The organism is Corynebacterium lipophiloflavum DSM 44291, from assembly GCF_000159635.1.
GTDB classification, from domain to species: Bacteria; Actinomycetota; Actinomycetes; order Mycobacteriales; family Mycobacteriaceae; genus Corynebacterium; species Corynebacterium lipophiloflavum.
The window spans coordinates 161,413-203,673 of sequence record NZ_GG667192.1 but is presented as its reverse complement, the minus strand read 5'-3'; the positions used below and the strand labels follow the sequence as shown (position 1 = coordinate 203,673).

At 65.6% G+C, this 42,261-nt stretch carries 42 protein-coding genes, 2 tRNA genes and 1 pseudogene; 14 read left to right on the top strand and 31 right to left on the bottom strand.

Annotation, left to right across the window (positions count from 1 at the left end; translation table 11 throughout):
* Nucleotides 1–73: 73 nt before the first annotated feature.
* Nucleotides 74–146 (bottom strand) — tRNA-Asn (locus HMPREF0298_RS04155).
* 159 nt (nt 147–305) lie between these two features.
* On the opposite strand from HMPREF0298_RS04155, the gene HMPREF0298_RS04150 reads away from it, so the two are divergent.
* A tRNA-Ile gene (locus HMPREF0298_RS04150) sits at nt 306–379 on the top strand.
* 61 nt (nt 380–440) lie between these two features.
* Nucleotides 441–728: a hypothetical protein gene (locus HMPREF0298_RS04145; protein ID WP_006839857.1), complete on the top strand. Its 288-nt coding sequence runs from the start codon at nt 441–443 to the stop codon at nt 726–728.
* Here HMPREF0298_RS04145 and HMPREF0298_RS04140 read toward each other — a convergent pair.
* The 4 genes from HMPREF0298_RS04140 to HMPREF0298_RS12145 form a co-directional block, all read right to left on the bottom strand.
* A complete protein-coding gene (locus tag HMPREF0298_RS04140) occupies nt 725–1,657 on the bottom strand; it encodes a Ppx/GppA phosphatase family protein (protein ID WP_006839856.1) in 933 nt (310 codons plus the stop codon). The two genes, HMPREF0298_RS04145 and HMPREF0298_RS04140, sit on opposite strands and share 4 nt — an antisense overlap.
* Nucleotides 1,654–2,199, bottom strand: a complete 546-nt coding sequence (locus tag HMPREF0298_RS04135; protein WP_006839855.1) for a DUF501 domain-containing protein — start codon at nt 2,197–2,199, stop codon at nt 1,654–1,656. The genes HMPREF0298_RS04140 and HMPREF0298_RS04135 overlap by 4 nt, the downstream gene beginning before the upstream one ends.
* Nucleotides 2,200–2,280: 81 nt before the next feature.
* On the bottom strand, nt 2,281–2,862 hold the full coding sequence (locus HMPREF0298_RS12150) for a hypothetical protein (protein WP_157464373.1): 582 nt from the start codon (nt 2,860–2,862) through the stop codon (nt 2,281–2,283).
* A gap of 213 nt (nt 2,863–3,075) precedes the next feature.
* Nucleotides 3,076–3,339, bottom strand: a complete 264-nt coding sequence (locus HMPREF0298_RS12145; protein WP_006839853.1) for a hypothetical protein — start codon at nt 3,337–3,339, stop codon at nt 3,076–3,078.
* Between the two features lie 282 nt (nt 3,340–3,621).
* On the opposite strand from HMPREF0298_RS12145, the gene fmdA reads away from it, so the two are divergent.
* Nucleotides 3,622–5,010, top strand: a complete 1,389-nt coding sequence (gene fmdA / locus HMPREF0298_RS04125) for a formamidase (protein ID WP_006839852.1) — start codon at nt 3,622–3,624, stop codon at nt 5,008–5,010.
* Here fmdA and HMPREF0298_RS04120 read toward each other — a convergent pair.
* From HMPREF0298_RS04120 to HMPREF0298_RS04110, 3 genes are all read right to left on the bottom strand, one after another.
* A complete protein-coding gene (locus HMPREF0298_RS04120) occupies nt 5,007–5,585 on the bottom strand; it encodes an FtsB family cell division protein (RefSeq protein ID WP_006839850.1) in 579 nt (192 codons plus the stop codon). The genes fmdA and HMPREF0298_RS04120 overlap by 4 nt on opposite strands.
* 160 nt (nt 5,586–5,745) lie before the next feature.
* On the bottom strand, nt 5,746–7,020 hold the full coding sequence (gene eno, locus HMPREF0298_RS04115) for a phosphopyruvate hydratase (protein ID WP_006839849.1): 1,275 nt from the start codon (nt 7,018–7,020) through the stop codon (nt 5,746–5,748).
* Between the two features lie 70 nt (nt 7,021–7,090).
* Nucleotides 7,091–7,843, bottom strand: a complete 753-nt coding sequence (locus HMPREF0298_RS04110; RefSeq protein ID WP_006839848.1) for a lytic transglycosylase domain-containing protein — start codon at nt 7,841–7,843, stop codon at nt 7,091–7,093.
* 227 nt (nt 7,844–8,070) lie between these two features.
* On the opposite strand from HMPREF0298_RS04110, the gene HMPREF0298_RS04105 reads away from it, so the two are divergent.
* The gene (locus tag HMPREF0298_RS04105; protein ID WP_006839847.1) at nt 8,071–8,493 is read left to right on the top strand and encodes a hypothetical protein; all 423 of its coding nucleotides are present in this window, start codon (nt 8,071–8,073) and stop codon (nt 8,491–8,493) included.
* A 9-nt stretch (nt 8,494–8,502) separates the two neighbouring features.
* Here the strand turns inward: HMPREF0298_RS04105 and HMPREF0298_RS04100 are convergent, their stop codons facing one another.
* Complete coding sequence (locus HMPREF0298_RS04100) at nt 8,503–9,084, bottom strand: MazG nucleotide pyrophosphohydrolase domain-containing protein (protein ID WP_006839846.1); 582 nt, start codon at nt 9,082–9,084, stop codon at nt 8,503–8,505.
* A 46-nt stretch (nt 9,085–9,130) separates the two neighbouring features.
* Here HMPREF0298_RS04100 and HMPREF0298_RS04095 point away from each other — a divergent pair, with 46 nt between their 5' ends.
* Entirely contained in the window at nt 9,131–9,769 is a 639-nt protein-coding gene (locus HMPREF0298_RS04095) for an 8-oxoguanine DNA glycosylase OGG fold protein (protein WP_006839845.1), read from the top strand.
* A gap of 159 nt (nt 9,770–9,928) precedes the next feature.
* Here HMPREF0298_RS04095 and dnaG read toward each other — a convergent pair whose 3' ends face one another.
* Nucleotides 9,929–11,824 (bottom strand): DNA primase, encoded by a 1,896-nt coding sequence (gene dnaG, locus HMPREF0298_RS04090; RefSeq protein ID WP_006839844.1) that lies wholly within the window; start codon nt 11,822–11,824, stop codon nt 9,929–9,931.
* Nucleotides 11,825–11,920: 96 nt separating this feature from the next.
* Here dnaG and HMPREF0298_RS04085 point away from each other — a divergent pair, with 96 nt between their 5' ends.
* On the top strand, nt 11,921–12,337 hold the full coding sequence (locus tag HMPREF0298_RS04085) for a guanyl-specific ribonuclease (protein ID WP_040422653.1): 417 nt from the start codon (nt 11,921–11,923) through the stop codon (nt 12,335–12,337).
* 4 nt (nt 12,338–12,341) lie between these two features.
* On the opposite strand, the gene HMPREF0298_RS04080 is transcribed toward HMPREF0298_RS04085, so the two are convergent.
* Nucleotides 12,342–13,646, bottom strand: coding sequence for a deoxyguanosinetriphosphate triphosphohydrolase (locus tag HMPREF0298_RS04080; protein ID WP_040422482.1), 1,305 nt, complete (start codon nt 13,644–13,646; stop codon nt 12,342–12,344).
* Nucleotides 13,647–13,704: 58 nt separating this feature from the next.
* On the opposite strand from HMPREF0298_RS04080, the gene HMPREF0298_RS04075 reads away from it, so the two are divergent.
* Nucleotides 13,705–15,717: a TPM domain-containing protein gene (locus tag HMPREF0298_RS04075; RefSeq protein WP_006839841.1), complete on the top strand. Its 2,013-nt coding sequence runs from the start codon at nt 13,705–13,707 to the stop codon at nt 15,715–15,717.
* A gap of 4 nt (nt 15,718–15,721) precedes the next feature.
* Here HMPREF0298_RS04075 and HMPREF0298_RS04070 read toward each other — a convergent pair whose 3' ends face one another.
* From HMPREF0298_RS04070 to HMPREF0298_RS04060, 3 genes are read right to left on the bottom strand one after another with little or no spacing between them, the layout of a single operon-like run.
* Nucleotides 15,722–16,144, bottom strand: a complete 423-nt coding sequence (locus HMPREF0298_RS04070; protein WP_006839840.1) for a hypothetical protein — start codon at nt 16,142–16,144, stop codon at nt 15,722–15,724.
* Nucleotides 16,141–16,650, bottom strand: coding sequence for a hypothetical protein (locus HMPREF0298_RS04065; protein ID WP_006839839.1), 510 nt, complete (start codon nt 16,648–16,650; stop codon nt 16,141–16,143). The genes HMPREF0298_RS04070 and HMPREF0298_RS04065 overlap by 4 nt, the downstream gene beginning before the upstream one ends.
* Before the next feature lie 24 nt (nt 16,651–16,674).
* Nucleotides 16,675–18,057, bottom strand: a complete 1,383-nt coding sequence (locus HMPREF0298_RS04060) for a glycine--tRNA ligase (RefSeq protein WP_006839838.1) — start codon at nt 18,055–18,057, stop codon at nt 16,675–16,677.
* A gap of 206 nt (nt 18,058–18,263) precedes the next feature.
* Between HMPREF0298_RS04060 and HMPREF0298_RS04055 the strand changes: the two genes are divergently transcribed.
* Entirely contained in the window at nt 18,264–18,728 is a 465-nt protein-coding gene (locus HMPREF0298_RS04055) for an ArsR/SmtB family transcription factor (protein ID WP_050758303.1), read from the top strand.
* 9 nt (nt 18,729–18,737) lie between these two features.
* The gene (locus HMPREF0298_RS04050; protein ID WP_006839836.1) at nt 18,738–19,199 is read left to right on the top strand and encodes a Fur family transcriptional regulator; all 462 of its coding nucleotides are present in this window, start codon (nt 18,738–18,740) and stop codon (nt 19,197–19,199) included.
* Here HMPREF0298_RS04050 and HMPREF0298_RS04045 read toward each other — a convergent pair.
* The 3 genes from HMPREF0298_RS04045 to era are packed head-to-tail and all read right to left on the bottom strand — an operon-like array spanning nt 19,196 to nt 21,582.
* On the bottom strand, nt 19,196–19,936 hold the full coding sequence (locus HMPREF0298_RS04045; RefSeq protein ID WP_006839835.1) for an isoprenyl transferase: 741 nt from the start codon (nt 19,934–19,936) through the stop codon (nt 19,196–19,198). The genes HMPREF0298_RS04050 and HMPREF0298_RS04045 overlap by 4 nt on opposite strands.
* 7 nt (nt 19,937–19,943) lie before the next feature.
* The gene (gene recO / locus HMPREF0298_RS04040) at nt 19,944–20,669 is read right to left on the bottom strand and encodes a DNA repair protein RecO (protein ID WP_006839834.1); all 726 of its coding nucleotides are present in this window, start codon (nt 20,667–20,669) and stop codon (nt 19,944–19,946) included.
* Nucleotides 20,659–21,582, bottom strand: a complete 924-nt coding sequence (era, locus tag HMPREF0298_RS04035; RefSeq protein WP_006839833.1) for a GTPase Era — start codon at nt 21,580–21,582, stop codon at nt 20,659–20,661. The genes recO and era overlap by 11 nt, the downstream gene beginning before the upstream one ends.
* Before the next feature lie 146 nt (nt 21,583–21,728).
* On the opposite strand from era, the gene HMPREF0298_RS04030 reads away from it, so the two are divergent.
* Nucleotides 21,729–23,174, top strand: a complete 1,446-nt coding sequence (locus HMPREF0298_RS04030; protein WP_006839832.1) for an HNH endonuclease signature motif containing protein — start codon at nt 21,729–21,731, stop codon at nt 23,172–23,174.
* Nucleotides 23,175–23,230: 56 nt separating this feature from the next.
* On the opposite strand, the gene pdxY is transcribed toward HMPREF0298_RS04030, so the two are convergent.
* The 10 genes from pdxY to HMPREF0298_RS03980 all read right to left on the bottom strand — a co-directional run bounded on the left by pdxY (nt 23,231) and on the right by HMPREF0298_RS03980 (nt 33,613).
* On the bottom strand, nt 23,231–24,082 hold the full coding sequence (gene pdxY, locus HMPREF0298_RS04025; RefSeq protein ID WP_006839831.1) for a pyridoxal kinase PdxY: 852 nt from the start codon (nt 24,080–24,082) through the stop codon (nt 23,231–23,233).
* Nucleotides 24,083–24,114: 32 nt separating this feature from the next.
* A complete protein-coding gene (locus HMPREF0298_RS04020) occupies nt 24,115–25,434 on the bottom strand; it encodes a hemolysin family protein (protein WP_006839830.1) in 1,320 nt (439 codons plus the stop codon).
* Nucleotides 25,435–25,439: 5 nt separating this feature from the next.
* The gene (gene ybeY, locus HMPREF0298_RS04015) at nt 25,440–26,003 is read right to left on the bottom strand and encodes an rRNA maturation RNase YbeY (protein WP_006839829.1); all 564 of its coding nucleotides are present in this window, start codon (nt 26,001–26,003) and stop codon (nt 25,440–25,442) included.
* Nucleotides 26,000–27,007, bottom strand: a complete 1,008-nt coding sequence (locus HMPREF0298_RS04010) for a PhoH family protein (protein WP_006839828.1) — start codon at nt 27,005–27,007, stop codon at nt 26,000–26,002. The genes ybeY and HMPREF0298_RS04010 overlap by 4 nt, the downstream gene beginning before the upstream one ends.
* Before the next feature lie 11 nt (nt 27,008–27,018).
* Nucleotides 27,019–27,723: a 16S rRNA (uracil(1498)-N(3))-methyltransferase gene (locus HMPREF0298_RS04005; protein WP_006839827.1), complete on the bottom strand. Its 705-nt coding sequence runs from the start codon at nt 27,721–27,723 to the stop codon at nt 27,019–27,021.
* Nucleotides 27,720–28,853, bottom strand: a complete 1,134-nt coding sequence (dnaJ, locus tag HMPREF0298_RS04000) for a molecular chaperone DnaJ (RefSeq protein WP_006839826.1) — start codon at nt 28,851–28,853, stop codon at nt 27,720–27,722. Before dnaJ ends, HMPREF0298_RS04005 begins: the two co-directional genes overlap by 4 nt.
* A 29-nt stretch (nt 28,854–28,882) precedes the next feature.
* A complete protein-coding gene (hrcA, locus tag HMPREF0298_RS03995; RefSeq protein WP_006839825.1) occupies nt 28,883–29,902 on the bottom strand; it encodes a heat-inducible transcriptional repressor HrcA in 1,020 nt (339 codons plus the stop codon).
* Nucleotides 29,903–29,923: 21 nt separating this feature from the next.
* Nucleotides 29,924–31,027, bottom strand: a complete 1,104-nt coding sequence (gene hemW / locus HMPREF0298_RS03990; RefSeq protein ID WP_006839824.1) for a radical SAM family heme chaperone HemW — start codon at nt 31,025–31,027, stop codon at nt 29,924–29,926.
* Between the two features lie 3 nt (nt 31,028–31,030).
* On the bottom strand, nt 31,031–31,699 hold the full coding sequence (locus HMPREF0298_RS03985) for a hypothetical protein (protein ID WP_006839823.1): 669 nt from the start codon (nt 31,697–31,699) through the stop codon (nt 31,031–31,033).
* A 96-nt stretch (nt 31,700–31,795) separates the two neighbouring features.
* The gene (locus HMPREF0298_RS03980) at nt 31,796–33,613 is read right to left on the bottom strand and encodes an AMP-dependent synthetase/ligase (protein WP_006839822.1); all 1,818 of its coding nucleotides are present in this window, start codon (nt 33,611–33,613) and stop codon (nt 31,796–31,798) included.
* Between the two features lie 70 nt (nt 33,614–33,683).
* On the opposite strand from HMPREF0298_RS03980, the gene malQ reads away from it, so the two are divergent.
* Nucleotides 33,684–35,819, top strand: a complete 2,136-nt coding sequence (gene malQ / locus HMPREF0298_RS03975) for a 4-alpha-glucanotransferase (protein ID WP_040422479.1) — start codon at nt 33,684–33,686, stop codon at nt 35,817–35,819.
* Nucleotides 35,820–35,822: 3 nt separating this feature from the next.
* On the opposite strand, the gene HMPREF0298_RS12415 is transcribed toward malQ, so the two are convergent.
* Genes HMPREF0298_RS12415 through HMPREF0298_RS03965 form a run of 3 tightly spaced genes read right to left on the bottom strand, consistent with a single transcriptional unit; the run spans nt 35,823 to nt 38,103 of the window.
* On the bottom strand, nt 35,823–35,963 hold the full coding sequence (locus HMPREF0298_RS12415) for a hypothetical protein (RefSeq protein WP_006839820.1): 141 nt from the start codon (nt 35,961–35,963) through the stop codon (nt 35,823–35,825).
* Between the two features lie 6 nt (nt 35,964–35,969).
* Nucleotides 35,970–36,113: a hypothetical protein gene (locus HMPREF0298_RS12140; protein WP_006839819.1), complete on the bottom strand. Its 144-nt coding sequence runs from the start codon at nt 36,111–36,113 to the stop codon at nt 35,970–35,972.
* Nucleotides 36,106–38,103, bottom strand: coding sequence for a M3 family metallopeptidase (locus tag HMPREF0298_RS03965; protein WP_006839818.1), 1,998 nt, complete (start codon nt 38,101–38,103; stop codon nt 36,106–36,108). Before HMPREF0298_RS03965 ends, HMPREF0298_RS12140 begins: the two co-directional genes overlap by 8 nt.
* Nucleotides 38,104–38,150: 47 nt before the next feature.
* Here HMPREF0298_RS03965 and HMPREF0298_RS03960 point away from each other — a divergent pair, with 47 nt between their 5' ends.
* Complete coding sequence (locus HMPREF0298_RS03960) at nt 38,151–39,416, top strand: carboxylesterase family protein (RefSeq protein ID WP_006839817.1); 1,266 nt, start codon at nt 38,151–38,153, stop codon at nt 39,414–39,416.
* Here the strand turns inward: HMPREF0298_RS03960 and HMPREF0298_RS03955 are convergent.
* Nucleotides 39,413–39,961, bottom strand: a complete 549-nt coding sequence (locus tag HMPREF0298_RS03955) for a hypothetical protein (protein WP_006839816.1) — start codon at nt 39,959–39,961, stop codon at nt 39,413–39,415. The two genes, HMPREF0298_RS03960 and HMPREF0298_RS03955, sit on opposite strands and share 4 nt — an antisense overlap.
* Before the next feature lie 70 nt (nt 39,962–40,031).
* On the opposite strand from HMPREF0298_RS03955, the gene HMPREF0298_RS03950 reads away from it, so the two are divergent.
* Both HMPREF0298_RS03950 and HMPREF0298_RS12410 read left to right on the top strand, forming a co-directional pair.
* Nucleotides 40,032–41,924 (top strand): ABC transporter ATP-binding protein, encoded by a 1,893-nt coding sequence (locus HMPREF0298_RS03950; RefSeq protein ID WP_006839815.1) that lies wholly within the window; start codon nt 40,032–40,034, stop codon nt 41,922–41,924.
* A gap of 115 nt (nt 41,925–42,039) precedes the next feature.
* Nucleotides 42,040–42,261 (top strand): annotated as a pseudogene (locus tag HMPREF0298_RS12410) (acyl-CoA thioester hydrolase/BAAT C-terminal domain-containing protein); the annotation flags it as partial.

The window sequence follows — 42,261 nt, the reverse complement described above, 5'->3', positions numbered from 1 at the left end:
ACGTTTCCCCATCACCTTTTCCGGCGCGCTCAAGCACCAGAAAAGCCAGCCATCTCTGGCTGGCTTCGTTTTGCTCCTCCAACTGGGCTCGAACCAGTGACCCTTCGATTAACAGTCGAATGCTCTGCCAACTGAGCTATGGAGGAATTTCGCGCGGAAAGCGTATCCGCAACGAGTTATAACTATAGACAGCGACCCCAAAGTAGCCAAATCGCAAGCTTAGGCGTGGTTTGGCACCTAGTTTCGGCCACCCGGATTTCAATTGGTTTCGGTGGCTCGGGTAAGGTGTGTCGGGACTTACCAAGGGGGCTATAGCTCAGTCGGTTAGAGCCGCGGACTCATAATCCGCTGGTCGCGGGTTCGAGCCCCGCTGGCCCCACGTTCACACGCCAACCGGATCGATGCAGGCTTGTGCATCGAATCATGGGTACTATGGCCCCATGATTCAATTCGTTGTCGGAGCAGCCGCCGGGTACGTGTTCGGCACGAAGGCGGGCAGGAAGCGCTACCACCAGATTGTCGATGCTTCGCGCGCGGTTGCCAATTCGCCCATCACCAAGCAGGTGGTCACGTCGACCCGTAAGGCACTGGCAAATCAGCTCGATCCTGAGCCACGTATGCGCGAGGTGGAAGATCTCAAGAGCAAGCGTCGCCTACGCGGCCGCAAGAACGACAGCGCCGGCTCCTCCAACCCCGAGGACAAGATCTACGAACCCGACGAGGACTAAGTCAGGCCCGCGACAATCCCGTCGAGGATGTCTTTCTCGCTGATTACGAACGAGCGATGATTGGTCAGCCGCTCCGCGGCATCCATGATTTCTTCCACAATGACGCAGCCGGCGGCAATGACATCGGCGCGCCCTTCGCTAATGGCGGGGTGTGCCGCGCGCTGCTGCGAGGTCTGGCGGAGAAGCACCGCCGCAACGTGCCTGACGCTGTCGAACGACACTTCGGCCATGTGAATGCGCTCAGGGTCGTATGTTTCCAACCCCTGAGCTAGGGCGCAGAGGGTGGTGAAGGTACCCGCGCAGCCCACGAAGCCTTGCGCGCGCGCGAGATCGACTGCGGCAACTGCTTCTGCGATCCGCTCGCGCACGAAAGCGCGTGCGGCATCCACCTCCTGCTCTGCAGGAGGGTTAGAGCGCATCAGCCTTTCGGTGACGCGGACGCACCCCATTTGAGTCGAGATCGACGAGTCCGAGGTGACGAACTCCGTCGATCCCCCGCCCAAGTCGATGACGCACACGTTGCCCGCCTGCTTGAGATCCGCGGTGGCGCCGGCGTAGGAGAGCGCGGCTTCTTCATCACCTGAAATTACTTCCGCTTCAGCACCCGGCTGGATCCGCCCGAGCAGTTCGCGGGTCATGGCGAAGAAATCTTCGCGGTTCGACGCGTCGCGAGTTGCCGAAGTGGCGACCATGCGCACGCGGGTTACGCCGGCGGCCTCCATTTCCTCGACATAGGCGGCCAAAGCCGCGCGGGTACGTTCTACGGCGCGGGGGTCGAGCGTACCCGTCTTATCGACGCCCTGGCCAAGCCGGACAATCGTGTTACGACGCGCAATCTCAACACTCGTGCCGTCTTCGTTGCGACGACTGATCAACAGGCGGATGGAGTTCGTACCGCAGTCGACGGCGGCGACGGTCACCGGATTCACGCGAGGCCCTCCCCTGCTTCTTCCAGGTCGATGCCCAGCTCGTCCACGGTGGGCCAGTCCGCGGGGATAGCTGTGCCACGCAGATTGCCGTGTTCGGCGGCGAGCGCGACCGCTTCCGTGCCGAGGCGGATGTGCTGCGGGCCTTCGGCGAGCGCGTAGGCGATGAGCACATGCAGGCACTTGACTCGGTCCGGCATTCCGCCGCCGGAGAACATGGTTCCGAGGTCCTCGATGGCGTTGCGCTTAGCCAAGTAGTGTTCGTGCGCAGCGCGGTAGTCTCGCGCTAGCTCGGCGTCCTCACCGAGGCGCTGCTCCATCCACTTCATCACCTGGGCAACCTCAAGGCGGCTCGCCTCGGCGGTGAGACGCGGGTCGGTGAGGTAGTAGAGGGTGGGAAACGGTGTCCCGTCGTCAAGCTTTGGCGCGGTCATGACCACCGCGGGCTGGCCGTCTGGCGTGCGGTAGGAAATTTCGAGCACGCCGCGGGGCGCGCGGCCGAGCTGCTCGGCGACGATGTCGAGGTCCTCAGGGGTGGGCGTCATGGTTCGAGATGTTACCCCCAGGGGCCGAGGCGCTATTCATCTTCCTTGGCGGTGCCGGGGGCGTCGGAACGCTTCTGCGTCCTAAACGGAAGGCGGAGCCCGGTTCTTCAACGAGCCCGCAGCTGCGCTGACCGTACTGGTGATCCGAGAGGCCTTTGCCTGCTCCGCTTTTTCGACAGCTCCGCGGGGTTCAGTCAGATCTACACCGAAGTAGGAGATTGTGGCCACGCCGTTCGGGGCGGGAATCTCCCGGAGTGTGGCTTGCAGACGCTTTGACTGACTCTTCAACGCGACGTAGGTCATAGAGCCGGAGATGACGCCTCCCACAACTGGCACAGCTTTGCCCGCGGCCCTACCCACCGAGTCCTTGGTGATCTTCACACCGACGAGCCGCAGCGTCTTCTCCATCACCGGGTACCAGGCCGTCTTTGTCAGCGCTTTCTTTGCGACGTTCTTCTGGATGGCCGGCGCCGCCATCTGCGCTATGAATGTCCGCACTCCGTTCGCCGCCCCTCCGACCCCAAGCATCACTCCGAAGAAGGTGGCAAATTGTGCGAGAACTTCGTCAGACACCTCTTCGGCCTGGTCAAAAAACGCCGTCCACCCGTAAACGTAAGCCAATTTCTGCATAATGCGGAAAGCATGTACGTAGTACTGGGTCACGTCAGCTGGAACCGTCGCTACCATCCCCAGCGCGCCTGGAAGTCCAGCGGCCGCCGACAATGCGGACGACTTACGTGTTTCGAAAGTGATCGCCGACTTGGCAATGTCGTCGAGAATTTCGGGATTAATGCCTGCGGTGATGACATCAGTTGCAATCGCGCGCTCGGTGTCGGCATCCGAAACCCAGCGCTTCTTTAGTTCTGAGCGTAGGAATTACTCCCGGTCAATCTGCACGCTACGAAGGCGCAACACCTTCTTCAGGAAGGCAACGGCAACTTTCTCCGCCTCGCGGTTAGCCTCGGCAGCCATTCCGGCAGCGGACTGGCCGCTAGTTTCCGGCGAATCACTGTCGGGAACCGCACCCTCGTCGGAGAGGATGTCTTCGACATCGCCATACTGCTCGGGCTTGAAATCGAACTCCCCGATTTCTTTTCCAATCCCGTCGTCGTCGAAAGCATTGGGGTGTTCGTTGCTCATTCTCGTTCCATACTTTAGTTACTGGCTACCCCCAGGATAGGGCTGAACCCGACGACGCGCGCTGTTTTGCTGGATAACGTGGCTCCATCCAATCGAAAGCGGGCAGCCGCCGACACCCTGCCTGAAGCCTGCGTCGCCCGCGCGCCCCGCGACGTAGATCAGTCGTTTCTGTGAGGTAGACCGCTTGGCCGCAGCGGAGGTGGCCAATATTACAGCGCCGCCGCTCAAGTTTATACCTGTCGATAGATAAAAAACCGATGTTTCGGTGAGTATCCTGCACTTATGGCCGATCACGCATACACTCTCGATTCCACCCGCCCCTTCGATCAGCAGGACGTCGTCGGACACAACCGCTGGCACCCCGACATCCCGCCAATCATGTCCATCAACCCCGGCGAAACCGTGCGCGCAGAATCCCGCGAATGGTTCGACGGACACGTCAAAAACACTGACTCCGCCGAAGACATCCTCACCGTCCCCTTCGAAAAACCCCACCAGCTCTCCGGCCCGTTCCGAATCGAGGGCGCCAAGCCCGGGGATCTCCTCGTCGTCGACCTCATCGATGTCGGCCCCCTGAGCGAGTCCGACAACCCGGGTGAACTCGCCGGCGAAGGCTGGGGCTACACCGGCATCTTCGCGTCCAAGCACGGCGGCGGGTTCCTGCACGAATTCATGCCCGACGCCTACAAGGCAATCTGGGATTTCAAGGATGGTGTAGCCACTTCGCGCCACATCCCGGGCGTCTCGTTTGCCTCCAAGTGCCACCCCGGATTGATGGGCACCGCTCCAAGTCCTGACATGCTGGCCCGATGGAACAAGCGCGAGGCTTCCCTAATAGCGACCGACCCCCACCGCTTCCCTCCCCTCGCGGTCCCGCCGCAGCCGAAATCCGCAACCTTGGGAGCTGTCCCCGAAGCGGATATCTCGCGCATCTCGCGCGAGGCCGCCGTGACCGTTCCGCCCCGCGAAAACGGCGGCAACATGGACATCAAAAACCTCACCGCCGGCAGCCGCATCTTCTTCCCCGTCTTCGTCGACGGCGCCAACTTCAGCTTCGGCGACCTCCACTTCAGCCAGGGCGACGGCGAGATCACCCTCTGCGGGGCCATTGAAATGGGTGGCTACGTCGAGTTTTCCGTCGACATCATCCCCGACGGCATGAACACGTACAAGTCCACCGGCGCACCGATCTTCGTCCCCGGCGACCAGGGGCCGAAGTACACGGACTGGCTCACCTTCACGGGCCTGTCCATCACAAACGAAGGCGAGCAGCGCCACCTCGATGCGACGCTGGCGTACCAGAACGCTGTCAAGCACTGCATCGATTACCTCACCGTTTTCGGGTACTCCAAGGAGCAGGCCTTCCTCATCCTCGGCGCGGCCCCCATCGAGGCGCACTTCTCCGCAGTGGTGGATTACCCCAACGCCTGCGCCACGCTGTATCTGCCCACGGAGATTTTCGATTTCGACGTCCGCCCGTCCACATCCAGCCCGTACCGGCTAGAGGGCAACCTACAGGCGTCTTTCGCCTCGGCGTCATCGCTTGACAACACCGAGGTCGTCCGGGCCGTACCCACGGGCGACAACGAGCGCATGGCGTTGGTCAAACAGCTCGCCGGCTCAGATGCGGTGCTCAAGGGCACCGCCTTCGGCGACTGGCACCGCCACTAGGGTGCAGGCTGCTCCGCAGGAGCACTGGCAGCCGGTGCTTCTGCGGCCTGGTCAGCGGGCGGCGCAGGCGCTTCAGGGGCCGGAACTTCCCGCAGACTGTCCCACAGCACCTCCGGCCAGGAGCGGTCGTCGGGGGCTTGGTCCGTGGTGATGTTCTCGCCCTGGGTCATCCGCGGGTCCATGATTCGCCACGCTGTTTCCCCTGGCTCCATGACACCGAGGCGGCGTCGCGCCTCCTGCTTGACGTATTCCGGGTCGTCGTATTTCGCGATGTCCGTTTCCAGCTCTGTTTTTCGCTGCTCGAGAGCTGCAATGGAATCGTTGAGCCGGGCAATCTCGCTGCGTCCCTCGTAGTAGTTGCGCAGAGGAACCGCAATGGCCAGAAGGACCGCAATAAGGACGGCTATGAGAATCGCCCAGCTGGTGAGGTCCTGCTTGACCAGCGGTTTCTTCTGCTTGAGGGCGCGCGCCTGCTGCCGCTCCCGCCGCGCGCGTTCACGAGACGCCACGGGCACCGTCGTCGCCTTAGGGCGGCGGCGCGGCTGGTTCTCCGGGGGTGTGGCGCGTGTGGTCATAGTGATGTGAAAGTGTAGCCGGTCTGCCCATACTCACAGGGGTGCCACCACGAAACTTCGCGCCTCGATCGGTTCCGCTGCACCATAACGGCAGGAGAGCGCCCCCTCGGGCGGCGTTCGGTACAACGCGCGCGCCGCGGGGGCGTCGATAAGCGGGCTGCTACTTGAAGCGCGGGAAGGCGCTGCGGCCGGCGTACACGGCGGCGTCGCCAAGCTCCTGCTCGATGCGCAGGAGCTGGTTGTACTTGGCCACGCGCTCGGAACGCGCCGGCGCACCCGTCTTGATCTGGCCGCAACCCAAAGCAACGGCGAGGTCCGCGATGGTGGTGTCCTCGGTTTCACCGGAGCGGTGCGACATCATTGTGCGGTAGCCGTTGCGGTGCGCGAGGTCCACCGCGTCGAACGTCTCGGTCAGGGTACCGATCTGGTTGACCTTGACCAGCAGGGCGTTGGCGGCCTTCTTCTCAATGCCCTCGGCGAGGCGCTTCGGGTTGGTGACGAAGAAGTCGTCGCCGACGATCTGAACCTTGTCGCCGATCTGGGCGGTGAGCTCGACGTAACCGTCCCAGTCGTCCTCGTCCAGCGGGTCCTCGATGGACACGATCGGGTACTGCTCAACGAGCTCCGCGTAGACCTTGATCATCTCCGCCGAGCTGTGCTTGCCGCCCTCGAAGTTGTAGACGCCGTCCTCGTAGAACTCGGAGGACGCGACGTCGAGGGCGAGAGCGATGTCGTCGCCCAAGGTGTAACCGGCCTTCTCAACGGCCTCGACAATGACGTCAAGCGCGGCCTTCGTGGAGTCGACGGAGGGGGCGAACCCGCCCTCGTCGCCAAGCCCGGTGGACAGGCCCTTGGCCTTGAGCACGGATTTGAGCGCGTGGTAGACCTCCGCGCCCATGCGCAGTGCCTCCTCGAAGGTCTCGGCGCCGAGCGGGGCGATCATGAACTCCTGGACGTCTACACCGGAATCCGCGTGCGCGCCGCCGTTGAGGATGTTCATCATCGGCACCGGCAGGATGTGCGCGTTCGGGCCGCCGATGTAGCGGTACAGAGGCAGGCCAGCGGACTCCGCGGCTGCCTTAGCGACGGCCATCGAAACGCCAAGGATCGCGTTCGCGCCAAGACGCGACTTGTTGTCGGTGCCGTCGAGCTCAATCATAGTCTGGTCGATGAGGCGCTGGTCGTCCGCCTCGATGCCGGCAATCGCATCGGCGATTTCCTCGTTGACGTTGTCTACTGCCTTGCGTACGCCCTTGCCCTCGTAGCGCTCGTCTCCATCACGCAGCTCGTGGGCCTCGTGGACGCCCGTGGAAGCACCGGAAGGAACACCGGCGATGCCGCGCGCCCCGTCGTCGAGGAAGACCTCCGCCTCGACGGTCGGGTTGCCGCGGGAATCCATGATCTCTCGTGCGAATGCGTGAATGATGTCAGCCACTGTTTCTCCTTAGGTGAGTCAAGCGTATGTGGCTTCAATTGTTGCAGAGTTTTCCCGCTTTGTGGCCGCCCTAGCGGTGTGCCGGCTGCGACAACGCGTAGTTCGCCGCTGCGTCGCGGACTTTTACCACGTAGTCGTTGGAGTTGTTGTAGCTAAAGATCGCATCGCGCCACCCCTCCGGGGTTGACAGGTCGCGGTTGTCGGCACACAAGAGGTTCGCCGAGGCGAGCGCCGCGTCGTCGATCTGCTGCGGGTCCGCCACCCCGTCGCCGTTGGCGTCGCGGCCGTAGATTTTCCAGGAGCCGGGCAGGAACTGCATCGGCCCAACCGCGCGGTCGTAGGTGGTGTCACCGTCGAGCGCGCCGGCGTCGGTATCACGGATTTCCGCGAAGTTGCCGCTGCCGTCAAGCGCCGGGCCGACGATCGGGGGCTCGGCGAATCCGTCCTCGTTGAGTCGGCCGCCGTCAAACGTGCGGCCGGTATACGTGCCGTGGCGCGTTTCCACCCAGCCGATCCCGGCAAGCGTGTTCCAGGCAAGGTTGCAGGTCGGCCACGCCTCCCGAGCGATCAGCGCGGCGTTGCCGTAGGCGCGCACGGCCTGCGGGTCAATCCCCGTCTGCTCCGCGATCGGGGCGGCCCACTCCGCGAGGTTGTCGGAGGTGCGACCGGGCGCGTGGACGTCGATAAGCGGCGGCGCCTCAGCCGCAGCTGGCGGCATGTCGGCGGGCACCGGCTGCCTGCTTGGCGACGGGCTGACGTTGCTGAAAATCGAAAACACCCAGCCAGTGAGCGCGATGATCAAGACAATCGCCGTGACCACCATGACAACGCCAGCACAGCCGCACCCGGCGGCTACTTTGCCGGGGCGGTTGTCATCTGGCTGGTGCCGAGTCGGGCGATAAGTCATGACGGCCCATCCTACCGGCACGCGGTGAGGCGCTGCGATGGGGCACATTTTGACAACAATAGTCACTTTGTTCACTCCATTCACATGTGCCACGTGTAAAGTCGCCGGCGACACCACTTTTCCTACGACAGAAGGACAACGCCATGCGTCGTCTCTCCACTTCCCTCGCGGCCGGCCTTCTCGCCGCCGCCACTGTTGTCAGCGTCTCCCCCGCCCACGCTCAGACCGCGAATGTGGTCGAAATCGCCAAGCTCGTCAACGGCGGCATCGCCACCGCCGACTGCGGGACCGTCTCCACTGGGCTGAAGTCCACCGGTTTCGTCGGCGCGGAAACCACCCGCGGCGAGCTAGTCGCCAGCCTGACCAAGGCAGTCGGCGACGATGCAACCCTGCGCCTGGTCTCCGCCTCCACCATCAACACCATTGGCGACCGCGCCCTCGAGTGCGGCGTGGTCAAGCCGGACCCGGTCACCCCGCTCAACCAGGCGATCGCGTTCGCCTCCCAGCTGTCCTCCCAGGCGGGGCTGCCTGAGCTGCGCAACGTACTGCCCGCGTTGCAGCTCTAACCCGGCGCGTTATCCCCGCTCGCGCGCCTTACCCTCCGCCCACAGGCGGTCCTGCTCCTCGATTCCGACGACGCCGGTCGAGCCGTCGAAAAGATAGGGCGCGCGCGAGCGCATCTTATCCACGAACGCCTGGGCGACATCCGGAAAGTCAAAGCCGGCGGCGATTTCAGAATGGAACAGCACCTGCAGGAAAAGGTCGCTGAGCTCCTTTTTTAACTCCGCGCCATCGCCACGGCGCACTGCCTCGGCGAACTCACCGGCCTCCTCCTCCAAGAACGGCAGGAGGCTCTCGTGCGTCATTGAGCTCTCCCACTCCCCGCGGCGGCGCGCGACGCGCATCGTGCGCGTCGCCGCCAGCAACGGGTCGGACAGGCTCGCTACCTCGATAACCTCTTCACCGCCGGCGATGCGCGCCGCGACCTCCGCGTCGGAAGGGTCGGTGGTCAGCAGCCAGCTCTCACCATCAGCCGTACTCTCGATCGCCCAGCGCACTGACACGGGCACCTCGGACGTAAACGCCACGGTGCCGCGAATCCGAACACCGAGGGGAATCATGTCGGGCCAACGGGGGTCGAGAACCAGGACAGTCATGGTGCCCCATCTTATTGGGGCCCGGGGATCTGGAACAATAGGTTCCATGACTGACCACAAAACCGCCCTGTCCGTTCTGGCGGAACTCTCCCCGACCACCGAGGACGTGATGAACGAGTCCTCGTCGTTCTCGCCGCGCCGCTGGAAGACCGGCTGGCCGCACCACCTCGGCCACGTCCCGCCGTACAAGGACGATGCGTTCGCCTCGCTCACGCGTGGCGACGTCTACCAGTTCGCCGCCGACGCCACCGCGTCCGGCTACACCCGCGACGCCGTGATCGACTTCATCGGCGCGGCCTTTGCTTTCGGCGCCGGAAAGTCCCCGCAAACGCAGCTGAAGCTGCAGCAGTTCCTGCGCAACAAGGGCCAGGCGCAGCAGCTCATCCAAGCGCTGCGCTCCCTCGACGGGCTGGACCCGGTCGCGCAGTACGCGCGCGTGCGCGCCACCGGCCTGCCCGGCCGCTACGCCTCCATCCTGGTGTACTTTTTGGCGGGTCCGCAAAGCGGCGATCAGCCCGGGCCGGTCATCGTCTCCGATGCCGCGGCTGAGGCGCTCGGAGTCAGCAGTTCTGAATGGGACGCCGAAACCTACGCCGACTACCTCGCTGCGGTCACCGCGGTGCGCGACGAATGGGATTCCTCAGCTCCCCTCGACGCCGTCGAGTACGCGCTGTCGCGCAGCTAGGTCGCATCTTTTTTTGAGGGGGCGGCGGGCGTCCGCGCGCTGTGGATTGCGCAATTTAGCGCGTCGAGTTTCTAAATCCCCAGGTCGCTAGCAACCTCCGCGCCCACATTGCGCAGTCCAGATCGCGCAGTCGCCCCTACGGCGCGGATCACGGCGCAGCTAGTGCCCGGGGCGAAACGCCCGGTTGTTGAGCTCCCGGCGCGCCGTCTCCAAAGCCAGTAGATCCGAGAACAAGGCGTTGTACGCGCGCTCGTCGTCTGCTGGGCGCATACGCTCCAACTGGGCCTTGAGCTGCGCGATCTGGTCACCCACGCGGGCTTCCTGCAGACGCGAGAAGACCGAGTCCGCGTAGGCCTCGATGTCGTCAGCATGAATTTCCTCCACCGCGAGCTCGGAGACAAAGTTACGCCCCGCCAGGTCGCGCATCTGCCCGGCAACCTCGCTGATCCATTCCACCCCGCTGCTCACCGCGATCACGCTGCCCACCGCGCCCATTGCGTCGCGCACCTGGCGGTACGCGCCGTTGGTGAAGGCGTCCGGGTTGATCCCGTCAAAGTAGTCTCCGGCGACATCGGGGTACTGCAGCGCGATTTTTAACGCCTCGCGCTGCGGCCACAGCAACGAGTCGTCCGGTGCCGGCGCGACCAGAAGGGGCGCATCGGTGTTCGTCGGTTGGGTGGCCTGCGCCCTGGGGCTAAAGGAGCGCTTGGACTTCTTCGGCTTCTTCGCCTCATCGCGTACCTGGGATATCACCTCGCCCGGGTTCGGCCAACCAACCCAGCCCGCGAGGCGGCGCGCGTACTCAGTTTGCAGAACCGGGTCGGAGATCTCGGCGACGACCGGGACTGTGCGCCGCAATGCCTGGAGGCGACCCTCCGCGGTATCCAGGGAGTAGTTCTGAAGCAGCGTCCCGAGCACAAACTCGTACATTGGCACGCGGCTCGCAACGAGGTCACGCACCGCGGAATCGCCCTTGCCCAGCCGCAGATCGCACGGGTCCATCCCCTCCGGGGCGACGGCCACGAAGCTTTGGCCGGTAAACGCCTGATCCCCCTCGAACGCGCGCATCGCGGCCTTCTGGCCCGCTTCGTCGCCGTCGAACGTGTAGATCAGCTCGCCGCGGAAGTAGTTGTCGTCGAGCATCAGGCGGCGGATAATCGACATGTGGTCCTTGCCAAACGCCGTGCCGCACGCCGCGACGGCGGTGGTCACACCCGCGGCGTGCATCGCCATGACGTCCGTGTAGCCCTCCACAACCACTGCCTGGTGCTCGGTGGCGATGCTTTTTTTCGCCAGGTCCAGCCCGAAGAGCACCTTCGACTTGTGGTAGAGCATCGTGTCGGAGGTGTTCATGTACTTGCCCATCGGGTCGTCGTCGAAAAGCTTGCGGGCGCCGAACCCGATGACGTTGCCCGCGACGTCCTTGATCGGCCACAACAGGCGGCGCCGAAACTTGTCGATGGGCCCGCGGCGTCCCATCGTCGATAAGCCTGCGTCCTGCAGCTCTTGGACGTCGAAGCCCTTGCGAAGCAGGTGCTTGGTCAGCGTGTCCCAGCCGTCGGGCGCGTAACCGCACTCGAAGTGGTAGATCGTGTCCTGGTCGAAACCGCGGTCGAGGAGGAACTGGCGGCCGACTTCCGCCTCCGGCTTCTCGAGCTGCTTGCGGTAGAACTCGTGCGCCGCTTTGTTCGCCGCCAGCAGGCGCGCCCTGGTCCCCGGCTTGACGTCGCGCGCGCCCGTGGACCCACCCCGGTAATTGATGTGGTAGCCGATCTGCTCCGCGACCGCCTCGACGGCCTCGGGGAAGGTCAGCTGCTCCATCTCCATGAGGAAAGAAAAGACGTCGCCGCCCTTGCCCGTGGAAAAGCAGTGGTAGTAGCCGCGGGCGGGGCGGACGTGGAACGACGGGGTCTTCTCGTCCTTGAACGGGCTTAAGCCCTTGAGCGAATCGTGGCCCGCGGGTTTGAGCTGCACGTACTCACCGACGATCTCGTCGATGGGCGCGCGCTCGCGGATTGCTTGGATGTCACTATCCGGAATCCTGCCCTTAGCCATGAGCTACATCGTAGCCGCTTCGCTGACAACCACGGACCGCGCAGGTGAGCCGGGGTTTTAGCCCGCCTCACGGGGCCGTGGGTGATAATGAAGCGCATGGCAGATAACTCTGGGCTCAGAAACCGCTACCTCGGTGTGCTGCTCATCGGGCTCGTCGGCGCGTCTTTGGGCATGTTCGGGATCAGGAACATCGCCGAGGGCGGGCCCTCGGGAGTTGAGTTCTGCTCCCCCGATGAGGTACCCGCCCAGGCGTGGGACACCATCGACACCGTCGAAAACGATGGCCCCTACCCCCACCCCGAGTTCGACGACCGGCGCTTTGGCAACTACGAGGGCGTCCTTCCCGAAGAGGAGCTCGGCTACTACCAGGAGTACACCGTGGAAACGCCCGGGCTGGGCCACCGCGGGGAGCGGCGGATTGTCACCGGCGGCGGTGCCGACGGCGAGGTCGACGAGTGGTACTACACGGGTGACCATTACGAAAGCTTCTGCGAAGTACCGGGGGTTACGTAAAGCCCTAGCCCATAAACCCCTCGAGGCTGGCAGAGCGCTTTGCCAACCGCTCCAGGCGCGACTCGGTAAGTGATGCGATCTGGTCGATAATGACGCGCTCGCGCTCCTGCTCGGACGAGGCGGTGAGCCACCACTGCTGGAACATGGTGCCCAAGGTGCCGGGGGCGCCGTGGGAGAGATAATCGTAGACGCGGTAGATGCGGTCGCGCTGGCGGTCCTGGCGCTTAAGGTGGGTGGGCATGTCCATGACGTAGAGCACCGCGACTGTTTTGAGCAGGCGCACCTCGGCCTCCGCCTCGGCGGGGATGATCAGCCGGCCGTGTTGTCTGCCCAGCGCACCGTCGGGGTTGAGGTCGCTGCGCAGCGCGTCGGGCTGGTTGACATCAGCGGACCTCGTCGCCGAGGTCACCGCGCCAACGTAGCGCCCCACGAGTTCCGAGGTGAGCTGCTTGAGCCCCGCCCAGGCCGACAGCGAGTAGTTGAAATCCGCCGCGGACGCGATCGCCGGCAGCGCCCGGAGGCGATCGGCCGCCGCAATGAGCTCGTCGGCGGTGCCGCCGAAGGCCTGCGCACCCTTGTCGGCCAGCGCCGCGAGTTCAACGAAGTCCCACAGCACCTTCAGCGAGACGCGCCCGGAGACGATGCCGTCTTCGACGTCGTGCACGGAGTACGCAATGTCGTCGGCGGTATCCATCACCTGCGCCTCGATCGGAGGGGCGTCAGTGGTGTGGCCCGCGCGCAGCCATTCCAGGATGTGGCGGTCGGAGTCGTAGGCGGAGTACTTGCGCGCCGTTGAGCCGTCGTCAAGCGTGCGCGTGCGCGGGTACTTGCAGGCGGCGTCGAGGGCGGCGCGGGTGAGGTTGAGCCCGAAGGACTCCTCACCGTCGATCACCTTCGGCTCGAGGCGGGTCAGGATGCGCAGGGTTTGCGCGTTGCCCTCGAAACCGCCGGCGGTCGCGGCGAGCTCGTTGAGCGCGACCTCTCCGTTGTGCCCATAGGGCGGGTGGCCAATGTCGTGGGTCAGCCCGGCCATGTCGCACAGCTCGGGGTTGAGGCCGAGGCCTAGGCCGATGTCGCGGGAAATCTGCGCGACCTCGATCGAGTGCGTCAACCGGGTGCGCGGGGTATCACCGTCACGGGGGCCGACGACCTGGGTTTTGTCGGCGAGGCGTCGGAAGGCGGCCGAGTGCAGAACCCGTGCGCGGTCCCGGGAGAACGCGCCGCGCTGGTCCACCGACTCGGACATCTGCGAACCCTTCGGGCCCTCGGGCGCACGGCGCTCGACGTCGACATCGCTGTATGGGTACACGTTGTCCAACCTTAAAGCGTCGCAGTGCAATGTCGCGGTTGCGACTACCCTAGAACACATGAATCCGCGCTATCTTCGCATCCTGCTCGCCGGCCCGCTGCTCGCAGCGGGACTCGGCACCGCCGCCGCACCCGCCGCACTCGCACTGAGCACCTCGGTCCAGGCACAGGCGACCTCACTTGCGCCCGGCCGGCTTAGCGACGCCGTCACCGACGAAGCCGGAGTCTTAAGCCCCGGGGAGATCAGCCAGATCGAATCCGCCGTCGCGCAGGTCGCGGCGGAGAAACAAAAGACCGTCCGCGTGGTCTACCTCGACTCCTTCGGATCCATGAGCGCCGAACAGTGGGCCCAGGAGGCGGTTAACCAAAACGGATCCAACACCGCGGTCATCGCGATCTCCCCGCAGGAACGCTCCTTTGCCGTCGACGCGGGCCAAATGTGGTCCCAGGGCGAGGTCGACGCGATGTACGACGCGGCGTACGCGCGCCTGACCCAAAACGACTGGGCCGGCGCGGCGTTGGCTGCCGTGGATGCGGCAGCGGGCGGCGGCGCAAGCGACAGGCAGGGCGGCCTCTTGGTCGCGGGAGGGCTCGGCGTGGCCGCCGTCGCGGGCGGCGGAATCTGGGCCGCATCGCGGCGCAACACGAAAAAGACCAAACAGGCCCAGATCGCCGCCGCGCGCGAGCTGGGCCCGGGAGACACCGACTCCCTATCGCGCCTGCCCACGCCAGCGCTCGAAGAGCTCGCCCGTGACGCCCTTGTCCACTCCGACGAGTCCATCCGCCAGGGCAAGGAGGAGCTGTCCCTGGCCACCGCGGAGTTCGGCCCCGAGCGCGTGCGGCCCTTTACGTCCGCGATGAACACGGCGAATTCCACCCTGCAGCGCGCGTTCGCCACCCACCAGCGGCTTTACGACGCCATCCCCGAAACCGAGCCGGAAAAGCGCGCGATGCTGATCGACATCATCTCGTCGGCCGGCAAGGCAAACGAAGCTCTGCAGGCCAAGTCGGCAGAGTTCAACGAGATGCGTGGCACTCTCATGCGTGCGGACGAGGAGATCGACAAGATTGTCCAGCGCACGATCGACCTCCGCGCCCGCCTCGAGCCGGCGCAGGCCACGCTGGAAGACCTGCGTGCGCGCTACTCAGAGGAGATACTCGCCTCAATCGCCCCGAACGTCGGCGTGGCCACGGACTCCCTCGATGAGGCCGAGAGGCTGCTGACCGAGGCGCGCAGCGTCGCGTCCCAGCCCGCCGGGCGCCAGGGCGCACTGGTGGACCTGCTGGCCTCCGCTTCCCACGCGGTCGAAGTCTCCGACACCAACCTCGCCGCCATCGAGCACGCTGACACCAACATCCGCGACTCTAGGGCAAACCTTCCCGCCCTGATCACCGAGATCGAGGGCGAACTGCGAGAGATCGAGTCGCTCAAGGGCGCGAGCAAGCAGGGCGCGCAGATCGATGTCGCCGCGCTCGACGCCATTGCCGCCGAGGCGCGCCAGAGTCTGGCTTCGATGGGCAACCGCGCCGAGACCGACCCGCTCTCCCTGTACACGGATCTGACCGATCTGGACTCGCGTATCGACGCCCACATCGACGCCGCCCGCGGCGCCGCCGCCGACCAGAACCGCCAACTGACCGTGCTCCAGCAGCAGCTCCAGGTCGCCGGGGCGCAGATCCAGTCGGCTGAGGACCTGATTAACTCTCGTGGTCGCATTATCAGCTCCCACGCCCGCTCCCTGCTGGCCGAAGCGAAGCGCCAGTTCAACGAGGCGCGCAACCGGGCGACGAGCGACACCCGCGGCGCCATCGACTTCGCGCGCACCGCGACCGAAACCGCGCGCCGCGCCTCCAGCTCCGCGAACGACGACATCAACCGCTACCAGCAGCAGCGCAACCAGCAGATGGCAGGCGGTGTGGCGGGCAACATGGCCAACGCGATCATCTGGGGCTCGATCCTCTCCGGCGGCTTCGGCGGCGGGGGCGGCGGCTTTGGCGGCGGGGGCGGCGGCTTCGGCGGCGGCGGAGGGTTCTCCGGGGGCGGGCCCGTCGGGCGTGGCGGGATGTTCTAGGCGCTTAGTACAAGGTGCGCCTCGTGGGCGCGTCGACAAACGTTAGTGCCCACGACATGAACACCACGTCGAGCAGTACCTCGGGGCCCTCGTCCGCCGCGGACCCAGCCAGGTCGACCTCCAAGTCGCCGCTGGCCAGGCCGCGGGTGCGCGCGACAACACGACCGTCCGCGTCGAGGATTTCGCGCCGCTTGCCACTGGTGCGGTTGAGCGCGTAGGTGCGCCCGGCGCACTCGGCGCGGTAGCGCGACACCGTTAGCCCCGCCTTGGCCACCCGAAAGGTGGATCCGTCGGGCGCGGTAGCGCGGACGTCTGCGCGCGAGGACGAGGACACGCTCAGCGTCACGGCGCCTACCACCACGGCGTCTGCGGTGGCTTCGGCCACGGTGGTGGGGCCGTCGAGAAGCGAGCTGCCCTGCCAGATCATTGGATGAGGAAGACCACGACGACGAAGATGGAGAGGAAGACCAGGAAGGCGATCAGCACGGTCGAGTTGATCATCTTCTTCGTCTCCAGCACCTCGCGCGAGACCCACGCCAGCGCGGCGATGTCGGTCGCGGGGAGCTGGGTTTCACCCTCGAACTCGAGGATCGCGCGGCGCACGCCGTTGTGGTCCTGGGTGAACTGCGCGACCTTGTTGCCAGCGGCGTCGTCGACGATCCAGTTCTTCGACCACTCGTTCACCAGCGCGTAACCGCGGCCCTCGACGGTAACCGGGATGTTCTTGTCGCGCTTTAGGCTGCCGGTGGCGCGCACAATCTCCTCGCCGGCGCGCGTCGCGACCGCGCCGGATTCCGGCGAGGTGACCAGCTCCCACTCTTGGTCGCCGACGGTGGCGCGCTCGTGGGTGAACACCCCGAGCACCTCGGGGCCGTTTTCCGCGAGCAGCTTCAGGTTGTCCTTGTCGCTGCGATCCCAACTGACGTAGTGCATGGGCTTATCTTTCTTCGCGCGCCTCTAGGCGCCGATGAGTTGTGCGGCCAGGTAGGACTCGAGCTCGTCGATCTTGACGCGCTCCTGCTGCATGGTGTCGCGCTCGCGCACCGTGACCGCGTTGTCCTCAAGGCTGTCGAAGTCGAACGTGACACAGAACGGGGTACCGATCTCGTCCTGTCGACGGTAGCGGCGGCCGATCGCACCCGAGGTGTCGTAGTCGACGTTCCAGTGCTGGCGAAGCGTTTGCGCGAGATCCTCGGCAGGGCCGGAGAGCTCGGGCTTCTTCGACAGCGGCAGCACCGCGACCTTGATCGGCGCCAGGCGGCGGTCCAGCTTGAGCACCACTCGGGTGTCCACCCCGCCTTTCGCGTTCGGGGCCTCGTCCTCGTGGTAGGCATCGATGAGGAAGGCCATCATCGCACGGCCCAATCCGGCTGCCGGCTCGATGCAGTACGGGATCCAGCGCTCGTTGGTTTCCTGGTCGAAGAAGCTCAGGTCCTCGCCCGAGGCCTCCGCGTGGGTCTTCAAGTCGTAATCCGTGCGGTTGGCCACGCCTTCGAGCTCGCCCCACTTCGAACCGGTGAAGTTGTAGGCGTACTCCACGTCGACGGTGCGCTTGGAGTAGTGCGACAGCTTCTCCTTCGGGTGCTCGTAAAGGCGCAGGTTCTCCGGGTCGATGCCGAGGTCGATGTACCACTGCAGGCGGTTGTCAATCCAGTACTGGTGCCACTGCTCGTCCTCGCCGGGCTTGACGAAGAACTCCATCTCCATCTGCTCGAACTCGCGGGTGCGGAAGATGAAGTTGCCGGGGGTGATCTCGTTGCGGAAGGACTTGCCCATGTTCGCGATGCCGAACGGAGGCTTCATGCGTGCCGACGTCATCACGTTCTTGAAGTTGACGAAGATCCCCTGTGCCGTCTCTGGGCGCAGGTAATGCAGGCCCTCGGAGTCGTCGACCGGGCCGAGGAAGGTCTTCATCAGGCCGGAAAAGGCGCGCGGCTCGGTCCAGTTGCCCGGCTGGCCGGTCTCGGGGTCGTTGATGTCGGCGAGCCCGTTGGCCGGCGGGTGGCCGTGCTTCTCCTCGTAGGCCTCGAGCAGGTGGTCAGCGCGGTAGCGCTTGTGGGTGTGCAGCGATTCGACCAGCGGGTCGGTGAACACCTCGACGTGGCCCGAGGCGACCCACACCTGGCGCGGCAGGATGATCGAGGTGTCCACGCCCACGGTGTCCCTGCGCGACTGCACCATGTGGCGCCACCACTGGCGCTTGATGTTCTCCTTCAACTCCACGCCGAGCGGGCCGTAATCCCACGCCGAGCGGGTACCGCCGTAGATCTCGCCCGCCGGGTAGACCAACCCGCGACGCTTGCAGAGATTGACGACGGTATCGATGTTGCTGGAGGCCATGGACAACTCCTGTAAAAATCAGATGGCGGTTTGAAAAGCAGTGACAAAACTAATTGCCCAGTGTAGCGGGTCGCCCAACTGACCGGAGTCGGCGGTTAGCGGAGCGGTTGCACCCCTTCCGCGGACACTCGTCTATTATAGGTTGAAAAGTGCGATATAAAGCGCGCCCACCGCTTAGAATAGGAGTGAGAAAGGGGCTGAAGGTCGTGATTGGTCTACAACCACGTGACGTTGGGCGTACGGCTGCGCTCGTGAGCGCCCTGGACTCACCTCTTCGACTGCAGATCCTTCTGCTGTTGCATACGTCGCCACATGTTGTGCACCAGATCGTATCCAAGCTGGAAAAGTCGCAGCCCCTGATCAGCCAGCACCTGCGCGTGCTCAAGAAGTCCGGGCTCGTGGACGCGACCCGGGCGGGGCGCGAGGTTGTCTACAGCCTCGCCGAGCCCGCCATTATCGACATTATTTTTCAGCTCGCCGACCTCGCGGTGGTTCATTGCGCGGGCGAAGGAAACGACGAGCTCGCTTCTCGACGCCTCTCCGACGCCACCACGATCCGCGATCAGCGCTCCTCATCCGGCGCGGCAGCTATCATTGACCCCCCGTCCGACATCCGGCCCCAGCGCGACCCCGGACTGGCACCATTCACACCGGGGCCGACTCGGGAATAGAATGGGGACATGTCTCGCTCACCGTCGGCCACCCCCGCTCCCAAACGTCACGCTTCTACGCCCAAACTAGGCGTCCGGAACACGTGGCAGCGCACCGCGGTAGTCGAAGCGCTGCGCGACATTGACAAGTTCGTCTCGGCGCGCCAAATCCACGACGCACTCGAGGAGCGCGGCGAAAGGGTGGGCCTGACCACCGTTTACCGCACGCTACAGTCGCTGGCCCAGGTTGAGGCCGTGGACGTTCTGCAGAACAAAGACGGCGAGTCCCTGTACCGCCACTGCCTTACCGAGCATCACCACCACCACTTAATGTGCACCCAGTGCGGCCGCAGCGAGGAGATTGAGGGCGGGCCGGTGGAGCGCTGGGCGCAGCTCGTCGCCCAACGCTACGGCTACGAACTCGTCGGGCACGACGCCGAAGTCTTCGGCGTGTGCCGCGCCTGCCAAGAGGCCCGCGCCAAGAAGTCCTAGGCGTTGTGCTCGATCGCGCCGCCGAACCGGCGGTCGCGCTTGGTGTACTCCAGCACAGCAGCGAAGAGATCCTCACGAGCGAAATCCGGCCACAATTTTTCTTGGTAGACCATCTCCGCGTAGGCCGACTGCCACAGAAGAAAGTTCGAGGTGCGCTGCTCGCCCGAGGGCCGCAAGAACAAATCCACGTCCGGCATATCGGGCTGGTAGAGCCACTGGGAGAAAGTGTCCTCGGTGATCTCGCCGGGCCGGATCTGGCCTTGTGCTGCGGCGTCGACAAGCGAACGCACCCCGTCGACAATCTCCGCGCGCCCGCCGTAGTTGACGCACATCACCAGCGTCAGCCCGGTGTTGTCCCGGGTGAGGTCTTCGGCCTTCTCCAGCTCGCGGATCACGCTGCGCCACAGTCGCGGGCGGCGTCCCGCCCAGCGGATGCGCACGTTTTTGTCGTGGAGGTCGTCGCGGCGGTTGCGCAGCACGTCGCGGGAAAACCCCATGAGGAAGCGCACCTCCTCTGCGCTGCGGCGCCAGTTCTCGGTGGAAAACGCGTACGCCGACAACCATTCCACCGTGCCGAGCTCGATGCAGGCATCGACGCAATCCATCAGCACGGCCTCACCCCGCTTGTGGCCCTCCGTGCGCTTCAATCCGCGCTGCTGGGCCCACCGGCCGTTGCCGTCCATGACCACAGCGATGTGGCGCGGAATGAACTCGGGGGCGATGTTGGGAAGGGTCATTGCTCTATTATGCCTGCTCCATAATCTTCAAACTCTTCACGGCTGTCTCCAAATGCCAGTGCAGGTGGGCCGTGGTCAGCCGGTGCACCTGCTCGACCATGTCGGTTGCCGCCGGGTGTCCGTTCTGGATCAGCCACATGACGTGCAGTGTCTCCGGATCCACGTCAGCCGAGCCCGGCGGGCGGCAGTTGTTGCACACCGCCCCACCTGTTGGGGCGCTAAACGCCTTATGCGGGCCGGGGGCCTGGCAATTCGCGCAGTGAAACAGGCTCACACCCCAGCCAGCGTGCTCGGTCGCGCGCAGGATGAACGCATCCAGTACGAGCGTCGGGTGCTGCTCGGGGCTTTGCAGCTGCTCCAAGGCGTCGCGGGTGGCGTCGAAAAGCGAGCTGCCGCGCTCGGCGTCGGAGTAGCTGAGCTTCTCCGCCGCCTCCAAGATCGCGCAGCCGGCAGCGTAGCGGTCGAAATCCTCAATGATGCGGCCCGCGAAGTAGGCGACCGTGTCGGCGGCGGTGATCGTGGCCAAGTTGCGGCCTGGGTAGAGCTGGACGTCAATGTCCACGAAGGGTTGGATCCGCGAACCGAAGCGCGAACGGGACTTCCGCACGCCCTTAGCCACGCTGCGCACGAGACCGTGGTGCCGCGTCAGCAGCACCACGACCCGATCCGCCTCACCGAAATCGTAGGTGCGCACCACGAACGCCCGGTCGCGGTAACTCGCCCTAGAAGCCAAGTCGCCCCAGCGCCTTCGGGTCCGACTGCCAATTCTTGAGCACCTTGATGCGCAGGTCGAGGAAGACATTCTGGCCGAGCAGCTCGATGATCTGCTTGCGCGAGCGGTGCACGATACCCGACAGGCGGCGCCCGTCCGGGCCCTCGATGATCTTCTTCTGCCCCGGGCGCTCGAGGAACAGCACTGCGTAAATCCGCAGGCGCTCCGGGTTGTCGGGGTCGGGGTGCATCTCATCGATCTGCACCGCCACCGAGTGCGGCAGTTCCTCCCGCAGACCCTGGAGCGCCTCCTCGCGGATCAGCTCCGAAATCTGCGTCTCCGTGTCCTCGTCCGTGACGTGCCCTTCCGGGTAAAACTGCGGGCCCTCGGGCAGGTGCTCGACCAGGATATCGAGCAGTACGTCGAGCTGCACCGCCTCGATCGCGGAAACGGGCACGACCTCGCAATCCTCGCCAAGCAGTTCGTGCAGCTCCACGAGACGCTCGCCCACGGTGTCCTTGCTTGCCTTATCCAGCTTTGTCACAATGCCGACAATCGGGGCGTTGGGCTTGGTCTTGCGGATCTGCTCCAGGATGAAGCGGTCGCCGGGGCCGATCTTCTCGTCTGCCGGGACGGTAAAACCGATGACGTCGACGTCGGCGAAGGTGTCGCGGACGACGTCGTTAAGCCGCTCGCCGAGCAGCGTGCGCGGGCGGTGCACGCCAGGCGTGTCGACGACGATGACCTGCGCATCCTCACGGTTGATAATGCCGCGGATCGGATGACGCGTCGTCTCCGGCTGGTCCGCCATGATGGCGATCTTCTCCCCCACCAGAGCATTTGTCAGCGTCGACTTGCCGGTGTTCGGGCGGCCGACGAAGCTGACGAAGCCGGAGCGGAAGCCCTCAGGCGTGTTCGTATTCATAAACGCCATCTTAGCTGGGGCGGGTGGCGCGGCCGGTTTTCATCGCGCGGGCTGTGTGTCCCTGAGTGCACACTATGGTGACACTCTAGCACTTGTGTGCTAAATGGGCGCTAGTATAATTGGGCACAGACATTCGAAAACGGAAAGGGGGAGTCATGGAAAAGCTTGCCGCGCTCGTCAGCGCCTACGAGGACACGTTGAACCAGCTGTGCACGCTTTTCGACGACCCCTCCTCCCTCACGCTGGAGGAAATCCACAGCGAGATGGAGCGCCTCGAACGAGCGTCGGCGAAGAAAGCATATATCGACGCCGCATTCGCCCATGTGTGCGCTCGCGAGAACGCGGGCCGCCTCGTCGGCGGCAACTGGCCCAGCGACTATCTGGAAAAAGCCCTCGGCCTATCACGCGGCGAGGCCTTCCGCCGACTTGACCGGGCCAAGGACCTCTTCGACCCGCCAGTACAGCCTCCCCAGCCGAATGAGCCGGAGGATTCAGCCCCGCTGTTCGACCCACCGGCAGAAGACTCCAAAGGCCAAGCGCGCCGCGACTCCCAGGAAGTCTCCGCGGAAAAGCAGGCCATCATCGACCGAGAGTTGCGCCAGCTGACAAAGCACGCCAGCGTGGAACGTTCCGCGATCTTCAAGCGGGCCATGGCCGAGGCGAAGACCCGCACCCCTGAGGACCTCCGCGCATTCGTGCGCCGCCTAGTCGAGCGCGCCAACCGCAAGCACAAGCCAGTAAACGACCCGAACGCAGGGTTCGACAGGCGCGGCGTGAGCTTCTCGCCGAAGAGGGCCGACGGTACGCGCACGATGAACGTCACCCTCACCGAGGCCAACTACGCACTGATCAAGGCCCTGCTCGACCACAACTCCGGCCCCGGCTCCAACATCGCCGATGCCAGCGCCGACGACACCCGGATGCCAGCGCAGCGCAAGTTCGACCAGCTGTGGAACATCATGATGCAGTACGAGCACGACCGCCAGGCGAAGAACCGGGGTGCGGCTTCCGTGGTCATCTCGATCACCCTCGACGACCTCGCTGAAGCCGACTACACCACAACATTTCCCTCGAACACCGGCGCGGAACTGTCCTGCTTCGACCTCGTCCGCCTGGGCATGGGAGGCACCGAGGACTTCATCCTGCACATCGATCGCGCGACCGGCGTCCCGCTATCGCTTGGCAGGACCCGTCTCGCCAGCGTCGAACAGCGCATCGTGGCACTGGCCGTCCAAGGCGTCTGTGCCTGGACCGGGTGCTCGGTACCCACGTCCGAGGCCGAAATCCACCACATCCTGTCCTACATCAGGGGCGGGAATACCGACGTCCACAACCTCGCCGCATTGTGCCGGCGCCACCACCGGTTCAACAACGACGCCAGAGACGGCTCACACGGCAGATCCCACGTCGAACGAGACCCCGCAACCGGCAGGATCGGCGTGGTCAACCCCGACGGCAGCATCGAGTTCAACGACACCGTCGGATTCCACGACTCAGCCTGGGCGAAACTCTTCCGGCGCGGCCATCTCAACAGGCTTGGCGCTCCCGGCCAGCCGCCCGACCCACCGGTCTTCCCCGCCGAGCCCAAAGCCAGCGCCTGACACCCGCACGCCTCGATTCCCACCAGGGAACCAGGGCGGCCGCGGGCTGCGCGCATTTACAGCGCCTCCACCTCGAACTGCATCCGCGGCTGGACGTACGCATCTTGCGCTTCCACCAGCAACAGCTCCCCGGCCCCCGCCTCGTAGGTCGCCGACAACACATCAAACACCGACGACGCCGTGCGCGCCAACGCATCGGCCGCATCACCGCTGCGAATGTAGTGGCCTGTGAACAGCGCAGAGGCCACATCGCCCGAACCGTTGCGTTTGAACGGCAACCGTGGCGTGCGCACGATCCACGATCCCTTGTCATCAACCACAATCATTTCGAGGAAGTTCTCGGGATCCGCCTCCGGGCGCTCAACCGAAGTCACGAGCACGGTCCGCGGACCCATCTCGCGCGCCGCGGCAACCGCATCCAACGTCGATTCAAGATCCGTCGCCTCCCGGCCGGTCAAGTACCCGAGCTCGAATTGGTTCGGTGTGATGATGTCGGCAACCGGCACCACGCGGTCGCGCAACAGCGGCGGGATGGTGTCGGCGACGAAGCATCCCGATTTCGCGTTACCCATCACCGGGTCGCAGGCGTAGACGGCCTGCGGGTTGAGCTCCTTGACGCGAGCGACGGCGTCGACAATCACACCCGCGATGTCGTCCCCGCCCTGGTAGCCGGACAGCACCGCGTCAACCCGTGCCAGCGCCCCGCGTTCCTCGATGCCGGTGATCACGTCAGCGACGTCCGCGGCCGGAATCATCGGTCCCCGCCACGCGCCGTAGCCGGTGTGGTTGGAGAAATTGACGGTGTAGACAGGCCACACCTCGTGCCCGATGCGCTGCAGCGGGAAGACTGCCGCCGAGTTGCCGACGTGGCCGTACGCGACGGCCGACTGGATGGAAAGGATGTTCATAGTACCCTATTGTGCACCATGCCCGCGGGCAGTTACTGAGCGGACTGGTACTCGTCGACCACGTCCGGCAGCTCGATGAGCACGCTGCGCACCTTGATGCGGCCGCGGCGATCGCGCCCACCCTCGGCGGTGAAGCGCAGTTCGGAGACCTCCACCGAGGAGCCGGGGAGGGGCACACGGCCGAGCTCGTAGGAGAAGAGGCCGGCTACCGTGTCCACCGCATCGACGACCTCGTCGTCGAAGGACAGCTCGTAGCCGACGTTGTCCTGCAGGTAATCCACCAGGTCGTCGAGGGGCAGGCGCGCCTGCGCGCGGTACTGCAACCCCCCGAGCGGCTCGATCGGTGCCATCTCCGCATCGTCGTACTCGTCGGTGATCTCGCCGACGATTTCCTCGAGCAGGTCCTCCATGGTCAACAGGCCGGCGACGCCGCCGTACTCGTCGACAAGCATCGCGATGTGCGTGCCGCGCTGCTGCATTTCCTGGAGCAGCACGTCGAGCGGCTTCGATTCCGGGATGAACAGCGGTTCACGCATCACCGAGGCGATCGAGGTCGAAGGATCCAGGGGGCGGCCATCCGGGGTGAACATGTCCTTGAGGTAGACCACGCCCACGATGTCGTCGACGTTTTCCCCGATCGCAGGCACGCGCGAGTGGCCCGAGCGCACCATCAAGCGCGTGGCCTGGCCCACGGTCTTCTCGGACTCGATCCAGATCATCTCCGGGCGCGGCACCATGACCTGTTTGGCGTAGGTGGAGGCCAGATCGAAGATGTTTTGAATCATGCGGTGCTCGGTAGATTCCACCACCCCGCGCTCTTGGGCGATGTCCACCATCTCGCGCAGCTCGATCTCGGTGGCGTAGGGGCCCTCGCGGAAGTCGCGGCCCGGGTGGAAGAGGTTGCCAATCCAGATCAGTAGCCGGGCGACCGGGCCCAGGACCACGTTGAATGCGACGAGCCACTGGGCGGCGCGCAGCGAGATCGAGTACGGGTTGCGCCGCCCCGCCGTGCGGGCGAACACGCCGATGATGCCGAACTGCAGCAGCGTCACACCGGCCACCGCGACAGCGATCGCCCAGGAGACGGTTCCGAACAGGTCGAGAGTAAACATCGCGGCGAACACGGCGGCGGTGACTTCCAGCACCGTGCGCACCATGACCAGCATGTTGACCTGGTTCGCGCGCGAATCGACGACCCGCATCAGCGCCCGGGAACCGGGCACGTCGTCCTTGAGCATGCTTTCCACCCGCGCGCGCGAAATCGGCGCGAGCGCGGATTCGACGGAGCCGAGCAGACCGGAGGCGAGCAGCGCCGCGAGCGCGACCACCGCGTAACTGAAGGTGAATTCCACGAGCGCTACTGCCCCTTCATCCGGCGGTCGAGGTCATCGCGGTCGGCGGCGGAGGGAAACGCCTGGGCCCCGCTGGGCTTCGGCTGGTACTGCACCCCGCGCGAGATCATGTCGTCGTACCAGTCCGCGAGGATCTCGTTTTGCAGCGAGAACATCTCGCGCTCGTCCTCGGGCGCGACGTGGTCGTAGCCGAGCAGGTGCAGCACGCCGTGCACGGTCAGCAGCGCCAGCTCGTGGCCGAGGTCGTGGCCCGCGATCTCCGCTTGGCGACGATCAAACGCCGGGCACAAAATAATGTCCCCGAGCATCGCCGGGCCGGGCTGCGCCGCATCCGGGCGCCCGCCGCCGGGGGTGAGCTCGTCCATGGGAAAGCTCATCACGTCGGTGGGACCCTCCAGGTCCATCCAGCGCACGTGGAGGTCGGCCATTGTGGGCTCGTCCACGAGCGTGACGGTCACCTCGGTGTCCGGGTGGACGTCCATGGCGGCCAGCGCGAAGGAGGAGACGTCAACGAGCATCTCCTCGTTGACGTCGCCCTCGCCGGATTCGTTCAGCACCTCGATGCTCACGGGATCGCCCTTTCTCGCTCCGCCTGCTTCTTCTCGTAGCGCGCCGCGTTGGTGGCGTCGTGGCGATCGTAGGCCTCGACGATTCGCGAAATCAGGTGGTGGCGCACGACGTCCTCGGCGCCGAGCTCCTCGATGTAGATGTCGTCGATGCCGCCGAGGATGCGGCGCGCCACGCGCAGGCCGGAAACGGTTCCGCTGGGCAGATCCACCTGCGAAACGTCGCCGGTGACGACCATCTTCGAGCCGAACCCGAGGCGGGTGAGAAACATCTTCATCTGGCTTGCGGTGGTGTTTTGGGCCTCATCGAGGATGACGAAGGCGTCGTTCAGCGTGCGCCCGCGCATGTAGGCCAGCGGGGCGACCTCGATGATTCCGGCGTCGAGCAGCTTCGGGATCATCTCGGGGTCAAGCATGTCGCGCAGGGCGTCGTACAGCGGGCGCAGGTAGGGGTCGATCTTGTCGTTGAGGGTGCCGGGCAAGAAGCCGAGCTTTTCACCGGCTTCGACGGCCGGGCGGGTCAAAATGATGCGCTTGACCTGTTTGGCCTGCAGCGCCTGCACCGCCTTCGCCACCGCCAAATAGGTTTTGCCCGAGCCCGCCGGCCCGATGCCGAAGGTGATCGTGTTCTCATCGATCGCATCAACGTAGCGGCGCTGGCCCGCAGTTTTCGGGCGGATCACCTTGCCGCGGCGCGCCACGATCTCGGCGCCGAGGATATCGGCCACCGATTCCGGCGCCTCCGTCTCCATGATGCGCGTCGCGTGCACCACCGTGTCGGGCCCGACGGGCACCCCGCGGCGCGCCATCGACTCGAGCTCGTCGAGCACGCGGGTCGCGTGCGCCACCGCGGTCACAGGACCGCGTAGCGTCACCGTGGTGCCGCGCGCGTGAATGTCCGCGCCGAGCTGCTGGTTAAGCACCCGCAGGTTGTCGTCGTTGATACCGAGCACCGCCTGGGCGTAGGCCGAGTCAAGCTCGACCTTGCGCGTAACCAGTTCTTCCATAATGTGAAACCCTACCAGCGCTCGGTCACCGCGCCGATCGCGCACAGCGCCGCGAACGCCGCCGAGGCGGTGCGCAACACCTCCGGGCCAAGCTTGACGGCGTCCGCGCCGAGGGCCTCGAGCTCCTCCGGCCCGATGCCGCCCTCCGGTCCGACGATGAGAAAGACCTCGTCCGCAAACTCGACGCCCGAAATCGGGGCCACCGCATCCTCGTGCAAAACGAGCGCCTGCTTGCCGACGACCAACTCACGCAACTGGTTCGTCGTCACAGGCTCCGCCACCTGAGGCACCCACGCCCGGCGCGACTGCTTGGCTGCCTCGCGCGCCACCGCCTGCCACTTGGCCACCTGTTTGCCTTGCTTGTCAGCGGGCCAGCGCGCGATGGTGCGGTTTGAAAGCCACGGCACGATGGCGTCGGCGCCGCCTTGGACAGCCAGGTCGACGGCGAGTTCGGCGCGCTCCGCCTTCGGGATGGCCTGGACCACGGTGATGCGCGGGGTGGGCTGCGGCACCTGCGTGAGCGCGAGCACCTCGCCGCGCAAATAGTCCTTGCCGCGGATCTCGGCGACGGCGATCTCGGCGGCGGTGCCGGCGCCGTCGACAAGCATGATGCGCTCGCCGACGCCGATGCGCTTGACCGTCACCGCGTGGCGGCCCTCCGCCCCGTCGAGCTCGCCGCGCGCGGGTTCCGGGGCGATGAAGTAGGGCAGGCTCATCGGCGGAAGCGGCCGCGCATCCGGCCGAGGAAGGACTCGCTGTGGCCCGCGTCCTCGCTGGTCACTGTCGCGGAGTGGGCGTGGCCGTCGCGCAGGCTCTCCAGCGCCTCGCGCTCCTCGGGGCGAAGCTCCGTGGGCACGACCACATCAATGTGGGCGATCATGTCGCCGGCCTCCTGGCTGCGCAACCGCGGCATGCCGGCTCCGCTGAGCACGACGCGCTCGTTCGGCTGGGTGCCTGCCGGCACCTCAATCGAGGCCTCGCCTCCGCCGAGAGTATCCACCGTAACCGAGGTGCCCAGGGCCGCCTCGTACATCGGCACCGTCACGCGCAGATGCAGGTTGTCGCCCTCGCGCGCGAAGACTGGGTGCGGCTGAGTGTGAACCTCAACGTACAGGTCGCCGGCGGGCCCGCCGCCGTGGCCGACCTCGCCCTGGCCCGCCATGCGGATCCGCATGCCGTCGGCAATGCCGGCCGGGATGTTCACGGTCAGATCGCGGCGCGAGCGCACCCGGCCATCTCCCGCGCACTGGCGGCAGGGATCCTTGATCAGCTCGCCGAAGCCGCGGCACTTGGGGCAGTCGCGGGTGGTCATGATGTTGCCGAGGAAGGACTGCTGGACCTCCTCAACCGAGCCAGTGCCGTGGCAGTGGTCGCAGGTCACCGGCTTCGACTTCGATTCGGAACCGGTGCCGGTGCAGACGTCGCACAAGACGGCGGTGTCGACGGTGACTTCCTTCTTCACACCGGTGAAGGCGTCGTCAAGCGTAATGGCGGTGCGCAGCAGGGCGTCATTGCCGGGCTGCACGCGCGAGCGCGGCTCACGGCCCTGGCCCGCGCCGCCGAAGAAGGCCTCGAAAATATCGCCGAAGCCACCGAACCCGCCTGCCCCGCCCGGCCCGGCGGCGCCTTGCTCCATCGGGTCGCCACCGCGGTCGACGATGCGGCGCTTGGAGGGATCGAGCAACACCTCCTGCGCCATGGAGATCTCGCGGAACTTCTCCGCGGCCTCCTCGGACGGGTTGACATCCGGGTGGTACTTGCGCGCCAGCTTGCGGTACGCCCTCTTGATCTCCTGCTCGGTCGCCTCGCGGTCGACGCCGAGGATCCCGTAATAGTCACGAGCCACTGTCTCAGATACGCCTTTCTAAAAAGCTTCTATTCTCCACGCAGGATCCGGCTAATGTAGCGGGCCACCGTGGCAACCTTTTGAATCGTACCGGGGTAGTCCATGTAGGTGGGACCCACCACCCCTAGACCGCCGAGGGCTTCCCCGGTGCCGTATGCAGTTGTAACAATCGAGGCGCGGGAAAATTCCTCGTCCTCGTTTTCGCGGCCGATGCGCACGCTGACGCGCTCGAGCTCCTGGGCACCGGCGAGCAGCTTGAGCACCACAACCTGCTCCTCGAGCGCGGCGATGACGCTGTGTAAATCGCTCCCGGAGGCGGAGACGTGGGTGAGGTTGGCGGCACCAGCGATGAGCAGCCGGTCGCTCGGGGTGTCCACGAGCGTTTCGATGAGCACCGCGGTGGCGCGCTCGACGGCGTCCGCAATCCGCGCGTCGGCGAGCTCCGCCAGCTTCGCCAGCGACGTCGAGGCCTCCGACATCGTGGCCCCGACCAGCACGGTGTTGAGGGCGTCGCGGAGCAGGCGCACGTCCTCGTCGGCGAGCGCGGTGGCGAGCTCGACGTTGCGCTGGTCCACCCGGCCCGAGTCGGTGATGACCACCAGGAGCAATCGCGTCGGCGCCAACGCCACGACCTCGCAGTGCTTCACCCGCGACACCTCGAGGGTGGGCAGCTGCACCACGGCTGCCTGGTTGGTGATCTGCGCGAGCAGCTGCACCGAGCGGCGCAGCACGTCTTCCAGGTCGGTGCCGTTTTCCAAAAAGTCCAGGATCGCGCGGCGCTCCGGCGCCGAGAGCGGCTTGACCCCGTGGAGTGCGTCAACGAAGGCGCGGTATCCCTTTTCCGTGGGCACACGGCCCGAACTGGAGTGCTGCTGGGCGATGAAGCCCTCCTTTTCCAGCACCGACATGTCGTTGCGGATCGTCGCGGAGGAAACGCTCAGGTTGTGCCGCTGCACGAGCGACTTCGATCCCACCGGCTCCTGCAGGGCGATGTAGTCGGCCACGATGGCGCGAAGCACCGCCTGTCTGCGATCTTCTGCCACACTCATGCCCACCACCTTACCCGCGCGCTATTCCGCCGCCAGAATGTCGGTGATGATGCCGTCGGCAAGCAGGCGCCCCGCGTCCGTGACCGCGACCCGCTCCCCCACGGAGAGCAGACCTGCGCGAGCATGCTTGTCGACGACCCCCCACGCGCTCTCGTCTATCCACTCACGCGGGATTCCCTCCTTCAGCCGCAATCCCAGCATGATCGCCTCGAAGTGTTGCTCCTGCGCGGTCAAAGATTCCTGATCCGCGATAGGCAGCGATCCGCCGGCGAGCAGCTCGCTGTAGCGCTCTGGGCGCTTGACGTTGTGGAATCTCGTGGAGCCGATGAAGCTGTGGGCGCCGGGGCCAGCTCCCCACCACTGCCCCCCGCGCCAGTACAGGAGGTTGTGTCGGCACTGCCCGCCTTCACGCGCCCAGTTGGACACCTCGTACCAGCCGAAGCCGGCGTCCTCGAGGGTGCTCGAGATGATCTCGTAGCGGTCGGCGTAGACGTCCTCGCTCGGTGCCGGCAGCTCCCCGCGACGGACCTTCCGAGCCATCGCGGTGCCGTCCTCGACGATCAGCGAGTACGCGCTGACGTGGTCGACGCCCGTTGAGAGCACCGCATCAAGGGTTGCCCGCACATCGTCATCCGTTTCCGTCGGGGTGCCGTAAATCATGTCGAGGTTGACGTGCTCGAACCCGGCGTCCAGCGCCTCTTTCACCGCCGCGACGGCGCGACCCGGGGTGTGCATGCGGTCGAGCACCTTGAGAACAGGTGTCGAGGCGGACTGCATCCCCAGCGACACCCGGGTGAACCCGGCTTCAAGCAGGCCCTCGAAATACTCCGGGCTGGTGGACTCCGGGTTCGACTCCGTGGTCACCTCCGCGCCAGGTTTCAGGCCGACGTGGGTGTGCACCATCTCCATGATGCGACCCAACCCCGCCGCCCCGAGCAGCGAGGGCGTGCCGCCGCCGATGAACACGGTGTCCGCGGGGGAAGTATCTGCCTTCGCCAACTCGGTTTCCAGCGCCCGCAGGTACGTTTCGTGCGAGGTTTCGACCTCGGTGGGCGTGTAGGTGTTGAAATCGCAGTAGCCACAGCGGGTCGCGCAGAACGGCACGTGGATGTACAGGCCGAACAAGATCTAGGCACCCCGGCGTGAGCGCTTCGCGGCGACCTTGGCCACGATCGCGTCAATCCGCGCGCGCTCCGCCAAAAACGTCGGCGGGTTCGAACCGCGCATCGTGCGCGTGAACGCGGGGTGGTCGACGCAGACGGTTTCCATCCACCCTTCGACAGCAGCCTCGACGAGCTCACCGACGCGGGCATAGAGGTGCGGCAGACTCACCGCACCGAGTTCGCGGGCGACCATGTCGGTTTGCTCGAGGGTGAAGCTGACGATTTCGGTCAGGTGCTGCACAGTCAGCTCGGTACGGCCGGTCAGCGCGTCGTTCATCGTGCGCACCGAAAACGGCGCGGTAAGCGGGTAGAGGTCTTCCAGGCCGATCGCGTCGAGGAACTCCGGTTCAGGGATGCGCTCCTCGGCGGACGCCGAGGCGGAAAGCAAGCCGGCGCGCATCCCCGAGGTCAGCGCTTGCCGCAACCCGATCAGCTCGCCGACGACGCGGCGCGCGTCCTGGCGGGCGTCATCGATGATTTCCGAGAACTCTGCGAGGCAGTCGTCAGTGAGCTCGCCGTCGTAATCGGCAATCGATTCCGCGATGTGCTCGATATACTCCGCGACCTCGTCACCGATGTTGTAGATTTCCTGGGTCAGCTCACGATGGCGCAGCACCGCGGCGGTTTTCTGCACGATCCATCCCCCTTCAATCTACCTTTGCAACATGTGACGATTCGCTGGGGAAATGGTAGCGCCCGCGCGGTGAGAATCCGCGCGGCGCGCCGAGACTTAGCGTTGGTAGAGCGCTTCGATCTCGTCGGCGAAGCGCTTGACGACGACGTTGCGCTTGATCTTCATCGTCGGGGTGATCTCGTCCTCTTCCTCGCGCAGGTCGCGCTCGAGGATGCGGAACTTCCTGATTCCCTCCGCCTTGGACACGGTCTTGTTCGCCGTGTCCACGGCGGACTGCACGGCTGCGATCAACTTGTCGTTGTTCTTCAGCTCGCTGAGCGGAGCGTTCTCGTCGATGCCGTTTTTCGCCTTCCACCGCTTCAGCTCAGCCTCGTCGATGGTGACCAGCAAGCCGACGAACGGCCTGCCATCGCCGACCACGATGGCATTCGCGATCAGCTCGTTCTGGGTAAGGGCCTCTTCGAGCGGGCCCGGGGAAACATTCTTGCCTCCAGCGGTGACGATGAGATCCTTCTTACGTCCCGTGATGCGGATGAAGCCGTCGTCGTCAATCTCGCCGAGGTCTCCGGTGGAGAACCAGCCGTCCTTCATGGACGCCTCGGTGGCCTCGGGGTTATTCCAATACGACTTCGATACACCGTCACCGCTGAACTGAATTTCGCCTTCCTCGGTCACACGCGCCTTAAAGCCCGCCACCGGGCGACCGACGGTGCCGATGCGCATCTGGCCGGGCTCGTTCACTGAGGCGGCGGCAGTCGTTTCGGTCAGACCGTAACCTTCGTAAATGGTGATCCCCATGCCACGGAAGAAGTGCAACAGGTCGGCGCCGATCGCCGAGCCGCCGGAGATCGCGACCCGCACCTGCCCGCCCATCGCTGCCTTCACCTTGGAGTAGACGAGCTTGTCAAACAACGTGGCTTTTGCTTTAAGCAGCAAGCCGGGGCCCTTGGTAGTATCCAGCGCCTTGGAATACTCCACGGCCGTCTTTTCTGCAGCCAGGAAGATTCGCTTCGCCACGTCGGAACTGTCGGCCGCCTGGTTGTAAGCCCCCGCGCGGACTTTCTCAAACACGCGCGGCACTCCGAGCACCAGGGCGGGCTTGGAGCGCTGGAATTCCTTGGTGATGGTTGAGGTATCGCCCCAGTGGGACTGAGTCGCCCCCGCGATCATGAGTGCAAAGGTCACGGCACGCTGCAGGACGTGGGCCAGCGGCAGGAATACCACGGCGTGCTTGCCCACAGGGTCACCAAGCGAGGTAACAAGCTTACTCGACAGCAGACCACGAGCTTCGTGGTACCAGTTGATGTGAGTCAGGTTGACTCCCTTGGGGCGCCCAGTCGTACCCGAGGTGTACACGATGGATGCGAGGCTGTCGTGGGTGATGTTGGCAACTCGTTCGTCGACAAGCGACTGCTCCACATCTGTGCCGTCCGAGGTGATCTCCTCGATGCCTTCGGACTCGAATTCCACGACGCGCACACCCTCCTTGCCTGAGGCGGCAAGGACATCGTTCACCGCTTTGGCGTGCGCGGCAGTCTCGGCGAAAACGAGCTTCGCACCGGAATCCTCGAGAATCCACTCGATCTGGTGCTCGGAGCTCGACGGATAGATCGGCACGGTTACCGCACCTGCGGTGAGGATGGCAAAGTCGGCCAGGGTCCATTCGTAACGTGACTCGGAAAGGACCACAACGCGGTCCCCCGGCTCAATACCGTTGGCGATCAACCCCTTTGCCAGCGCGTACGCGTCGGCGATGAAGTCATGGGCTGTGATATCAACCCATCCCGAACCGTTCGGCCGGTGGAACAGGACGATCTCCGAGCGAGACTCGCTCAGCTTAATAACGTCGCTGACGACATTCTCTTCTGGCTGGATGGTGAAATCAGGTTCAACGGTAAACGTGTCACTAGTCATAGTCGACAACACTACCCTTTCGTGTCACTCCGGTGACGATGCCGGGTGACTTTTGGCACAATTGCTTGATGTGACGTACTCAGACCACCTCATGGCCCTTGCTACCGCCTACGGGCTCGGATCTCACTACCGGGCATCGAACGGTCTGATCACCGAGCCCCCTGCTTCCTCTTACGTACAGCTGCTCCGCGCCCTCGGGGTGGCACTTAGCGACTCTCCCGGCGCCGAGGAGCTGCAGTTTTTCCTCGAAGCCAAGCGGGAGAGCGAAGCCACTCGGCCGCTGCCCGCGTGCATCGTGGCCACGGCGGGAAGCGAAAAGCATTTCAACGCCCACGTGCACGACGGCCATCCCGCCCACTGCTGGATCCGGCTCGAGGACGGCTCCAGCCGCGATGCCTACCAGGATGAGAACTGGACCGCGCCCTACACCGCCACTGACGGGACCACGTGGGGGGAAGCCACCTTCCACGTTCCCGGCGACCTTCCCGTCGGCTGGCACGAGCTGAACCTGGAGTCCGACAACGTGGAGGCGACCTGCACCCTCATCGTCGTGCCCAACACCCTCGAGACAAACCAGCGCTTCATCGCCAACCCAACCTGGGGAGTGATGGCGCAGCTGTACTCCGCGCGCTCGAAGCGTTCCTGGGGCATCGGCGACTTAGGCGACCTCGGGCTGCTCGCCGAGGTTGTGGGTGCCGAAGGTGCGGATTACCTGCTGATCAACCCGGTCCACGCCGCCGAGCCGGAACCGTCCCTGGAAGATTCGCCGTACCTGCCCACCTCGCGGCGCTTCATCAACCCCATCTACATCGCCGTGGAGGACGTGGCGGAATGGGGCTCGGTGGACGCGGACATCCGCGATGACATAACTGCGGCTGCGGCGCCGCTGAAGGAATCGAACTCCTCCGCGGAGCCGATCAACCGCAACGACATCTTCGCCGTCAAGCTCGCCGCTTTGCGGGAACTGTTCTACGTTGCCGAGCAGGACGCCCGTCGCCGGGAAGCCTTTGCGGCGTTCATCGCAGACGAAGGCGAAGGGCTCGTCGAGTTTGCACGGTGGTGCGCCGCTCAGGTCGCCGCCCCCGGCCGCCATGCCGGGCGCGGCGCGGAAGTCGACGAGGAGACGGTGCGCTTTTACATGTGGATGCAGTTCATCGCCGACGAGCAGCGCCGCGCCGCGCAGCAGCGGGCAGTAGACGCCGGGATGGACATCGGCATCATCACTGACCTCGCCGTCGGCGTCCACCCCGGCGGTGCCGATGCCACCACGCTGAGCGACGTTCTTGTCCAGGACGCCTCGGTTGGCGCCCCACCGGACCAGTACTCGCAGCAGGGCCAGGACTGGTCCCAGCCGCCGTGGGATCCCAACGCCCTGGCCGAGGCGGGTTACAAGCCGTGGCGCGACCTGCTGCGCACCGTGCTGCGCCACTCCGGCGGCGTGCGCGTCGACCACATCCTCGGCCTGTTCCGCCTGTTCTGGATCCCCCGCACAGGCAACCCCGCCGAGGGCGTCTACATGAACTACGACCACGAGGCCATGGTCGGGGTGCTCGCGCTCGAAGCCCAGCGCGCCGGTGCGATCGTCGTCGGCGAGGACTTGGGCACCTTCGAGCCCTGGGTCCAAGACGCGCTACGCGACAAGGGGATCTTGGGCACCTCGGTGCTGTGGTTCGAATCCTCCGCGCCCGAGGGCTCGCCGAAGCGAGCTGCCCAGTACCGCAACCTGTGCCTGACTTCCGTGGGCACACATGATCTGCCCCCGACCGCCGGCTACCTGAAGGGCGCCCACAACGAGTTGCGCGTCGAACTCGGACTCGTCGACGAAACCCTCGATGAGCTCAACGCCGCCGACGCAGTGTGGATGGGCGCGGTCCTCGACGTCGTGCGCGAGGCGGGCGCATTCGAGGGCACCGACTTGGCCGATCGCGGGTTCGCCGGGTTGACACCGTCCGAGTTCGGCGATGTCGAGGACTTGCTCGTCGGGCTCAACCGCTTCGCCGCCTCCACCCCCTCGGCCCTGACCTGTACCAACCTGGTGGACATGGTGGGCGATGTGCGCATCCAGAACCAGCCCGGCACCAACGCGGAGCAGTACTCCAACTGGTGCATCCCGCTGTGCGACGCCTCGGGCACGGCCGTGCTCATCGACGACCTTCCCACCAATGCGTTGTTCAAGCGCGTCGCCGAGGCGTCGAAAAGGGGCTAGCGCCTACACCAGCCCCACGATCGCGGCAATCACCACGAGCGCGAGCATGACATACAGCACCTGAGTGACGCGCGACTGGGGGTATTTTCGGCGCGCCTTCGGAAGTTGGGCGTCCTGCCTGCGCAGTTCTTCGGGGTTAGCCATAATGGGCTAGCTTACTTGCCTCTCACGCGGCGTAGCCAACCAATCAACCACCCGCAGGATCACCGCCGCCGCCACGCCTGCCAGCGGCAGCACGACGACCAGCACGATGGGAAGCTGCAGCCACGGTGAAAGATGAAACAGATCAAACACCGCGCACCCCCGTGCCCTCGAGACCGCGACGTTGAAGCAGGGGCCGGGTGTCCTTGTCGCGGCCGCGAAACGCCCGGTAGGCCTCGGCGTAGTCGCGCGCCGCGCCGCGCGACAGGACCGCGTCGCGGAACTTCTCCCCCGTCGCGCGGTTAATGCCCTCCTCGGCGACGAGGCCGAAGCCGTCGGCGTCGAGCGCCTCGGCCCACAGGTAGGAGTAGTAGCCCGCAGAGTAACCGCCGGCGAAGATGTGGTTGAACCAGGTCGAGCGGTAGCGCGGCTCGAGACCCTCGACATCGAGGCGGTAGCTTTCGAGCACGCCGCGTTCGAACTCCGCGATGTCCTCGGCGGTGCCCTGCGGCACCTCGGCGGCGTCACCGATCGAGTGCCACGCGAGATCGATCGCGGCCGCGGCGAGGTACTCGGAGGTGTCAAAGCCCTGCCCGAACTGCCGGGAGGCGCGGACCGCCTCGAGCAGCTGCTCGGGGATGACCTCCCCGGTTTCAACGTGGCGGGCGTAGTTGCGCACGATCTCGGGCGCGAACGCATAGTTTTCGTTGATCTGTGAGGGAAACTCGACCCAGTCGCGGGGCACGTTGGTGCCGGACAGCGACGGGTACCGCACGTTGGACAGCAGGCCGTGCAGGGCGTGGCCGAACTCGTGGAAGACGGTGGTGACCTCGTCGATGCTCAAGCGCCGCGAGGCCAGCGACATCACGTTGACCACCACGGCCTTCTTGCCGGTCAGGTGCGACTGGTCGACGAACGAGCTCATCCAGGCGCCGCCGCGTTTCGACGGCCGCGCAGCGTAGTCCGTCAGCAGCAGGCCGAGCCCGTCCCCGCCGCGCTCGGGGGCATCTCGCACCTCCCACACCTCGACATCATCGCGGTAACCGCGCAGGTCCCCGCGCTTGGTCACGGTGATGCCGTACAGAAGCTTCGCCGCGTAGAAGACGCCGTCGACAAGCACCTGCTCGAGCGGGAAGTAGTCACGCAGCTGCGCCTCGTTCAGCTCGAGCTCCTCCTCGCGGCGCCGCGCCTGGAAGTAGGGCCAATCGGCGCCGTCGAGATCCTGGCCCGCGAGCTCGGCCGCCAGCTTGCGCTCGGCCTCGGCGTTCGCGGCGGCGGCCGGGGCGAGGTCGGCAATGAGCTGGCGTGCGGCCGAGGCCGTTTGCGCAGTTTCCTCGGCGATGACGAAGTCGGCGTGGGTGTCGTAGCCCAGCAACCGCGCGCGCTCGAGACGCAGGCGAGCTGACTCGGCAACCAGCGGGGCGTTGGAGGTTGCGCCGCGGGCCCGGGAGGCGTCAAAAAGCGCACGCCGCGCCGCAGGCGATGTCAGCTCCGACTGCAAAGACTGGGTGGTCGGCAACTCCAGGGTGATGGTGTAGCCATCGCCGTCGCGATAGGCGTCCTTCTGCTGCTCACTCAAGCCGCCCAGCTCTGCCTCGGGCAGGGAGACTGCGAGCTCACGGGTGTCGGCGAGCAGGTTGCGGCCGAACTCTTCGGAGAGCTGGCTGAGGCGCTGGTTGATCTCGAGCAGCCGTGACTTGCCGGCGGCGTCCAAACCCGCGCCGCGGCGGGTGAAGCGGCGCAGCAGGATGTCGTGCAGGCGGCGCGATTCCTCGTCCTGCGGCACATCAACATCCTTAAGGCGCGCAAACAGCTGGTCGTTTTGGTAGATCGAGTCCATGTGGGCCGACAGCTTCGGCACGATGCGATCCGCGACCGCGTCGAACTCCTCGGTGCTGTCAGTCCCCTGCAGGTTGAAAAACCAGGCGGCGACCCGGTCTAGGTCCGCACCCGAGCGCTCGAACGCCTCGACCGTGTTCTCCCACGTCGGGTCCTTTCGCATCGAGATCTCCGCGATCTCGCGGGCGTGGCGGGCCACGGCCTCCTCGAAGGCGGGTTCGACGTGCTCGAGCGAAATCGCCGCGAAATCGGGCAGGTTGTAGGGCAAAGTGGACTCTCGCAGCAACGGGTTCATGGGCGCCATCCTAGACGCGCCCGCCCAGCCCGCCGGCTTAAGTTAAACTCACCCCCATGAATACCGCGGAGGTCACCTGCCCGGCCGGCACGGTTGTCGGCGTGAGCGACGGCACCGCGCGACACTTCCACTCCATCGAGTACTCCCACATCAGCGCCCCATTCAACGACGCGATGCCCGCCGCCCGGGGCCTGCTTATCGACGCCACCACCGCGCGCCCCGAGAAAACCGCCCTGTCGATCACCACCCCGGCGGCCGCAACCGACTCCGACGACCTGCCCGTCATGGTGTGGATCCACGGCGGGCGCTTCGAAACGGGCAGCCACGCCGACCCGGACACCGGCGCGAGCGCCTTCGCGTCCCAGGGTGTGATCCAGGTGCGCCTCGGCTACCGCCTCGACCTCGCCGGGCTCGTGCAATTCCCCGACGACGACCCGGCCCACTTCCGGGCCGCCCACGACTGCCAGCTCGGGCTCGAGTGGGTGCAGCGAAACATCGAGGCCTTCGGCGGCGACCCGACCAACATCACGCTAGTGGGGCAATCGGCGGGGGCGAACCTGGTGTTGTGGCTCGCCCGGTGCGATCACTACCGCGGCGCGTTTCGCCGGGCGGTGGCCCTGTCCCCCGCGTTTCCGCGGCGAACGTTCGCGCAGCGCAAGGCGTCGCTGCGGGCGTCGCTAAGCATGCCCCTAACCCGCAGTGCGCTGGGCGCCGCCGACCCGCGCCGGCTCGCGCGCGGCTACCGGCGCTTCCGCACCGCGCACATCACCGACCTCGCGCTCGGACCCGGCCCGCTCGACCCGGCCGAGCTCGCCGATGTCGACATCGTTGTCACCTCCACCCGCGACGAGTTCTACCGCTCCGGCGCGTGGACCGACGCGATGGGCCTCGGCGCGGCGACCGTGAGCACGATGGGGCGGTTCATGGGGCTCGCGCCCGGCGCAGCCAGTGCCTACCTCGAGGCGTGCCGCGCCATCGACCCGCAGCACCTGATGGGCCGCTTCCTGTCGGACTCGCTCATCCGGCGCTTCGTGGACCGCGTCGCCGAAGGCGCGCCGGGGCGCGTGTGGCAGGCGGAGTTTATTAGCGAATCGGGCGCGCCCGCCCACCACTGCGACGAGCTGCCCTCCCTGTTCGCGCAAGGCCCGTACGCGCCGAGTGCGGGATTGAACGCGGCGATGGCGCGCTACTGCGCGACGGGGGATCCGGGCTGGCCGCCCTATCAACCGGGCCGCACCGTGCTGCGCACCGACTTTTCCTGCCGCAAAGCCGAACTCGTCCGCGACCCGCTGGACTATGTGCGCGAGGCGTTTGTTACCTAGCCGTTGAGGTTTCCGGAGAAGGTGACGTTGCCGATGGTGAAGTCGGCGTCCCACAGCCTGCCCGGGGCGACATCGAAGGCGTACTTGGCGTTGACGGTCGCGCCGGCGCGCAGCGGCTCGTCGAGGCCGATGATGTCCACGCCGGACTCCTCGGCGTTTAGCGGCGCCGCGTCTTCCTTGTTGTTGCCGCCGGTGGTGTAGCTTAGCGTCGGCTGCTTCAGCGCGTCCGCCGGCATCGGCACCTCCGACTTGTTGGTCACGGCAACTACCAGCACGGACCCGCCGTTCGGGGCGCTTGACGCGCCCTGCCACTTGTATGAGAGCTCCATCGCGGGGTCGTCCACGGGCTCGCCAGTCAACTCGTCGGAGACAAGATTATCCACCTCTTCGACCCGGAAATCCTCCTGCGGCGGTGCCGTCGGGGTGGTGACACTCAGCGGGGTTTCGGTTCCCGCGGCGCCCTCCTCAGCGGTCCCGCCGCACGCGGACAGAGGCAACACGCAGGCGAGCGCGACGGCGGCGAAACGGGCGGACCTAGAGGTCATGGGGACGTCTCCTTGGGTGGGGAAGATTTCTCGTAAATTCCCCACTACTCTACAACCCCGGTAGCATTCAATGACCGTGCAACCTTTCTTTCGCGTCCTGCGCAGCGCGTCCGCGTTGTGGCCGTTCTACCTTCTCGTTGTCGTCCTTTCCTCGCTCGTGGCGGGGCTGGGGCTCGTCGCGCCGTTCATCCTGAAACGCGCCACCGACACCATCGTGGACACCCTCGGCGCCGGCGGCGTCACCGAGAGCGTGCCCCGGACGCTGGTCTGGCTGGCCATAGCGCTGTTTCTCGCGGAGGCGGCGGCGTGGGTGCTGCGCAACGTCAGCGGCTACATCGGCGACGTCATGGTTGCGCGCATCCGCCAGATACTGTCCACCCGCTACTTTGCCAAGCTGCTGTCACTGCCTCAGGGTTACTTCGACAGCCAGGTCACCGGCACGATCATCGCCCGGCTGGATCGCTCCATTGCGAACATAACCATGTTCATCCAGTCCTTCGCCAACAGTTTCTTGCCGATGCTGCTGCAGGTCGCGGCGATTTTAGTGATTACCGCGACCTACTACTGGCCTCTGACTGTCCTGCTCGCCGCACTGTTCCCGCTCTACGTGTGGCTCACCGCGCTGACGTCGACACGCTGGCAGAAGTGGGAGAAGGCGAAAAACGCCGAGATCGACGAGGGCAACGGCCGTTTCGCCGAGGTCGTCGGCCAGGTCAAGGTGACAAAGTCCTTCCTCGCGGAGACCCGCGAACTGAACAAGTTCGCCACCCACTACGGCAACACCGTCGATCTGACCCGGCCGCAGTCGCGGTGGTGGCACAGCATGGACGCCGTGCGCGGCATCGCGATGAACCTGATCTTCTTGGGCATCTACCTCATCCTTTTCGAGCGCACCCTGGGCGGCCACTTCACCATCGGCGATATGGTCATGCTCGTGCAGATGGTCACCATGGCGCGCCAGCCGGTATCCATGATGAGCTGGGTCGTCGACTCCGCGCAGCGCGCCGTCGCCGGCTCGCGCGACTACTTCAAAGTGATGGACGAGGCCGTGGAGCCCACCGCCAACAAAGACATCGTCGCCGCCACCAGCGCCTCCAACGTCCCGCGCGTGCGCGAGGTCGCCCACGCTCCGCTGCCGCCGGCGGAACCGACGATCGCCTTCGACAACGTCAGCTTCGCCTACAGCCCGGGAGAGCCCGTGCTGTCCGACATCACCTTTAGCGCCCGCCGCGGCGAGAAGATCGCGCTGGTCGGCGAATCCGGCGGCGGCAAGTCCACGCTGGTCAACCTGCTACTCGGGCTGTATCCCATCCAGCAGGGCACGATGACGCTGTGCGGGCGCGACATCGCTGCGCTCGGCGTGGAGACCCTGCGGGCCTCGACAGGCGTGGTGTTCCAGGAGCCCGCGCTGTTCTCGGGCAGCGTGCGCGACAACATCGCCTACGGCAAGCCGGACGCCACCTTTGACGAAATCGTCGCGGTGGCCAAGCGCGCCGGTGCCCACGGATTCATCACCGGGTTCAAGGACGGCTACGACACAATCATCGGCGAGCGCGGCCTGCGCCTGTCCGGCGGGCAGAAGCAGCGCGTCGCCGTCGCGCGCGCAATGCTCAAAGACGCCCCCGTGCTCATCCTCGACGAGGCGACCTCCGCGCTCGACACGAAATCAGAGCGCGCCGTCCAGGCGGGACTCGACGAGCTGATGAAGGACCGCACCACCATCATGATCGCCCACCGCCTGTCGACGATTGCGGACGTGGACACCATCATCACGCTTGTCGACGGCCGCATCGACGAGATCGGTTCGCCCGCGCAGCTGGCCACCTCCGGCGGGATCTACTCGGAGCTGCTGGCGTTGACGGCGTCGTCGAGCGCGGCGGACCGGGAGCGTTTGAAGCGTTTCGGGTTCAAGGTCGAAGGCGACGATCAGGAAGAGAATACCGAGGAAAACCCTTTGACTTAAGCCTATGGTGACCTCGCGCAGGTGGTTGAGAATACTCGAAGCGGTTGTTGCGGTTGTCCTGGTTCTGATTCTTGTGATCGTTGGTGTGCGATTGTTCACCTCCCGATATTACGCTGTGCCGGAAGTTAAGACTTCCGCCAAGGACCTGCTAGCCGGCCCCGGGGTCAACCCCGTCGAGGGTGACTACCTGCGTGGGTACCGGTTAGCCGGCCAGGGCGAGGCTCGGCCGGGCACCGTAATTGTTTTCGGCGGGTCCGAGGGGTCGGAGAACCCGTGGCAAGCGCTTGAGCTGCAGGAGGCCGGCCACAACGTGTTAGCGCTGTACTTCTTCGGGCAG

What these genes read in the sequence shown, in the direction of transcription:
- HMPREF0298_RS04145 (WP_006839857.1), top strand. Translation starts at nt 441, where the DNA reads ATGATTCAATTCGTTGTCGGAGCAGCCGCCGGGTACGTGTTCGGCACG.
- HMPREF0298_RS04135 (WP_006839855.1), bottom strand. Translation starts at nt 2,199, where the DNA reads ATGACGCCCACCCCTGAGGACCTCGACATCGTCGCCGAGCAGCTCGGC.
- HMPREF0298_RS12145 (WP_006839853.1), bottom strand. Translation starts at nt 3,339, where the DNA reads ATGAGCAACGAACACCCCAATGCTTTCGACGACGACGGGATTGGAAAA.
- fmdA (WP_006839852.1), top strand. Translation starts at nt 3,622, where the DNA reads ATGGCCGATCACGCATACACTCTCGATTCCACCCGCCCCTTCGATCAG.
- HMPREF0298_RS04120 (WP_006839850.1), bottom strand. Translation starts at nt 5,585, where the DNA reads ATGACCACACGCGCCACACCCCCGGAGAACCAGCCGCGCCGCCGCCCT.
- HMPREF0298_RS04110 (WP_006839848.1), bottom strand. Translation starts at nt 7,843, where the DNA reads ATGGTGGTCACGGCGATTGTCTTGATCATCGCGCTCACTGGCTGGGTG.
- HMPREF0298_RS04105 (WP_006839847.1), top strand. Translation starts at nt 8,071, where the DNA reads ATGCGTCGTCTCTCCACTTCCCTCGCGGCCGGCCTTCTCGCCGCCGCC.
- HMPREF0298_RS04100 (WP_006839846.1), bottom strand. Translation starts at nt 9,084, where the DNA reads ATGACTGTCCTGGTTCTCGACCCCCGTTGGCCCGACATGATTCCCCTC.
- HMPREF0298_RS04095 (WP_006839845.1), top strand. Translation starts at nt 9,131, where the DNA reads ATGACTGACCACAAAACCGCCCTGTCCGTTCTGGCGGAACTCTCCCCG.
- dnaG (WP_006839844.1), bottom strand. Translation starts at nt 11,824, where the DNA reads ATGGCTAAGGGCAGGATTCCGGATAGTGACATCCAAGCAATCCGCGAG.
- HMPREF0298_RS04085 (WP_040422653.1), top strand. Translation starts at nt 11,921, where the DNA reads ATGGCAGATAACTCTGGGCTCAGAAACCGCTACCTCGGTGTGCTGCTC.
- HMPREF0298_RS04075 (WP_006839841.1), top strand. Translation starts at nt 13,705, where the DNA reads ATGAATCCGCGCTATCTTCGCATCCTGCTCGCCGGCCCGCTGCTCGCA.
- HMPREF0298_RS04070 (WP_006839840.1), bottom strand. Translation starts at nt 16,144, where the DNA reads ATGATCTGGCAGGGCAGCTCGCTTCTCGACGGCCCCACCACCGTGGCC.
- HMPREF0298_RS04065 (WP_006839839.1), bottom strand. Translation starts at nt 16,650, where the DNA reads ATGCACTACGTCAGTTGGGATCGCAGCGACAAGGACAACCTGAAGCTG.
- HMPREF0298_RS04060 (WP_006839838.1), bottom strand. Translation starts at nt 18,057, where the DNA reads ATGGCCTCCAGCAACATCGATACCGTCGTCAATCTCTGCAAGCGTCGC.
- HMPREF0298_RS04050 (WP_006839836.1), top strand. Translation starts at nt 18,738, where the DNA reads ATGTCTCGCTCACCGTCGGCCACCCCCGCTCCCAAACGTCACGCTTCT.
- HMPREF0298_RS04045 (WP_006839835.1), bottom strand. Translation starts at nt 19,936, where the DNA reads ATGACCCTTCCCAACATCGCCCCCGAGTTCATTCCGCGCCACATCGCT.
- era (WP_006839833.1), bottom strand. Translation starts at nt 21,582, where the DNA reads ATGGCGTTTATGAATACGAACACGCCTGAGGGCTTCCGCTCCGGCTTC.
- HMPREF0298_RS04030 (WP_006839832.1), top strand. Translation starts at nt 21,729, where the DNA reads ATGGAAAAGCTTGCCGCGCTCGTCAGCGCCTACGAGGACACGTTGAAC.
- pdxY (WP_006839831.1), bottom strand. Translation starts at nt 24,082, where the DNA reads ATGAACATCCTTTCCATCCAGTCGGCCGTCGCGTACGGCCACGTCGGC.
- HMPREF0298_RS04010 (WP_006839828.1), bottom strand. Translation starts at nt 27,007, where the DNA reads ATGGAAGAACTGGTTACGCGCAAGGTCGAGCTTGACTCGGCCTACGCC.
- HMPREF0298_RS04005 (WP_006839827.1), bottom strand. Translation starts at nt 27,723, where the DNA reads ATGAGCCTGCCCTACTTCATCGCCCCGGAACCCGCGCGCGGCGAGCTC.
- hrcA (WP_006839825.1), bottom strand. Translation starts at nt 29,902, where the DNA reads ATGAGTGTGGCAGAAGATCGCAGACAGGCGGTGCTTCGCGCCATCGTG.
- HMPREF0298_RS03980 (WP_006839822.1), bottom strand. Translation starts at nt 33,613, where the DNA reads ATGACTAGTGACACGTTTACCGTTGAACCTGATTTCACCATCCAGCCA.
- HMPREF0298_RS12415 (WP_006839820.1), bottom strand. Translation starts at nt 35,963, where the DNA reads ATGGCTAACCCCGAAGAACTGCGCAGGCAGGACGCCCAACTTCCGAAG.
- HMPREF0298_RS03965 (WP_006839818.1), bottom strand. Translation starts at nt 38,103, where the DNA reads ATGGCGCCCATGAACCCGTTGCTGCGAGAGTCCACTTTGCCCTACAAC.
- HMPREF0298_RS03960 (WP_006839817.1), top strand. Translation starts at nt 38,151, where the DNA reads ATGAATACCGCGGAGGTCACCTGCCCGGCCGGCACGGTTGTCGGCGTG.
- HMPREF0298_RS03955 (WP_006839816.1), bottom strand. Translation starts at nt 39,961, where the DNA reads ATGACCTCTAGGTCCGCCCGTTTCGCCGCCGTCGCGCTCGCCTGCGTG.
- HMPREF0298_RS03950 (WP_006839815.1), top strand. Translation starts at nt 40,032, where the DNA reads ATGACCGTGCAACCTTTCTTTCGCGTCCTGCGCAGCGCGTCCGCGTTG.